The following is a 55,379-nucleotide window of genomic DNA, read 5'->3' as shown; positions in this document are numbered from 1 at the left end:
ATGCCCGCGCCGGCTTTACGCTGGGCCTGATCCTGGTGCCGCAGGCGGTCGCCTACGCGATGCTGGCGGGCATGCCGCCCATCACGGGCCTGTACGCAGCCCTCATCCCGCCGGTGGTCAGCGTGCTGTGGGGCTCGTGCCAATTGCTGGGAGCCGGCCCGGTCGCGCTGACCAGCATGCTCGTGGCCGGTTCTCTGTCGGGCATGGCCGCCGCCGAGTCGGCGCGCTGGGTGGAGTTGGCGATATGGCTGGCGTTGATGGCCGGCGCGATCCAGATCCTCATCGGGGCGGCGCGCCTGGGCATGGTGGTGAACTTCCTGCCCGGGTCGGTGGTGGGCGCGTTTACCCAGGCGGCGGCGCTGTTGATCATGCTGTCGCAGGTGCCCGCCATGCTGGGGCTGGATTGGAGCGTGGCGGGCGCGCAGCTGGCCGACGGCGATGTTGCCGCGCTGGTGGCGGGCGTGGACTGGACGGCTTTTGCGTTCGGCATCGGCACGCTGGCGTTCCTGTTCGCGCTGAAAAAACATAGCAAGCGTCTGCCTATCGTGCTGGTGGCCGCGTTGGCAGCCGGCGTCATCAGCTGGGCCATCGGATATGGCGCACGCGGCGGCGCGGTGGTGGGTACCCTGCCGGCCGGGCTGCCCATGCTCACCCTGCCCCGGCCATTGGCGTGGGAAGACTATCGCAGCTTGCTGCCGGCGGCGGCCGTGATCGCGCTGGTCAGTTTCGTCGAGGCGCTGTCCAGCGCCAAGGCCATTTCGCGCAGTACCCGCCAGCGCTGGAACGAAAACCAGGAATTCATCGGCCAGGGCTTGGCCAAGGTCACCAGCGGCCTGAGTGGCGCTTTCCCGGTCAGTGCCTCTTTCTCGCGCTCCGCGCTGAACCTGTTCGTCGGCGCCCGCACCGGCTGGTCGGCGCTGTTCGCCTTTCTCTGCGTGCTGATCAGCCTTTTGTTCCTGACGCCGGCCATTGCGCACCTGCCGCGCGCATTCCTGGCCGCGGTGATCATCGTGCCCGTCACCAACCTGATTTCCCCCGCATTCTTCATCAGGCTGTGGGAGACCTCGCGTCCCGAGGCCGCCATCGCGGCGGCTACCGCGGCAGCCACCTTGATCGCCGCGCCCCAACTGCAATGGGGCATCCTGGCAGGCTTCATCCTGTCGCTGGGTTACTTCCTGTACCAGCGTTCGCATCCGCGCATCGTCGAGGTCGGCGTGCACGAGGACGGCACCCTGCGCGACCGCCAGCGTTTCGGGTTGCCGCGTCTCGCCCCGGACATCCTGGCCGTACGCATGGATGCCGCGCTCAGCTTCGTCACATCCAATCCGCTCGAGCACTTCATTGCCGAACGTTGCCGCACGGACTCCACGATCAAGCGGGTGCTGCTCTACGCCGGCCCGATCAACAGCATCGATGTGACCGGCGTCGACACGCTCATGTACTTGATCGGGACCTTGCGTGACCAGGGCGTGGAGCTCTATCTGGCCGGCGTCAAAAAGCAGGTGGAGGACGTGCTGGATACGGCGGGCATCACCAGCCTGCTGCCGCCCGACCACGTGTTTCGCACCGAGCGCGAGGCCATCGACCGGCTCGCGCCCGCGTGATCTCCCAGTGAACTACCCGGACGCGAACCGGGTCCTCCGCAGCGGCGCGTCCGGGTCCGGCCCAAGATACCGGCTCTGAATCGACAAGAGGACGTGATGCGCAAGAAAACCCTGCGCGAGCGGCTGGTCCATGCCCTTTGCTTCGAGCTCATCGCGGTCGGGCTGATCGTGGTCGTCGTGCCGCTCGTGGCCTGGTGGCTGGATATTTCGCTATGGGAAGCGCTGGTGCTGGATATCGCCTTGTGCTGTTTTTCCTACCCTATACCTTTCTGTACAACCTGGTCTACGATCGACTGCGAGGATACTGGGCACGGGAACAATGCGCCGGTTCTCGAGCCTGAATCAAGAACGCAGGCGGCCATGATGGCCTAGCCGCGCCAGCCTCCCGGAGGAATCGCCATGACGCCGCAAGAACGTGCTTTGCTCGAAGATTTTCTGGACAAGCTTGCCAGCGTGCGGGGAGTAGACAAGGATGGCGAGGCCGATGCCCTGATCCGGCAGCGCGCCGGCAGCCAGCCCGATGCGCTGTACCTTACGATCCAGCGTGCCTTGCTGCTCGAGCAGGCGCTCGAGGGCTCCCAGCAGCGGATCGCGGCCCTGCAGCAGCAGGTTGCGGATTTGGAAGCAGCCGCCCGGGGCCCCGCCAAGTCCTCGGGCAGCTTCCTCGGCGGGCTGCTCGGCGGGGATCTCTGGGGCCGTCCTTCCGCCCCGGCGTCCCCTCCGGCGGCCACGCTAGGCAGCCGTATCGGCCAAGGTGCCGCGGGGCGCCGTCCCTTGGCGCCGCCGGCGTCTGCCTCCGCTCAACCCATGGGCAGCGGCATGGGCAATTTTCTGGGTAATGCCGCCGCCGCCGCGGCTGGCGTGGCGGGCGGCATGTTCCTGTTCAACGGGATCCAGCACTTGCTGGGTGACAACGGAGCCGCGGCCACTCCTTCCGCCGGCGACGCCGCGGCATCGGCGGCGGAAACCCCCGTCGCCCATGCCGGCGATCATGTCGGTGATCCGGCCCACCGGGAGTCCGATGCAGCCCAGGACCATGATGCCGCGGCCCAGGACGACGGTTGGTTCGACGAAGGCGGCTCGTTCAGTGACGACGACCTGATCTGAGGAACGGGCCCGCGCAGGCAGCGACCTGGCGCCTGCGCATCGTTCAGGCCTGGTCCAGCGCCCGTATGTCGGCGCGGCGCCACCAAAGCAGCGCCATACCGGGCAAGGCAATGACAGCGGTAGCCAGGAAGAAGGCGGGCCAGCCGTAGGTCTCCACCATGGGGGGGGCCAAGGGGCCCGCCAGATAGGTGCGTCCCACGGCCGACAGCGCCGACAAGAGGGCGAATTGCGTGGCGGAGAATCGGTGGTCGCACAGCCCCATGAGCAGTGCAACGAACGCCGCGGTACCCATGCCGCCGCAGAGGTTCTCGACGCCCACCGCGGCCGCCATCAGCAGGATGCTCTTGGGACTGACGGCGATCAGCCAGAATCCCAGGTTGGAGATGGCCTGCAGCAGGCCGAACAGCATCAACGACCGGAAGACGCCCAGCCGCGCAAGCAGCGACCCGCCGGCCAGTGCCCCGATGATGGTGGCGCCCAGGCCCAGCACCTTATTAATGGTGCCCACTTCGGTCGCGGAAAAGCCCGCGCCCCGGATCAGGAAGGCCGTCGACAGGCTGCCGGCAAACGCATCGCCCAGCTTGTAGAGCACGATCAGCACCAGCAGTACTACCGCGCCGGGCCGCCGGAAAAATTCGAGCAGCGGGCCCGTGACGGCTTCGCCCAGCGTCCGCGGCGCCGCCGCCGGGGCTTCGGGTTCGGGCGCCCACAGCGTCGCCAGGATGGCCAGTGCCATCAGGCCGCCCATCAGCACGTACATGTTGCCCCAGCCCAGCCAGCTGTCGGCGATGACCAGAGCAAGGCCGCCCGAGACCAGCATGGCCAGGCGGTAGCCCAACACCGATACCGCGGCGCCGGCGCCGCGTTCTTCCTTGCGCAGCACGTCGGTGCGGTAGGCGTCGAAGGCGACGTCCTGCGAGGCAGAACAGAAGGCCACGAACACCGCGATCAGCGCGAGCGGCAACAATGCCGAGCCGGGCGAAAGCAGGCCCATTGCCATGATGCCGAGCGCGAGCAGCAATTGCGTCACCACCATCCATCCGCGGCGCCGGCCCAGCAGGGGCGGTGTATAGCGGTCCATCAGCGGCGCCCACAGGAACTTCAGGGTGTACGCGGACCCCACCAGCGTCAGGAACCCGATGGCTTGCAGCGACACGCCGTCCACCGTCGCCCACGCCTGCAGCGTGCCGGTGGTGAGCGCGAGCGGGAGGCCGCTGGCAAAGCCCAGTGCGAGCAGCGGCGCAACGCGCCGGTTCGTGTAGAGCGACGAAGCAGCCGGCGGCGCGTCCGGGCGGGCGCTCAAAATATCTTTCCGCTGCGGCCGTAGTCGAGCACGATCCAGTTCATCGCGGCGACGAGATCGTCGGGCGTGCCGGACTTGAACGCCTCATCGAGGCGGGTCATATAGGAAAGTAGCTGGGCCTTGGCGGTTTCCGCGAAAGCAGGCTCTATGCCCTGGTCTTCATACAGCAGCACGTAAGAGCGGGCAAAGCCGTAGATCAGGAAATAGGCGGCGGCGTGCTCGGAGTCGCTGGAAATCAGCGCGAGGGAACCTTCCTTGACTTTGAGGAAACTGTCGGTGCCGGGGGCCTGGGCGGCGAAACGTTGGATCAGGTCGGTGAAGTTCATAACGCAAGGGTGATGATAAAAGTCAGGGAAGGCGGGCGATGCCGCCGTGGGCCTTGGACCATTCGGAAGTATGGCGCAGGAAATCCTCTACTTTTTCTATGTCGGCGGCGGACAGGAAGTTGCCCGTGCGCGCCTGCGCGATGATGTCCTGCCAGGTGGCCAGCGCGTGCATCGCGACACCGATTTCTTCCATGGTACGCCGGCTTTCGACAAACGTATCGTAATAGAAGATGCTCAATGCGTGTTCCAGCCTGAGCCCGGAGTCGCGCACCGCCTTGCAGAAGTTGCGCTTGCTTTGTCCGTCGGTCGTGAGGTCGTCCACCAGCAGCACGCGCGCATCGGCAGCGGCGACGCCTTCGATCTGGGCGTTGCGGCCGAAGCCGAGCGGCTTCTTGCGCACGATGAGCAGCGGCAGGGATAGCCGGTCGGCCAGCCAGGCGGCATAGGGTACGCCGGCGGTTTCGGCGCCCGCGATGGCGTCGATGTTATGCACCCCGATACGGTGGCGCACGACCGACAGTGCCGCCTCGACCAGCACGTGGCGGCCGGCCACCGACGATATCAGGCGCCGCACGTCCACGTAGACCGGGCTGGCCCAGCCCGACCGCAAAATGAATGGCTTGCCGGTCGTTACGTGCACGGCCCCCGATTCCAGCAACAGCCGCGCGACGGTCGATCCGATCGATGTTTCTTCCATTTTCAAGAATGGTTCCTATAAAGAGCCCTTCCGCCGCGAGCGCGCCGGCGGGTCACACGACTTTTAGCATGCTACTGAGAAGTTCCGCGGCTTGCTGGCCCTTGTAGGCCCGCTGCCAGAGATCTTCCACCATTTTCGTATAAAGCTGGACCGCCTCCGGCGCCGATGTCACGTGCGCAATACCGGTGGCGACGTTGGGCAGCTCGCCGAAACGAAACGGGCTGATCGCCACGAATGAGGCGCTCGGGCGTTCGAACACCTGGAATGTGGCGTTGGGCATGCTGTCGTCCACGATACCGATCTGCATATCCATCGGATGGGCCCGGAGCAGTTCGATAATGCGTTCGACCTCGCGCCGGGCCGCCAGCGAGCGCTCCATGCGGATCGCGGGTGGCAGGTCGATGCGGCCGACCAGGCCGAAATGCACGAAGCGTTCGATCTCGCGCAGGCCGATCAGGCTGATGATGGGAGGGCGGCGCCGCGCGAAGGCCCGCTTGCGCTCGCCGAGGATCTTCATCAGGGCTTCGGTACGTGCCGGATCGAGATCGGGATGCGCTTCACGCAGCATTTGTTCCAGGTAGCCGGCGTATTGATCGGACGTGAGCAGGAAGGATATGGGCTCGAAGTGCGCCATGATGCGGGTGGCGTCGGTTTCGAGCTGCCGCATGCGTTCGATATAGGCCACGGGCGAGGTGTAGTACTCGGCCCCCACGCCCAGCAGCGAGGCCAGCGTGGTGTCCAGGATGTGGGCAAGCCGTTCCAGGGTTTCGATCTTGATGATCTCGCCTTTTTCCATCCGGTACACCGCGGCCCGCGACACGCCCAGCTGGGCTGCCACCTCTTCGGCGCGCAGCGAGGCGCCCATCCTGTAGGCGCGCAGCCTTTCTCCTATGGCGTGGAAATCGACGGTGCGCGGTCTGGACGGGTTATTATTCATGAGCGGTCTAAAAAATTAGAATTCCTGATCTTGAAGGTTTGTCCGGCGGCGCCCTTTATTGGGGTGCGAACCTGCCATTTGCCCAGTACCAGTGCGGGCCTGGCACCATTTTTGTGCGTTGTGGACAACGCCGGGATCTACCCTATCAGCTTAGTGAAATTTCGCTTGTAAGGTAAGAAAAATTGTCTTAGTCTAAAAAAAAAGACTTTCGACGTAAATGGCCCCGCTCGTCTCTTTCCACCGAATCGACGTGCGGCGGCTTGAGAAGTCCAGCCCGGACAGCGGCGCCGCCACGGCGGACAAGCAAGGGGCGCGTTTTTATTGATCGATACCTCTTCCTTTCGGAGATAGGAAATGGCAGACAAGTATGCCGCAGGCCCCGCGGACGTCCCCGCCGGTGCGGTGAACGAGGGCGAGAGCTACGCCCGTAAAGCGGTCATCGCGTCGACCGTAGGCTACGCCTTGGACGGCTTTGACCTTTTGATCCTCGGCTTCATCCTGGCCGCGATATCGTCGGATCTCGGGCTTTCCAGCACGCAGGCCGGGTCGCTCGTGACCTGGACGTTGGTCGGTGCCGTAGTAGGCGGTGTGGTGTTCGGCTGGCTGAGCGACAAATTCGGCCGGGTCCGGGTATTGAACTGGACTATCCTGCTCTTCGCGATCTTTACCGGCTTGTGCGCGCTCGCCCAGGGCTACTGGGACCTGCTGGCCTACCGCACCATCGCCGGCCTGGGGCTGGGGGGTGAATTCGGCATCGGCATGGCGCTGGCCGCGGAAGCCTGCCGGCCCGAACAGCGTGCCCGTATGAGTTCGTATGTCGGCCTCGGCTGGCAGGCAGGCGTACTTGCCGCCGCCTTGGTGACGCCGGTCCTGCTGCCCATCGTCGGGTGGCGTGGGATGTTCGCCATCGGCGTGTTGCCGGCGGTGGTGGCGTTCGTCATCCGCCACTTTATCGGCGAACCCAAGATCTTCGTCGAAAGCCAGAAGTCCGCGGCGCCCAAGGAGAACTCGTTCAAGCTTCTCGTGGCGGACAGAAAAACCACCATGGCCAGCCTGGGCGTGGTCATCCTCACGTCGGTGCAGAACTTCGGCTACTACGGCGTGATGATCTGGATGCCGTCCTACCTGAGCAACCAGTTCGGTTATTCGCTGACCAAGTCGGCCGGCTGGACCGCCATCACCATCATAGGCATGGCCTTCGGTATCTGGTTGTTCGGCCAACTGGCCGACCGGGTCGGCCGTCGTCCGATCTTCCTGCTCTACCAGGTCGGCGCGGTGCTCTCGGTGCTTGCCTATTCGCAATTGACGTCGCAGTACGCGTTGCTCATCGGCGGCGCGATCATGGGCATGTTCGTCAACGGCATGCTGGGCGGTTACGGCGCCCTGATCTCCGAACTGTACCCGACCCGGGCCCGCGCCACGGCACAGAACGTGCTGTTCAACATCGGCCGCGCGGTCGGCGGTTTCGGACCGCTGGCGGTCGGCGCCGTTGCCGCACGGTATTCGTTCAGCTACGCCATCGCCCTGCTGGCCTCCATCTATGTGCTGGACATCATCGCCACCCTGTTTTTGATCCCGGAGCGCAAGGGCGCGGCGCTGGAGTAAGCGTCCATCCCCGGCGCGCCCGCCCGCGTCTCCGGGGGGCGCCGGCGGACCGGCAAGGCCGGTCGGCGGCGTCCTCGGTTGAATACGGGGACCACGGTTCGTGGTCCTCCTGATGCTTTAGGAATCGCCATGGAAGTCATCTCGTCCGAACCGCGCGTTGCCTGTTGCGCCGGTGCGCCCGCGCCGGATACGCAAGGCGTGGTGGTCAGCAACGAGTGGGTCAACCGGGACTACAAGCACCTCGTGCTCGATGCCGGCATGCCCGCGGCCGGCGCGAAGGCAGGGCAGTTCTTCCACTTGCTCTGTCCCGCCACGGAACAGGACTCGCCGTTCTTCCGGCGCCCCATGAGTACCTATCGGGCCGATCCGGCGACCGGGCGCGTCGAGTTCCTCTACAAGGTCACCGGCGCCGGCACGCGGGGTCTCGCCACGCTTGCAGCCGGCGACAAACTGCCCATGCTGGGGCCGCTGGGCGTGGGCTTCACCTTGCCGCCCGGCGCCCGCCACATCGTCGTGCTCGGGCGCGGCGTGGGCCTGGCCACGCTGGCTCCGTTGGCCGAACTGGCAGCCGGCGCGGGGGTCGGCGTGACCGCCATCCTCAGCGCCCGTAACGCCGCCAGCCTGATGTCGCAGGACCGGTTCGCCGCCATCGGCGCCACCATCATCGAGCTTACCGACGAGGACGGCACGAGTTCCGTCGAGAACGTGGAGCGCTTGCTGCGCGAGCTGCATGCGGCGGGCCGCGCCGATGCTTTCTATACCTGCGGCTCGTCCCGCCTGACGCTGTTGATGCAGCGGCTGGGCACCGAGTTGTCCGTACCGGGTGAAGTGGCGATGGAGCAGCAGATGGCCTGCGGCATCGGCATGTGCTATTGCTGCGTGCGCGCCTTCCGCGAGGGCGACAAGCTGGTCAGCAAGCGTGTCTGCTGGGAAGGCCCGGTATTTCCCCTTGCGGAGGTGGCATGATGATCGACTTGTCCGTAGACGTAGGCGGACTGCGCCTGCGCAATCCTGTGATGCCGGCCTCGGGCACGTTTGCCGATGGGCTGGCCAACACCATAGACCTGAACCGGCTGGGGGCATTCGTCACCAAGACCATCACGCACGAGAAGCGTACCGGGAATCCGGTGCCGCGCGTGGCCGAGGTGCAAGGCGGCATGCTCAATGCCATCGGCATTCCCAGCAAGGGCTCGGAATATTTCATGCGCGAGACCGTGCCGTTCTACCGGCAGTTCTCGCCACCCCTGGTGGTCAGCATCTCGGCGCCGTCCAACGACGGGTTCGCGCGGCTGGCCGCCGAGATGTCGCAGGTCGAGGGCGTAGCCGCGATCGAAGCCAACATCTCCTGCCCCAACATCGAGGAAGACGGCAAGGCGTTCGCCATGCATGCGCGTTCCACCGCCGCGGTGGTGAAGGCCCTGCGCGCCTCGACCCGGCTCCCCCTGTGGGTCAAGCTTACCCCCAATACCGGCGAGATCGCCAATGTGGCCCGCGCGGCCCAGGAGGAAGGTGCCGATGCCATTGTCGTGGCCAACACCATCCTCGGCATGGCGATCGATATCCAAACGCGGCGTCCCAAGCTGGGCAACGTCATGGGCGGCATGTCCGGGCCCGCCATCAAGCCCATCGTCGTGCGCATGGTCTACCAGTGCCACCGTGCCGTGTCGATCCCCATCATCGGCTGCGGCGGCATTTCGACCGCCGACGACGCGATCGAGTACATGCTGGCCGGCGCGACCGCCGTGCAGGTCGGCACGGCCACCTTCGTCCATCCGACTGCCATGATCGAGGTCATAGACGGATTGGTCCAGTATTGCCGCCGCAGCGACCTGCCCAACCTGGCGGGACTCGTCGGCGCGGTGGAAGACACCGGTTTTGTTCCTTTCGAGGCGATGGCTTGAGGGTGCTATGACAGCAGCAACCACGTCGGCTGGCGGCAGAGTCGTTCCCGGGCGGCAGGAAGCGCTCGACTTGTTCGACCAGATCCGCAAGCTCAGTTTCGACGGCGTCGGCGTTTCGCGCGAGAGTTACGGCTCGACCGAGACGGCCTGCCTGGAAGCCTTGGTGGAATGGGCCGGAAAGCGAGGTATTGCGGCATCGACCGATCCTGCCGCCAATGTCCTGTTCTCCTTGCCGGACGCCGGGGACCAGGCGCCCATCGTCTGCGGTTCGCACGTCGACTCGGTTCCGCAAGGCGGCAACTACGACGGCCTGGCGGGGGTGATCGCGGGCCTGCTCTGCCTGAAGCGGCTGAAGGACGAAGGCCGGCGCCTGCCGCATCCGCTATGGGTGGCGGCGATGCGCGGCGAGGAAAGCGCGTGGTTCGGCAAGGCCTATATGGGGTCCAGCGCCATCCTGGGCAAGCTCAAGCCGGAAGACCTGGCGCTGCACAGCAAGCGCAGCGGCCGTACGCTGGCGCAAGCCATGGCCAGCGCCGGCGCCGACGTGGACATGATTGCGGCGGGCAAGCCCATGCCGTGGGTAGCGGCGGTGCGCGCCTACCTGGAGCTCCACATCGAACAAGGTCCGCTGATGGTCGCCCGCAAGTGGCCCACGGCCATCGTCTCGGGCATACGCGGGAACATCCGGCACAATGCGGTGCGCTGCATAGGCGAGCCCGGGCATTCCGGCGCAGTACCCCGCTGGCTGCGCAACGATGCGGTCTTTGCCGTGTCAGACCTGCTGATGCGCCTGGACGAGCATTGGCGCGTACTGCTCGAGCGCGGCAACGACCTCGTCGTGACGGCGGGTGTGATGGGCACCGATCCCGCCGAACACGCGGTCTCGCGCATACCGGGGCGGGTGGATTTCAGCTTCGAAGTGCGCAGCGAAAGCACCGATACGCTGGAAGAGTTCTACCGCGTCATGCGTGCCGAATGCGATGCGGTGTCGCGCCAGCGCGGCGTGCGTTTCGAATTCGACCGCCGCATCGAATCGGCCCCGGCCACCATGGACGCGGGGCTGGTGCAGGTACTGCTCGATACCTCGAAGGAACTGGGCCTGCCCGCCGAGCGCGTCGCTAGCGGTGCCGGCCACGATGCAGCGCTGTTCGCCAATGCCGGCATTCCTTCCGCCATGATCTTTATTCGCAACGAGAACGGGTCCCACAATCCCGCCGAGTCGATGGATATCGACGATTTCATGGCGGGCGTGGAGGTGCTTTACGAGTCGCTGCCCAAGCTGGGCTAGCCTGTCTGCCCGCATTGATTACATCCACTGCCTGGCTGCCGGTTTGGCTTCCCTGACGAAGGTATCAAGCGCGGGCGGGAACAGGCTTACCTCGTCCCCGAGGGGCAGGAGCGCCTGGTTCGTCGCGTAGACCGACGATTCGATGTGGCAGCGCGGGATAGGCAAATGGTGCTGCATGAAAAGCACTTCGAGCCGCTGTCTAAGCACCATCCATGTCCCCTTTGCGCAAGGCGCCCGGCAGCAATTCGGCGCTGCCTTCTTCGAGCGCGACTACCGTGCGGGGCGCCGCTTCCCGCATTCGTTTGTGGCCAGCGCCTCGGCCGTGGCGCTGCGCAAAGCCCGTATTGCCGCTGTCGGGGTAGCGGCCGCCCTTGTCATCCAATGCACTTCCCAGCGGGCCTCGCCGTGTTCGATGGCGCGTACGTCGTAATGGCCGGGGTCGAGGTGGCGCGCCGCGAACGCGGGCAGCAGGGTCATGCCCAGGCCGTACCGGACCATTTCGAGCGCGGTCGAGTAGAGCTTGACTTCCTGGACCGCGTTCAATGCCACGCCGGCCTTCGATAGCTGAAGGAAAAAGTCGCGCCACTGCCCGCTGACCCGGTCCGTCAGTATCACTTCCGCCTTCTGCAAGACCTGCGGTTTCAAGCGCCGGCCGGCGGCAGGCGCCGGCGGTGCCTTGCCGCGGGCATATACCGCGTACAGCCGGTCGCGCAAAAGCAGCTCGGTATGAAGCGTCGTCGCCAGGGCCGGACTGGTCCCGGGGGAACCGATGGCGACGTCGGCTTCGTCGGCTGCCAATCGTTGCGACGCCTGCTCGACGGGGACATCCAGCACTTCGATTCCGACCAGCGGATGCCGCTCGCGGAACAGGGCCAGCGCGCGAGGAAAAAACGTGGCGGCGGTCAGCGGACCCACGGCCACGCGGATACGGCCGCCGCGCAGCTCGCCGCTGCTGCGTATGCCGTCCAGCGTGCGGTGGATGTCCGCCAGCACCCGGTTGGCCGTTTCGCAGAGCGTCTTGCCGGCCGCGGTCAGGCGCACGGTGCGGCCGCGCTCGACCAGCACGACGCCCACCTGTTGTTCCAGTTCCTTGATCATGACGCTCACGGCGGATTGGGTGAGTGCCAGCGTATTGGCGGTGGCGGTAAAGCTGCCGGTGTTGGCCAAGGTTGCCAGGGCATGCAGCTGTCTGAGCGTGACCATGATTTTTTTATATTCATGGATTAGAAAAATGAATTTTATTTATTTACTGCCGTGCCGGATACTGGATTTCCATCCCCATGTTCCGAGCTACGCATGTCGCGCCAGCCATTATTCCGTTTTGCCGTCATTGCAGACAGTCACGTCAATCCGTCGGAGCACGACAGGATTTCGCCGTTCGAATCGCACCGGCTGACCAACGCCAGGCTACGTCATACCGTCCGCACGCTGAACGGACTGCGTCCTGCTTTCGTGATGCACGTGGGCGACATGATCCATCCGGTTCCGGAGGCCGTCTCGTATCCGCAGGCGGCGGAGCAGTTCCGGCAAGCCGTGGCCCAGTTGGAATGCCCGATTCACCTCGTGCCGGGCAACCATGACGTGGGAGACAAACTGGCCGATTACGTCCCGGCGGGCGCCATCCGCCCGGACTACCTGGAGCTGTACAGCAGGCATTTCGGCCGGCACTTCTATAGCTTCGATGCCCACGGCTGCCATTTCGTGGTCATCAATACTTCGCTCATCAACTCGGGCCTGCCGCAAGAGCAGGAACAGGCACGGTGGCTGGAAGCGGACCTCGCTGCGAACCAGGGCGGCCGGTGCTTCCTTTTCATGCACTACCCGCCGTTCGTGGCTACCGAGGACGAGCATGGCCACTACGACAACATCGACCCGCCCGGGCGCGCGTGGCTGCTCGATGTGGTGGCGCGCCATGGCGTTGCCGTGGCGTTCACCGGCCATGTCCACAACTTTTTCGTGAACCGGCACGCCGGCACGTTTTTCTACCTGATGCCTTCCACCGCGTTCGTGCGTGCCGACTATGCGGAGGCACTGCATGCGGGGCAGCCGCCCGAGCACGAGCTTGGCCGCAACGATGCGGCCAAGCTCGGGGTCATGGTGGTCGACGTCTACGAGGATGCCGTCGTGCCGCAGTTCGTCAGGACCTTCGGCATGTCGCGCGCCGGCGACGAGGTCTTGCCCCAACGCGACTGGCCGCGCCTGCCGCCCGCCGCAGGCGAGTTGCCCACGTTGGGCCTCGAACTTCGCTATGGCTGGACGGCGTTGTACGACATCCCTTACAGCAGCATGCTGGATGAGTTCCGGCGCAAGCGCGCGCGCAACGACTACCCGATCCTGGCCCTGTGGGAAATGGGAGTGCGCAAGCTGCGCGTCCCGCTCGACGATCTGCTGGACGACTCCGCACGGAAACGGATGGAAATCCTGGCCGCGTCGGGCGGCCGCTTCACCGTCTTCCATTTCGGGATGCCCAACGACGCTGAGCTCGATCGGATACGGCAGTCCCGGGGTGCCGTCGAGGGCTTGGAATTGATCCTGAAGTGGCCGCCTGCCCCGGACTTGAAGGCGCGTTTGATCGCCATCCGGGACCGAGCCGGCGTGCCGCTGGTGCTATCGAGATTCTGGAACGCATCGGGCGAATCGCGGGACGGCAAGCAAATCAAACTGCTGGTCGACCACGGGTTTACCTGCAATGACGACAAGTTGCCTGCGCTGCTCGGCGCGGCCGGCGCGGAGTCGGTCCAGGGCATCGTGTTCCGTATCGATCGCGAGACGGCCGCCCGCACCGGCATCGAGCAGGCGGTCGCGGCCGCGGAGCGTGCCGGGCTCCGGGCGCAGGTACACATGCGCTTGGCCGATGACAGTCCGGCCCGGGCGCGCTGCGACGAATGGAGCAATACCAGCCGCGTGCTGGAGGCTGCGCTGTGCAGCCACTACTACCGTGGTCACACTATTTTTCTCGACACGCTGAGCGACGTCGACCGGGGCTATTTTCCGCGCGTCGGGCTCATCGACCGCCTCGGCAATCCGCGCCGCGCGGGACGCTCGCTGCGCAACCTGAATGGGGCGTTGTCGGAGCTGCCGCCGTTGCAGAGCCTGTGCTGGCACGAGATCCGCCAGGGGCTGGTGGGCGTGGCCCAGGCTGGAGACGCCTGGGTGGTGCTGGCGTTGAAGCCCGTACCCGATGCCGCCTGGTCCGTCGACTTGCCCACGGAGGTCGGAGGCGGCAGTGCGCGTCGCATCGACCTGGAAACCGGTGCAGAGTCCATGCTCGAGGTCCACGCCGGCGGCAGCTTGCAGTGCGAGGCGGGGGGCCTGCTCTGGGTCGTGCGTCCTCGATCCTGACCCGGCACGTCCGCTGCCGAATGTTCATCCCTTCAGGGAGAAAATGCCATGATGTTCCGACTTGCCTGTCTGGCCGCAACTGCGATGCTGGCCACTGTTCAACCCGCCGCCGCCCAGTCGAGTTATCCGGCAAGGCCGCTGCGGGCCATCGTGCCTTTTCCTGCAGGGGGCGCTATCGACGTCGCGGCGCGCCTGGTGCTCGACGGCATGGCGGCATCGCTGGGCCAGCCTATCGTGGTCGAAAACAAGCCCGGTGCGTCGGGCAATATCGGCACTCAACAGGCCGTCCGCGCACCGGCCGACGGCTATACCCTGCTGCTGGGGGCCGCGGTCAATACGGCGGTGAGTCCCTTCATGTACTCGAAGCTCGACTACGACGTCCGGAAGGACTTGTCGGCGGTCGCGCAGTTCGGCAATGCCGTCAATGTCGTGTATGTGCACCCGTCGTTTCCGGGCCGGACGCTGGCCGATGTGCTGGATGTCCTCAAGCGCAATCCCGACAAATTCGCCTACGCGTCTCCTGGCAGCGGCACCACCGTTCACCTGACCATGGAGTTGCTGCGCACGCGCGAGGGCTTGACGGTCCAGCACGTTCCATTCAAAGGCAGTCCGGCCGCCATTTCGGCGGTGGCCGGCGACCAGCTCAAGCTCGGTATCGATGCCGTGGGGCCGGTGATTCCGTTCATCCAGGGAAGAAAGGTCATTCCCGTTGCGGTGAGCGCATCCCGGCGGCTGGCGGTATTGCCGGACGTTCCCACCTTCGCCGAATCGGGGATGGGCATCGCCTTGCCGACGTCCTATCTCGGCTTCCATGTGCCCGCGGGCACGGGCACCGATATCGTGGCCAGGCTGGCGGCTGAAGTGGACAAGGCGCTGGCGCGTCCGGACATCGCCGCCAAGCTGAGACAGCTCGGCGTGGAGCCCGAGTACCTGGGGCCGGCGGAGTTCGCGAAGAAAGTAGACGGCGAGCGTCCCATGTGGGGCGAGGCAGTCAAGTCGTCGGGCGCCACTATTGATTGATGGCGCCCCTTCAGCCCAGCTTCCAGTCGTAGTCCACCGTCAGCGGCGCGTGGTCGGAAAACCGTTCTTCCTTGTAGATGCTCGCGGCGTGAGCCGTCGCCGCAATGCCCGGCGTGGCGATCTGGTAGTCGATGCGCCACCCCACGTTCTTGGCCCAGGCCTGGCCACGATTGCTCCACCAAGTATAGGACTCGCCCGTTGCTTCCGGATGAAGGCGGCGGTAGACGTCTACCCAGCCGATCTCGTCGAACACCTTGCTCAGCCAGGCCCGTTCCTCCGGAAGGAAACCGCTGTTCTTCTGGTTGCTCTTCCAGTTCTTGAGATCGATTTCCTTGTGGGCGATATTCCAGTCCCCGCAGATCACGAACTCGCGGCCGGTGTGGCGGTGTTCATCCATGAGGCCGGTGAGCCAGGGTGCGAAGCGGTCCAGGAAGCGGTACTTGGCCTGTTGCCGTTCGTCACCGCTGCTGCCTGAAGGCAGATAGGCGCTGACCACGGTCAGGCCCGGCCAGTCGATGCGCAGGATGCGGCCCTCGGCGTCGAATTCTTCCTTGTCGAATCCGCAGATGACGGATTCGCAAGCCCGCTTCACATAGGCCCCTACGCCGCTATAGCCCTTCTTCTGCGCGGGAAAGAAATGCCCTTCGTAGCCGGGCGGATGGCGCATCTCGTCGGTAATGTCGGCATCCTGCGCCTTGAGCTCCTGCAGGCAGACGACGTCAGCCTGGGTGGCGGCGAGCCATGGGAAGAAGCCCTTGCGGGCGGCGGAACGGATGCCGTTGAGGTTGATGGAAACGATGCGCAGCAAAATCGGCTCCCGCAAAAACGATGACTGGCCCGAATTCTACGCGGTACGGCGCCGGTTCCCGCAGCGGTGCGCGCTAGGCCTCCTGCTCCGGGTCTTCTTCGTCCCGGCAGGCGCGGCGCAGCTTGTGCAGGGTCCGGTACAAAACCCTGCGCTCTTCTTCGTCCAATACCCGGATCATCGCGGCCTGGGCACGCTGGGCGACCGGCATGGCACGGCGATAGAGCGTCCGTCCTGCGGGCGACAGGCGGCAGGTCAGCCCGCGGCGGGGCGAGCCGTCCACGGCCTCGAGTTCTACCAACCCGCGCGTCTCCAGCAGCCGCAGGGCGCGGCTGACCAGCGACTTGTCCGTTTCCGAGCGTTTGACCAGGTCGGAGAACGGAAGGGAGTCCGCTTCGGCCACGACCGAGAGCATGCGCCACTCGGCCATCGTCAGTCCGAACTGCTCCGAGTAGGGCAGCGTCACCACGCGCCGCAGGGAATTGGCCGTGCGGACGACCAGCGTGGTGATGAAGTCGTCCACCGACAGGTCCGTACCGTTCTCGTCGATACCCGTCCACGGGCATGGGTCGGTGGGGTGGGGTCCGGACAAGTCGTTCTTTCTTCTAGGCATGGGAATGTCGATCGATGGGGCGAAGGCCAGGCCGATTATTCCACAGCGGCCGAAGGTGTCGTATACAGAAAAATATTTCGATGGGTGGTTCAAATAAAAAATCGCGGGCTTGTCAATCCGGAGATTTTTCTTGTTGATGCATCAACAGTAAAGAGGCATTATCCCGTTTTCGCCACGAACTCGTGTTTCGTATGCGGAACCCGCTTCACCCGACATCGTCCACCCTCGCTCACGCCATGCCGGTCGAGCGGTCGTTTTTTCCGGAGCCAGTGATGAAGTTCAACCGTCGCCACATTCTTGCTGCTGCCACCGCTCTCGTATGCTGTGGCGGCCTGGGCAGCGCGCAGGCCGCAGCCGACTACCCCACCAAGCCGATCCGCGTGATCGTGTCCTATCCGCCGGGCGGCGATACCGATGCGATCGCCCGCCTGTTCGCCGACAAGCTGGGCGAGCGCCTCAAGAGCACGGTCATCGTCGAGAACAAGGGCAGCGCCGGCGGAACGGTCGGTAATGGCTACGTAGGCCGCGCGGCCCCGGATGGCTACACGCTGCTATTTACGCCCAACCCCTTCACGACCGCGCCCATGGTGCTGAATCTCTCGCCGTCCGCGAGCTACGACGTGCTGAACGGTTTCGATCCCATCATCCAGACCGCGGTGCAGCCTCTGGTGCTGGTTGCCAATCCTGGCACTGGCTTCAAGAGCGTGAAGGACATGATCGATGCTGCCAAGGCGGGCAAGCAGGTGAGCTATGCCAGCCCGGGTGCGGGCTCCCCGATGCACGTCGTGGCGGAATGGCTCAACCGCGAAGCGGGCACCAAGATCCAGCACGTTCCCTATCGCGGGGTCGGCCCGTCGGTCACCGATGTGGTCGCCGGCCATGTCGACACGGCGTGGGTCACGCTGGGTCCGGTCACGCAATATTTCGCGCAGGGGCGCCTGGTGCCGCTGGCCATTGGCGATGCGAAGCGCTCCCCGTTGGCGCCCAACATACCCACGCTGGTGGAAGCCGGATACAAGGACGTCGTGGTCGGCGCATGGAACGGCTTCTTCGCGCCCAAGGGTACGCCGGCGTCGGTCATCAAGCTGCTCAACGGCCATTTGAACGAGATCCTCAAGCAACCGGACGTGGTGCAGAAACTGGCCACCTACGGTGCGTTCCCGCATGGCGGCGAGCCGCAGGTGCTGGGCCGCACCAACGCCCGCGAATACGAGGTTGTCGGCGGCATCATCAAGACGCTCGGCATTACCGCGCAGTAAGGGCCGCGGCCCCGGCAGAGCAATAGGAGTTCAAGATGAACGCTTCTACGCTGGGCACGGCGGTGCCCCAGGTGACCGCCCGCTCCAAGGTGATGGGACGGGCCCTGTATGCGGGCGACGTCAAGGTCGCCGGCATGCTGCATGCCAAGGTGCTGCGCAGCCCGTATCCGCACGCGCGCATCGTGCGCATCGACACGTCGGCGGCGCTGGCGCTGCCTGGCGTCAAGGCTGTGTTGACCGGCGCGGATGCGCCTCGCGCCATGTGGGGGGTGCACCATAAAGAGCGGCGCATACTGGCCGAAGGCGTGGTGCGCTTTGCGGGCGAGGAAGTGGCGGCCGTCGCCGCCGTGACCGAGGAAGTCGCGCGCGACGCGCTGGACCTGATCGAGGTCGAGTACGAGGAGCTGCCGGCCATTCTGACGACGGAAGAGGCCCTGGACGAGGAGGCGCCCGGCGTGCATCCCGGGCGCAACAATGTTTCGCACGAAATCAAGTTCCACATCGGCGATGTGGACGCGGCCCTGGCGCAGGCCGACCTCGTCTACGAAGCGACCTACGATTGCCATGCCCAGTACCCGGGCTACCTGGAGCCGATGGCGACGGTGGCGACCATCGACGCGGATGGCCGGCTGCAGGTATGGACTTCCACACAGTCCGTGTTTCTGGCGCGCATGCGCTTGGCGGCGGCGCTGGAGATGCCGGCGTCGGGGATCCGCGTCATGCAGGCGACCACCGGTGGCGGCTTCGGCGGAAAAATCGTGGAAGACGCCAACAATCTCATCGCCGGCCTGCTTGCGGTCAAGACCGCCAAGCCGGTGCGCCTGGTCAACAACCGGCTGGAGGATTTCCAGGCATGTTGCTCCAGCGTCCCCGAGCGGGTCACGCTCAAGCTGGGGATGACCAAGGAAGGCATCATCATCGCCAAGGACGTGAGGATCATTGCCGAGTGCGGGGCGTACAGCGGGTTGTCGGCCGAAGTCATGCACGTGACCGCGATGCGCAGCGACAACATGCACCGGCTCCAGAACGTGCGCTCGCATGCCACGCTCGTCTACACCAACAATCCCCCGCACGGCGCCTTCCGCGGCTTCGGGGGCGCACAGATGCAGTTTGCCCTCAACAGCCACATCCATATGATGGCCGAGAAGCTCGGCCTCGATCCGGCCGAAGTCCACAAGCGCAACGCGCTGAACGTCGGCGAGACCTCCATCCATGGCTGGAAGATCGGCAGTACTGGACTGCGCGCGTGCATCGATCAGTGCACCGAAGCAATCCAGTGGCAGGCCAAGCGCGCCGCCAAGGCGCCAGGCCGCGGATCCAAGCGCCGCGGAGTGGGCATGGCAGCGGCCATGCACGTCAGCGGCAATCGCACCATCGGCAATTGGGACGGCTCTACTGTCGTGGTCAAGGTGAACGAGGATGGCCGAGTGTTGGTCCACAGCGGCGAATGCGACATGGGACAAGGCGCGATGACCATGCTCAGCCAGGTGGTCGCCCATGAACTGAATATTCCGCTGGATCACGTGCACGTGGTCGCGCCGGATACCGACGTATCTCCCTATGCCATCGGCTCGCTGGCGTCGCGGGTAACGATCACCGCCGGCAATGCCGCTATCCTGGCCGGCCGCAAGGCGCGCGAGGCCTTGCTGAAGCTCGCTGCCGAACAACTCCAGGAACCCGCCGAGCGCCTGGAGATAGCCGAAGGCTTCATTCGCGTCCAGGGCCAACCCGTCAAGCAGGTCACGCTGGCGGAAGTCGCGCGCCTGCACATCTGGCGCCATGACGGCGAAGGCCTGCAGGTCAGCGCGACCTGGGACCCGAAAACCGTCATGCATGGCGACGTCCACGGCAACGTCGCGCCCGCACACAGCTATGCCGCCCAGGCTGTGGAGGTGGAGGTCGACACCGAAACCGGCCAGGTGACGGTGGTCGACAGCTTCGTGTCCGACGATTGCGGCAAGGCCTTCAATCCGCTGGCTGTCCATGGCCAGAGCAACGGCGCCGCGGCGCAGGCCATGGGCTGGGCGTTGTACGAACAGTTGCAAATGGAGAACGGGCGCCTGGTGAATGGCAACTTCGCCGACTACACCATGCCGACTGCCGATTCGATCCCGCTGTTGCGCTCGGGCATCGTCGAATCCAACGATCCGAATGGCCCCTACGGTGCGAAGGGCGCGAGCGAGACCGCCATCCTGCCGGGGGCGCCGGCCATCGCCAATGCGGTCTACGACGCCATCGGCGTGCGCATTACCGATCTTCCCATCACGCCCGAGAAGGTGCTGGCCGGCTTGCGGGAACTGAAAAGCCGCCAGCAGGAAGGAGCCCGCCATGCGTGATTTCGATTTCCTGGAACCCGCCTCGGTGGCCGAGGCGAGCCGCATGCTCGCCGACCTTGGCGATGACTGCCGCGTCATGGCCGGCGGCACGGCGCTGATGCTGGCCATGCGCCAGCGCATGCTGATGCCCTCGCATATCGTGTCGGTAGCGCGCCTGGAGAGCCTGCGCGGCATCAGTTTCGATCCGCACACCGGACTGCGCGTCGGCGCGCTGGCGCGCCATGCCGACGTGGCCGTATCACCTGTCGTGCGCCAGCACTATCCCATGCTCGCGGAGATGGCCGCGCGCGTCGCCAATCCGCAAGTTCGCAACCAGGGAACCCTTGGCGGCAATCTCTGCTATGCGGATCCTTCTACTGATCCGCCGACCTGCCTGATGTCGCTGAACGCGCAAGTCGTGCTTGGCAGCGCGCGCGGAGAACGCGTCCTGTCTATCGAGGAGTTTCTGGTCGATTACTACGTGACCGCCATCGCGCCCGACGAGATCGTCGTTGAGATCCGCGTTCCCGCGCCGCCGGCGGACTTTGCCGGTCTGTATACCCGGTTTCTGCGGACCGCCGCCGAACACCGGCCACTGGTGAGTGTCTCCCTGGCGACGCGCCGCAGCGGCGGACAGTGCCGCGAGGCCGTTCTGGCCGTAGGCGCGTCCACCCCCATCCCGTGCCGGGTGCCGCGGGCAGAGGCTTTCCTGGCGGGTAAGACCATCACGCTGGACGTCGCTGCGGAAGCCGCCGAGATCGTCGCCGCCGACATCGAACCGGTATCCGATGGGCGCGGGTCCGCGGAGTTCCGCCGCGACATGGTGCGCGTCGTGGCCAAGCGCACCATTGCCGGGCTCTACGGCCTGGCGACGAATTGAGGGAAGCATCATGAGCAAGCACCTGATCGAGGTCACCGTCAACGGCGAAAAGCACAGCGTCGAAGTGCCGGCACGCCGCCTGTTGTCGGACTTCCTGCGCGACGACCTGACCCTGACCGGCACCAAGCGCGGCTGCGAAACCGGCATTTGCGGCGCCTGTTCGGTCCTCGTGGATGGGGAAGTGGTCAAGTCCTGCCTCTCGCTGGCGGTGCAGGCCAATGGGCGCAGCATTACCACCGTCGAGGGCCTGTGCCAGGGCGGCCAATTGCATCCGCTGCAGCAGAGCTTCATGGAATGCGGCGGCCTGCAGTGCGGCTATTGCACGCCCGGCATGTTGATGGCCGCCTGCCATTTGCTGGCTTGCAATCCGCATCCCACCGCGGACGAGGTCCGCGAAGGACTGAACGGCAACCTGTGCCGTTGCACCGGCTATGCCCAGATCGTCGAGTCCATTCTCGACGCTTCGGAGAAAATGCGTGGAAATTGAAAAAGTCTTAACCGTGGCGGCCCCGGTCGCCAAAGTCTGGGAGATGTTGCTGGACCCCACGGTCATGGCCAGCTGCGTGCCGGGCATGAAATCCATCGAAGTGATCAGCGACGATGAATATAACGCCGTCATTCACGTCAAGATCAGCTTCATCAGCGCGAAGTTCAAGCTCAAGACCCGCATCGTCGAGCGCCGTGCGCCTAATTACCTGCGCGCCGAAGGCACCGGCGAGGACGCCTCGGTGGCCAGCTCGCTCAAGCAGCAGAGCGAAATCTTCCTGACCGAGCTGCCCGACGGACAGACCGAGCTGCGCACCAAGGTTAAGGTCGATGTCCTCGGCCGACTGGGTACATTCGGCTTGAGCGTGATGAAAACCAAGGCGGACCGGATGTGGGAAGAGTTCAGCCAGAACCTCGCCGACCGGTTGGGCGGAAAGGTGCCGGCTGGCGTCCCCCAGGCCATCGTCGTGCGAGGGGCGTCGGCAACCGCATCCGCGTCCGCGGCTCCGCCGACGCCTGCACCTGCTCCGGCGTCCACGTCGGCCCCTGCGGCAGCATCGTCGTTCGCACCGGCTGCCGAGCCGCTGCAGGGCAGCGTCAACGGCACCCCGGTCTCGCGCGGGGTTCCCCAGGCAGGATGGCTATCGCGCCTGCTCGGCCGGACGCCCGCCGGCGCCGCCGGCGTGATTCGCGTCGAGCTGCGGCGGGGAGAGACATCGTTGAAAGTCGATTGGCCGGTAGAGGGCGCCAAGGAATGCGCCGATTGGCTGCGAGATGTGCTGAAGTAACGCCCTCGGGGACGCTGAGCCGCGACAAGCAACTAATACGAGAAAAGTCTTAGTTGCTTGTCGATTTAGTATTGGACGCGACCTGTCCGGCTCCCGCAGAATTCCTCCATCCAGCGTCCTCGTATCTCTCGTCGTTTTCGCTTCGAACAAGGCGGCACAACGCGTCTGAGGCTTTCACGACCTATCGGGATCGGTGCTGCGCCCTGTGATCAGGCTGGCGCAGTTCGTACGCTGTCCGACGGTAGCAATGCGAAACCTCTAGAAGACGATCTCTCTGATGACTTCAGTACAACCAATCACGGCGTTGCTTGACGAGCTTGCGCGCGCTTGCCGCATTCTGGAGATGGAAGGACATGGCGATCTTTCTCTGGGGCACCTGTCTCTTCGGGACCCGGAGGGCCGCGGTTTTTGGATGAAACGGAACAGGATAGGTCTCGGGGAAGTATGCGGCCCGGAGGATTTCGTTCTGGTGACGTTCGACGGGGAAAAAATCGCAGGTGAAGGCGGCCGGCATTCCGAATGGCCCATACATTCGGAAATCTTCAAGATGCGGCCCGATGTAAACGTGGTTGCGCATACGCATCCCTTCTACGGTTGCGTGCTTTCCGCATCGACGGAGCCTTTGAGGCCGTTTACGCTGGATGCCGACTATTTTCTCGAAGTTCCTCGCCACAGCGACGACGTTGCACTGATCACTCAAGTCGATGAGGGCCTTGCGCTGGCCAAGGCGCTCGGGCCGCACTTCGCGGTGCTGATGAGCAACCATGGCGTTACTTTCTGCGGCACGTCCATCGAGCACGCCACCTGCATAGGCGTGTTCCTCGAGAAGGCTGCGCGCGCGCACATCGTGGGCGCGAGCGCAGGCTTTCAGGCTTCGATGCCAACACCTGCTATTCGGGCTCGCCGCAATGCGCAGATCATGAGTCCCGTACATATCGAGCATTCCTGGAATTACTTTTGCCGCAAGTTGGCCGCCAGGAGCCCTTCAGCCGATAAACCCCAGCCCGTGTTTCATAGCTGACGGAACCAGTGCGAGAAGATCATGACCATTAATGTTTCCTTGTCAGTCAATGGCAAAACGGTCAGCCGCGAGGTGGACGATCACACCCTGCTAGTGCATTACATCCGGGAGCATCTTGGTCTGACCGGGACGCATGTCGGATGCGACACGGCGCAATGTGGCGCCTGTACAGTTTTGCGCGACGGCCGCGCCGTGAAAAGCTGCAACCAGCTCGCCGCAATGGCTGCGGGATGCGAAATCACCACTATCGAAGGCATCGCCTCCGCGCCCGACAGACTACATCCCGTGCAAGAGGCTTTTCGGCAGCACCACGGCCTCCAATGCGGCTATTGCACGCCGGGTATGGTCATGAGCGCGCTGGATCTGCTGAAAAGCAATCCCCATCCCACCGAGGAACAGATCGCCGAAAGCCTGGACGGGAACCTGTGCCGCTGCACGGGGTACTACAACATCGTCAAGGCCATTCACGCAGCATCCCGGCTTATGGCCGCTTGAGGGGGGCAGACGATGTTCATGTATCCCACGCAGTACAAGCGCCCCAGTTCACTGGAGGAAGCCGTCGCGCTGCTTGCCGATATGCCGGAGGCTCGGCCGGTGGCGGGAGGTCAGAGTTTGATCGCCGCGATGAAGCTTCGTTTTGCCGTACCTTCCGCAGTGATAGATCTGGGCCATTTGCCAGGACTTTCGTCCATCGAGGTCGGAACTGACGAGGTCGTCATCGGGGCCATGGTCCGCCATGCCGCGGTCGCTTCCTCGCCCGAGCTCGCGGCTACGGTCCCCGCCCTCTGCGCCTTGGCGGCAGGTATTGGCGATAGGCAGGTTCGCAACATGGGCACGATGGGCGGCTCGGTTGCCAACAACGACCCTGCAGCGGACTATCCCGCTGCAGTGCTGGCTATGAATGGCGTGGTCAACACGAATCTCCGTAGCATTGCCGCCGATGACTTTTTTCTGGGTATCTATGAAACCGCGCTGGAGCCCGGAGAACTGATTACGTCGATTGTTTACAAGGTGCCCCGTCGAGCGGCATACATAAAGTTCAAGAACCCGGCCTCGCGCTTTGCGCTTGTCGGCCTCTTCCTTGCGGACTATGGGTCAAGTGTCAGGATGGCCGTTACCGGAGCCGGCGCAGGTGTTTTCCGGCTTGTGGATATGGAAAGCGCGCTTGGGGCGAACTTTGTGCCGGAAGCGCTCGATGGCATTCCCGTCCCGCCTGACCGGCTGAGCTCGGACATTCATGCCTCTGCGGAATATCGCGCGCACCTCATCACCGTAATGGCCAAGCGGGCCGTGCAGGTGGCAATAGTCGGGCAGACCGGGCCTGCCGGGGAGTGGGCCCCCATCAGCTCAGGGAATGAACAACCATGAAAGCAGTCTATCGCGAGGGGGGCGAAGCGGAGCAGGCAATGTCGCTGGAGCGTGTCTCTGGCGTCGAGCCGTCCAGTGTGCGGGGCACCCAATACATCGGAAAGCCGCTGCTGCGTCCCGAAGACCGGAAACTGCTCAGTGGCCGTGCCCAGTATGTAGATGATGTGCAGCTGCGCGATATGGCATTTTGCTGTTTCCTGAGAAGTCCGCATGCGCATGCACGCATCGTTTCTATCGATACAGATGCGGCCGAGGCATTGCCCGGAGTTCTTAAGGTGATAACCGCCAAGGACTGGACTGAATCCGGATTGGGTGAGCTGACGGTGGTGCATCCCATGCCGTTCAGCGATGGCAGGCCCATGAATACGGCGACGAGACCCGCTTTCGCCAAGGACAAAGTCCGGCATGTCGGCGACATCGTGGCGGCCGTCATTGCGGAGTCGCGTGACATCGCCTTGCAGGGTGTCGAGTCGATAATCGTGGAGTTTGAAGCGCTGCCGGCGGTGTCTGACGTGTCGCGCGCGCTCGATCCCGACGCTCCGCTGGTGCACGAGCAGTTCGGTACCAATGCCGTGTTCGAGGTCAGGAAAGGCGACGAAGCGGAAACCTTGGCCGCATTGGCCGCCGCGCATCACGTTACCGAGCTGGTCTTGCCAAGCAATCGGCTGGCGCCCAGCCCCATCGAGCCGCGTTCGTATGTTTGTAGCTACGACGCGGCGGACGACCGGTACACGCTCTGGGCCCCGACCCAGCAGCCGCACTATCTTCGCCGGTGGCTGGCCGTTTACGCGTTATTCATCCCGGAACACAAACTGCAAGTCATTTCGCCGGCGGTCGGCGGCAGCTTCGGCATCAAGGGAAACTTTCCTGTCGAGGTGTCGACCGTAGTGTGGGCTTCTCGGCTTATCGGCCGTCCGGTCAAATGGACCGCTACCCGATCCGAAGCGCTGATGTCCGATACCCAGGCCCGGGACCACTATACGACGGCGCGCATGGGTTTCAGCGCGGACGGACAGATCGTTGCGCTATACGTCGACACCGTGGCTGCGCTGGGTGGCTACTTGAGCAACTTCGCACCCAGCATTCCGGGGAACTCCTACCCGCAGACGATCACGGGCCTGTATCGAACGCCTAAGCTGTTTCTTCGCGTTCGCGGCGCCTATACCAACACTGTTCCTGTCGATGCTTACCGCGGCTCGGGCCGACCCGAGGCTTGCTGGGTCAACGAACGGCTGCTCGAGAATGGCGCGCGTGAGCTGGGCATCGATGTCGTCGAAATCCGCAAGCGCAACATGATCAACGCGGAAGACTTTCCCTATCGCACCTTAGCCGGCCGCACCTACGATAGTGGCAATCCGACGCAGTTGTTCAGGAAGCTGCTCGATATCGCCGACTACGACGGTCTACGGCGCCGCCAAGCGGAGCTGCGCCGCCAGGGGCAGCTGATGGGTATTGGCCTGGCATGCTTTCTGGACAAGGCAGGTACGGGCCCGAGCGCAAATCTGGCGTCTAGAGGCGGGTTGCACGGAGGCTATGAAAGTGCGGTGGTTCGGGTACATAGCGATGGCCGGGCGACCGTGATGGCCGGTACGCATTGCCATGGACAGGGTCATCGGATCACCTACGCGGCCATCGCGGCGCAGCAGCTGGGCATTCCCGTGGAGCACGTGGACGTTCTTGAAGGTGACACCGACAAGGTGCCATTCGGCAACGGTACGTGGGGCGGGCGGTCGACCTCCGTCGCGGGCAGCGCGATTCTGAAGGCGGCGACGGAGGTGATTCACAAGGCGACGCGCCTAGCCGCTCATCTGCTGGGTTGCGCTGTTGATGAGCTTGTCTACGAAGCGTCGGTGTTCCGCGTGCCTGGCACCGATAAATCGATCACCTTCGCCCGGGTCGCTGATGTCATTTATCACGCAGCGAACCTGCCCCAGGACGGCTCAATTACTCCAGGGCTGGAAGCGACCGCCTTCTATGATCCTCCCGATTCGAACGATCCGCAGGCGATGCATCTTGCCGTAGTCATGGTGGACCCTGAAACCGGTGTAGTACGGTGTACCGATTACTTCACTGCGGATGATTGCGGCACGATCATCAATCCCATGATCGTCGAGGGGCAAGTGCATGGAGGGCTGGCGCAAGGCCTGGGCCAGGCGCTGCTCGAGCAGGTAGTCTACGACCATGACACCGGACAACTGATATCCGGTAGCTTCACGGACTACGCTATGCCCCGCGCCGATAACATGCCGCGGCTTACCACCACCTTTCTCGAGACGCCGGCGCCGAGCAATCCGCTCGGAGTCAAGGGGGGGAGCGAGAGTGGTGCGATAGGTCCGCCCGCCGCCATAGGCAACGCCGTGGTTGACGCGTTATGGGACCATGGGGTCAAGCACATACCTACGCCCCTGACCTCCGAAAAGGTGTGGCAGGCGATCCGGCAAGCCAGGATGGAGAAGTAGAGGCAAGATGGAACTAAAAGGCGACCAAGTCATTCTCCAGACCCAGGAGCGCGTTTGGCAGGCGCTCAATGATCCCGCGGTGCTCAAGCAATGTATTACTGGCTGCGAGTCCATGGAAGCGGTATCCCCTACCGAGTACAAGGCGGTCATCATGGCCGTCGTCGGACCGGTAAAGGCGCGCTTCAGTGGCAAGCTCACCATTGCTGAAGCTGTGCCGCCGCAATCGTATTCGCTGAGCTTTCAAGGTAGCGGGGGAGTCGCCGGCTTCGGCAAAGGCGATGCTGCGGTTTCGCTTTCGCCAGAAGGCAAGGGTACCCGTCTCTCGTATAGGGCCAATGTGCACGTGGGCGGTAAGCTGGCGCAGATCGGCTCTCGTCTTATCGAAGGTGTCGGCAGGAAGCTTGCGGAGGATTTTTTCGCGACCTTCAACCAGCTGGTGGGAGACCCCGCTCTCGCCGGAGCCCCGGCCGTCGCGGAGGAGGCCGTTCCCGTAGCACGCGAGCGATCCCCGTCAAAACCCGTGCGGGGCGGAGCGATACAGGGCCTGCTGTCCAAGCCGTGGGCATGGGCGATTGGAGCCGTGGCCGTTGTGGTCGTTGGAGTGGTCGTGACGATCATCTAGGGGGCAGCGCGGCTGTCTCGGTCTTCAAGCTGGCAGCACCTTGAAACCCATGCAGGCCGGAGATCTATATAGAATCCAACTAAGACGCAGTGCGACTTATTTGAGAAAACTATGGATTTCCGACGATTACAGTATTTCATCGTGCTGGCGGAGGAGCTGAGTTTCACCAAGGCCGCACGGCGGCTGAATATGAGTCAGCCGCCGTTGAGCCAGCAGATCAAGATGCTGGAAGCCGAGCTCGGCGCGCTGCTTTTCCAGCGGACAAAACGCTCAGTGAACTTGACGCCTGCGGGACGTGAGCTCTACGAGCAAGTGAAACCCTGGCTCGCGGACCTCACCGCTATTGCCAATAGAGTACGCCGCATCAGCCAGGGCGAAGAGGGCCAACTGCACGTCACTTGCAGTTTCTCTACGGCGCAAGCGTTGTTGCCCAGGCTGGTGAAGAATTATCGGGAGTGCCACCCCAACATTGCGGTTGAAGTGTTGGAGATGCCGATGGGCATGCAGGTGGATGCCATCATCAAAGGTATTGTCGACGTCGGCGTGATGAGGCTGCCCGTCGATCAGACCTACCTGACCACGATGCCTTTGTATGACGAGGCTCTCATGGTCGCATTGCCCGTGTCCCATCCGCTGGCGTCAAGAAAGGCAGTCTCGCTTCTGGACTTGAAGAACGAAGTATTCCTTAAGGCGTCGAGGCACTCAGCCGCGTTGTTCGAGTCGATTGAAGCAATATGCCGCCGGGCAGGCTTTCAGGCCAAGGTGGCTCAAGTGTCCTCCAACCTCAATACGGCGTTAGGGTTTGTGGGCGTGGAGATGGGGATTGCGCTCATTCCGGAATCCATGCATTGGGCCAGGCCTGATGGTGTCGCCTATGTCGCGTTGAAGAACTCGCCGCGCTCGACCGTCGGGGCCGTGTGGCGGCGCGACAATGAGTCTCCCGCAGTGCAGTTGTTCGTCGACGCGGCGCGAGAGCTGGCGCTGGAAAACAGCCTGTCGGCCTGACGGACGGAAGGACCGGCGGCCGCGTTGCTGTTTTGTGCATCGCGGTGCGATCTAAGACGATAAGCGTATAAGTTGCGCATCGAAGATGTATTGGACGTGACGATTCAGCGACAGCCATAATGGCCTGAGTCGACCAAGTGAGCCTTCGCGGATCGAGACGTATCCTCAAGCCGGGCGCCGCGTGGGAGATGCTATCGAGTATTGCTTCGCCGTTCATCTGCTTCGGGTCCGCTATGTCTCGCTATGTCGTCTCTTTCGTTGCCTGGCTCCTGGCTGCATCAGCGCTCTGGGTTGCGCCGTCCGGGGCCGCAGACCAATTCCCTTCACGGGCGGTCAAGCTGGTTGTGCCGTTTCCCCCGGCAGGCAGCGGCGATGTGATCGCCCGGCTATTGTCAGAGCGCCTGACTCCCATGTGGGGGGTACCCGTCGTCGTCGAGAACAAGCCAGGCGCGGCGGCGATGATAGGCGCCGATGTCGTCGCGAAGGCGCAGCCTGATGGGCATACGCTGCTCGTGATCCCGAACAATATTCAGACGATCAACCCCGCACTCTACCGCTCGATGCCGTTCGACGCCCGCCGGGCGTTCCGGTCGATCACGCTCATCGGTAACACCCCTTTCGTTCTAGTGGCCGGTCCGAGCGTCAAGGCGGCGACGGTCAGTGAACTCATCGTCGAGGCAAAGGGCCGATCGAACGGGATGACCTACGCCTCATCGGGCGTCGGCAGTGTGCAGCACTTGGCCGGTGAACTGTTTCGCTCCCTGACCGGGCTTGCGCTGGTGCACGTGCCCTACAAGGGCGGGGCACCTGCCGTGGTGGACCTCGTGAGCGGCCAAGTGGACATCCAGTTCGGCGCCGCGACTGCCGTGGTCCCCCACGTGCGCAGCGGCAAGCTCAAGGCACTTGCAGTGACCGGGCAGCAGCGAACCTCCCTGCTGCCAGACGTCCCGACCATGATCGAGGCCGGCATAGCGGGTTATGTCAGCGAGCCATGGATCGGATTGGCGGCTCCCGCGAATACTCCCGACGATGTCGTGGAAAAGGTGAACCGGGATGTAAGAGCCGCCATGGTGGATCCGAACGTCGCCCGGACGCTGGCAGAACAGGGGGTGGACGTTGCCACTACCTCAGGCGAGGAGCTCGACGCCCGCATCGAGCGGGAGGCAAGGCAGTGGGCCAAGATCATCGCGGAGGCAGGTATCCGGGGGGATTGATTGCCTCGGGACTGCCGGAACAAACAAAGGGGCACCGAATGGAAAACACGCAAACTTCCTCAGACATTCCTGGTGGAAAGCACCTGCTCAGCACAAATGACGACTACATAGCGGCCTTCACGGCGCTTTATCGCGGCGATAAGCCAACGTTCTTTACGGTGGCCGGCCCGTTGCCCAAAATCGGGCGCACCGACACTGCGTTGGCCGCTACGCCGAACCTGACGGTGATCCTGAAGTGCTACGCCGCCTCGGGGGAGAATACGCTGCATGCCCATACCACCGAGGACCATGTATTTATCGTCTTGCAGGGCGAGGTCAACTTCTACGGACCCAACGACGAGGTCCGGACTTTCGGGCCTATGCATGGCGTGATGCTTCCTGCTGGCTCCTTCTATCGTTTTCGTGCCTCAGAAGGGGAGCCATTGGTCATGCTGCGCATCGGCTGTGCCGCGCAAGAGGGGGGCAATATGTTCGCCAGGATAGGCATAGACGGCAAGCAAATGGATGGCAACTCGGCCGAGAACAAGCATGTGGAGCCGGTCTTGTCCGGTCTGTCATTCGGACCGTCCCGTGAAAATGCCTGAAAGAGGGTTGCCGCTCGAGGTGAGTCCCGGAAGACCACGCTCCGTTTTTCTTGTTCGCGACCACACGATGGACGGCTTGCTGGACACCATTGCTTCCGAGCTTGCTGCGCGAGGTGTCGAGGTCATCCGCGGTCCTGCCAACACACCGGGGGTGGTGGTCCCGCTGCCGCCCGAGACGGTACAGAACGATCTGCGTCGGGCAGACGTTGCAATGTTCAGTTCCCGATGGCGTTGCGACCGCCAGACGTTATCGGCTTTGCCGCGATTGAAAGGAATCGTCAACGCGACAATCGGCCTGGAGACGGTCGACCTCGAGGCGGCCGACGAGATGGGGATCATCGTCGGGCACGGCGGTGCTCCCGAACATGTCCTGAGCATGGCCGAAGCAGCCATCATGCTAATGATGAACCTCATGTACGGTCTACGGCAGTCCGAACGGTTGATGTCAACTTGGCGGCCGGCGGACCCCGAAGAGGGGCCGCACGCAAACATGTTGTTTGGCGCCACCATCGGCATCGTGGGTCTTGGACGGATCGGACGGGCCGTCGTGGACCGCCTGCTGCCCTTCGGGGTGAAGTTGCTTGCCTATAGCCCTCGCGCAGAACGTAGTCAAATCCCCGACGCCGTAACACTCGTGGACTTGGCGACGTTGATGCGCGAGTCCGATCTCGTCGGGGTATTCATTGCGGTGCGGCCCGACAACAAAAGGCTGATCAACGCCGACGCCATCGCCTTGATGAAGCGCAGCGCCTATCTTGTGAATGTCGCACGAGGCGATGCTATCGACGAGCCTGCTCTTATTGCGGCATTGCGCGATCGGCGCATTGCGGGCGCTGCCCTCGATACCTTTGCAACCGAACCGCTTCCCCAGGATAGCGAGCTGCGGAGCTTGCCCAATGTGATCCTTACCCCTCACATCGTGGGGCACACTCGGCAGAGCATCGACGCCGTTATTCGCGTGGCAGTGGAAAACATTCTCAATGTGCTAGAAGGGCGCCTGCCCAGCATCTGCAAGAACCCGCACGTTGAACCGGTCTGGAGGCGTCGGTCCGAGGCTGCTCTCTAGCGCGAGTGCCCATTGGTGAACGCCCCAATCAAGACAAAATTCAAGAACGGCCAAAGAGCTTTGTATTGGAACCCTTGTCTGGCAGCTCTGGCATCTGCCGCTATTCGCGGACCTTACTTTCTTGCGGGATCTGATATGTCAATTCTGAAAACCAAATTCAGTGCTTCTAAACCCGCCTTGCTGGGCGTTATCGCAGTTGCTTCGCTCGGTTTCTGTCCCTCAGTGTCGGTTGGGCAGGAGTTTCCAACCAAGCCTGTGAGGCTTATCGTCCCCTTTCCGCCAGGCGGGACGCCCGACGTCATCGCGCGTCTGCTCAGCGACAAGCTTTCGCCTATGTGGAAGCAGCCCGTCATCGTCGAACATAAGCCGGGCGCATCGAGCAATATCGGCTCGGATTTTGTTGCCAAGGCACCGCCCGATGGTCACACGCTCTTGATGGTCCCTAATAACATCCCGGCAATCAACCCGCTGGTGTTTTCGCGCATGCCTTTCAATCCTGAAAAGGATCTCGCGTCGGTGACGCTGGTCGGCATTACGCCTTTTTTGCTGGTCACCGGCCCCAGTCTCCCGGCTGACTCGGTACAGGCTGTCGTCGAAACCGCGCGCGGCCGGCCTAACGGGATCACCTACGCGTCTTCCGGTGTGGGAAGCAACCAGCATTTATTTGCTGAAATGTTGCGGTCGCTGACCGGCGCGCCCATGACCCACGTGCCGTACAAGGGAGGGCCCGCCTCCATCGTCGACGTGGTGGGAGGCGTAGTGGATATGCAGTTCGGCGCTGTTCCGTCGGTGCTTCCCCACATCCGGTCAGGTCGGCTAAAAGCGCTTGCGGTAACGGGGAGCAAGCGCGTAAAGGCTTTGCCGCAGGTGCCGACGCTGGTGGAAGCCGGAATTGCCGGTTTCGAGAATGAGGGCTGGATCGGCTTGAGCGCGCCCGCGGGTGTGCCGGCCGGAGTGCTGGAGCGAATCAATCGCGATGTGCGGGAGGTCTTGAAACGGCAGGATGTTATCGACGCATTGCTGGAACACGGCATTGAGGCGTCGACGGGTACCCCCGCGGAGATGGCGGCGCGCATCGCGGCCGAAAAAGCCAGTTGGTCGAAGGTGGTGGCCGAAGCCGGTATCCGGGCGGAATAGACAATCGTTCACCGTCAGGACAAGGGCCGCGCACCGGATGGTTACGAGCCGGCCTCTGTCCTGACTTTACCTGCGCTCAGCACTCAGCCAACAGCTTCCCAAACCCCGCTTTCCGGTCCTTCAGGCCCAGCGTGCGCAGCGCCAGCCAGTACGTGGCGACGTTCACGCCGATCAGCGGCTTGCCCAGTTCGTCCTCAAGCTCCTGCGTGATTCCCGTGACCGGCAGGTTGGTTCCAACGTGCACCAGCGCCTCCACGTCGGGATGGTCCACCGACGCGAAGCCGGCCTTGATGGCGGCCAGCGGCGTGCGCGCTACGTTGGTCGGCCCCTGGCACTTCAGCCCGTCGACCCGGACGACTTCGTAGCCGCTGGCGCGGAAGAAGCCGGCGACAAGGTCGTCGGCCGGCGGCCAGTAAGGCGTAAGGACGCCGAGCCGCCGTGGATTGCCAATTGCCTCGAGTCCCTTGAGCACCGCTACCGATGGCGTGACGAAGGGCACGCCGGCCACCTTCGCCAGTCGTTCCTGCGATGCCATTGCGCGCTGGGCGTCGCCGCGGAACGAGTGGATGGAATGACCGTGCGCGATGATGTCGGGTTCGCAGCAGGTCACCAGCCGGATCGCCTGTTCCAGGTCGCCTTCTTCGGTATCGAGCGCTTCCCGGTAGCGCGCCATATCATCGTAAGGCCGTACGGGAAGCGTCATGCGCGAGACGTGGTTGGTCACGCCGTCGACACGCATGCTTTCGTACTCAGGCTGCACGACGGTGTTGGTGGCGGGCACGATGACGCCGATTTTTGCCCGATGGCCGAGGACGTCCGGGCCTAGCGATGGGGATTGCATGATTACTCCTTGAGGTCAGCAGCTTTGACGGCATCCGTCCACAGGGCGATATCGGATTGAACGGTGGCGGCTAATTCATCGGGCCCGTCCGCTACGACGTCGACCCCCAGCGCCGCGAGGCGATCGACGAAGGCGCTGTCGCGGCCAAGCCTGCGAACCTCGTCGGCGATGCGGTTCACCACCGCGCGGGGCGTGCCCGCTGGCGCCATCAAGCCATTCCAGGTCAGTGTTTCGAAGCCTGGGTAGGTGTCGGCGATGGCAGGGACGTCGGGAAACAGGGGGGTGGGCCGGGAGCTGGAGACGGCGAGCATCCGGACGTTGCCGGCCTTGGCCTGGGGCGCGATGGCCGAGAGGTTGCCGAAGTACATGGACACTTCGCCGCCCAGCACCGCCGCCATGGCGGGGGCGTCGCCCTTGTACATGACGTGCATCATCTCCAGGCCGGTCCGCTTGAGGAACAGCGCGCCGGACAGGTGCGAGACGCTGCCCGAGCCGCCTGACGCGTAGTTGTACCGGCCGGGACTCTTCCGGACCAGTTCGACGAATTCCTTCAGGTTGGTGGCTGGCACGTTCTTGCCGATGCCCAGCGCGAAGGGGTTGCTGCCGATGTTGCTGATCGGCACGAAGTCTTTCACGGGATCGTAAGGAACCTTCTGTACCTTGGGCAGGATGGCGATGATGGGCATGGCGGCCATGAGCAGCGTGTAGCCATCGGGATCCGCGCGTTGGACGGCCTGCGCGGCGATCGAGCCGTTGGCGCCCGGCCGGTTTTCGACCACGACCGACTGGCCCAGGGACTGGGTCAGACGCTCGGCGGTCAACCGGGCGATGCCGTCGGTATTGCCGCCGGCAGCAAAGGGAACGATGACGCGAATGGAGCGTTCAGGCCAGTTGCTGGCCTGTGCGAGAAGCGGTGCGATGGCGGCGCACCAGGCAGCGGATAGTGCCAGGACGGACTTGAGTTTCATGCTGGATTCCCATGGTTGGTTATCAGGTGCTCTCGTTTGTCTCCGCCGCCTTCTGGTTGTCGGGCGTCAGGTCATTGGATCTCTTCCGCCTTGCGCAAGCTCATGATCATCGAACTCTGCAATAGGAAAGGGATGGCTGAATTCCGGTCGCTGGCCTGCCGGCGCAGTTCGTCGAAACGCTCGCGCCGCACGCCCGGGTCGCGCTCTTCGAGCAGCCGCTTGTTCCGGATGGACGTGGCCTGCACGAAGTCGATATTGGTGTTGCGGCGCTGCCGGACGTAGCGGTCGAGCAGGGTATCGTCCGCGCGGCCATGCCAGACCGCGCCAAGCTTGCCGGCGAGGTTGATGGCATCGTGCAGGCCGCCGTTCAGGCCAAAGGCGCCGAGGGGGTTGTTTACGTGGGCGGCGTCGCCGGCCAGCAGCACGCGTCCGACGCGCCAGTCCTTGGCGACGCGCTGGTGCACCCGGTAAATGCTCGCGTAAGGAACGTCGTAGTGGTCGCGCCACGGCATGAAGCCTTTCAACCGGCGTTGCACGCCGTCGCTGGAGAGCACTTCCTCGTCGGGTTCGTCCGGATCGGTGATGGGGAATACCGCGCGCCACAGTCCAGGCGGGCCGTCGTGCGGCACGCAGAAGACGGCTACCCATTCCTGGGGATCCGCAATATAGGCATTCCTGGCATAGCCATGGGCGGACAGATCGTAGTCTGTGCTCAGCACCGCGAAGCGCTCGGGCCAGGTGAATCCCTCGAACTCGGAGCCGATGGCCTTCCGGGTAAAGCTTCGGCCGCCGTCGCAGCCGATCAGCCACTTGCCTCGTATACGCAGGGTTTCACCGTCGCGGCTCGCGAACGCGGTCACGCCGCCGGCGTCTTGCTCGATACCGCTCAATGGCGTGGAGAACAGGATCTCGGTGTCGGGATACGCCAGCAGCTTGTCCAGCAGAATGCGGGCCAGCTTGTGCTGTTCGAGGTGAAGCCGGAAGGGATAAGGCGTAACATCCGCCAGCATGCCGAGGTCCCATTCCGCAACTACGCCCATTTCACGGTCGCGCACCTGCCAGTGGGGGACCTTCAGTCCTTGCTCCAGCATGGCGTCCGTGACACCGTAGGCGGCCAGCATCTCCATGGTCGGCGGATGGAAAGTGCCGGCGCGCAGGTCGTGCGTGAGCGCCGGTTCGGCTTCCAGCACCGTTACGGGAATGCCTTGGTTTGCCAGTGCGACGGCGGCGGTCAGGCCTACCGGACCGGCACCGGCGATGATGACGCGGCGCGTGGAGTCAGGACTGGGCATGGAATGCGTTGCTCCGTTCAGTTCAGCAAGGATCTGGGTAGCCGGACGATCAGGTCGGCCAGGCTCTGGGTCCCGGTGCCCGGGCTCATGTGGCGCACCATCGCCTCGAACGCGGCCTGCGAATCGTTGGCCATGACAGCGGCCAGGATCTGGCCGTGCTGTTCGTAGGACGATCGCAGGTGGCCCACCGCGGCGTAGGCATGGCGCCGGTAGACCGCCGTCTTGGCGCGCATGCGCAGGATGTCGTGACGCAGGTACGGGTTGCGCGATCCGGTATAGAGCACTTCATGGAACGCCGAGTTGTGCCCGTACCAGGCTTCCAGGTCGTCGTTGTCGACGGATACGGCGGCGGCTTCGTGGATGGAAGCCAGCTCCTGGCGTTCCTCCTCGATCATGCGTTCGCAGGCCAGCCTGGCGGCAAAGCCTTCCAGTTCCGCCAGCAGTTCCCACATCGCCACCAGCTGCTGAAGGTCCAGCTTGGCCACCACCATGCCGCCACGGGGTTGGCTGATAACGAGGCCCTGGGCTTGCAGCTGCAGAATCGCTTCCCGTACCGGGGTGCGGGAAACATCGAAGCGGCGGCTCCACTCCGCTTCGTCGATAGGGTCGCCGGGCAGCAGCGTACCGGTCCGGATGCACTCCTCCACGGCCTGGCGGATTTGTTCGCTGATTTTGTTGCTGCTCATAAATATTTCGACATCGGTTGCAAAAAATATTTTCGGCCACTATAAATATATTTAAATCGGCAGGTCAATATTTTTTGGAGCACGCATGCAAGCCGACCTCGATCCGGCGATACCCCTGAACAGAACAGGGATCCCCACCGCAGCGGGTTGCCGGGAATGGGCGGCACTTTCCGGTGTGGCGCTCGACGGCCGCGAGGCCGCGCGCATCGCGCGTGCGGTGGCGGCTCTTGCGCCAGGACCGGCCCGGCGTATCGAGGACCCGCAGTGTTTCGAGCTCCTGCTGGAAAGGCTGGCGCGGCATGACTGAGTTGCCTGCGCGCGCCGTCGATTTGTGCCTCGCAGTCGCCAGCGGCGAGGCCGATCCTGCGCAGGTTCTGCGCTCGCAGCGGCAGCGGGCGGCGGTGCTGGATGCGGCTTTCCACTGCGTGGCTCGCTGGCACGACGCGGACGGCACCCCGCCGGCGGGGCCGCTTGCCGGGCTCGGGCTTGCCCATAAGGACGTCTTCGCGACCGGCGATGGCGCCATGTGCGCCGGCCGGCCCCAGCCACTCGACCGCCCGCAGGCCCCGTCCCCGGCGTTGCAGCGTCTGCGCGCCGCCGGCGGAGTCAATCTGGCGGCGCTGGTCATGGCCGAACTCGGGTGTGGGGCCACGGGCGACAATCCTTGGGCGCCACGCCCGGTCAATCCCTGCGATGCCCGAGCGGTGGTGGGCGGGTCGTCCAGTGGATCGGCGGTGGCGGTCGCCAGCAGTCTCGCCTATGCGTCGCTAGGCACCGATACCGCGGGCTCCATACGTATTCCGGCCGCGACCTGCGGATTGGTCGGGCTCAAGCCCACTTACGGCGCGATTACCCGCGAAGGTCTGCAAGCGCTGGCGCCTTCGCTCGATACCGTAGGCGTATTGGCCCGTTGCGCCGCCGATGCGGCACTGGTACTGGCCAATGCCGCCGATGTTCCCGGCCGTGCCGGACTGCCGGCGCAAGACGCGGCGAGCCTGCTTGCGGCCTTGTCCGCGCCGCGTCGCTGGCACGTGCGCCATCACTTCCCTGTGCCCGTCATGCAAGGGCCGTGCGGACCGGCGCTGGCGGCTTTGCTGGATGCCGATCTATACAGCGACTGCGAAGCGGTCCCCCTGCCTGACTTCGCCGAGTGGACACGCCTTGCGCGCGTCATGCTGCATGTCGAGGCCACGGATACTCATATGGCGCTGCTGCGCCAGGCACCCGACAGCATCGGACCCGCGGCGCGGGCGGTGCTTCTGCCTGGGCTGGGCGTGCCTGCCATCTGGTATCGCGAAGCCGTTGCGGCGCGGCCGGCCATGCTCGCTGGCTTCCTTTCGCAAGCGTTGGGCGATGCCGACCTGCTGCTGCTTCCCGCCATGGCCCTGGGCGTGCCGGATTGGGAGGCGGTTACCCCCGGTATCAGCCGCTTCGATCGCGCGGCGCTGGACAGCCTGCATGCATGGATGCCATACGCCAACTACCTGGGGCTGCCAGCCGTCGTCTTCCCGGTGGGGCGCGACGCCGCCGGGCGGCCGCTGTGTGCCCAGGCCGTGGCCCGGCCCGGCGGCGAGGCCACGCTGCTTGCCTTCGTCCACCATTGGGAACATCTGCACGGTGTGCCGCCCTTCTCCTTGCCGACTCCCTCACTCGCATAGCCATCCATGCCCAAGATCACCGCGTCCACTGCCTTGTCCCGCTTTCGGGTGCTCGACCTGTCGCGCGTGCGCGCCGGTCCGACCTGCGTGCGCATGCTTGCCGACTTCGGCGCGGACGTCATTCGCATCGAGCCGCCCCCAGGCGTCGATCCAAACGAAGCGATGTTCGCTGCGGACCGCCTGGGAGGTGATTTCCAGAACCTGAATCGCAACAAGCGTTCGCTTACGCTCAATCTCAAGAAGCCGAGGGGATTGGAGGTCATCCGCCGCCTGGTGGCTGAGGCGGACGTCGTTGTCGAGAACTGGCGTCCGGATGTCAAGGGCCGGCTCGGACTCGACTACGAATCCCTCAAGGCCATCAATCCGCGCATCATTCTGGCCAGCATTTCCGGATTCGGGCAGGACGGGCCCTATGCGAAGCGGCCCGGGTTTGACCAGATCGTGCAGGGCATGGGCGGACTGATGTCGGTGACGGGGCATCCAGGTCAGGGTCCCGTGCGGGCAGGGCTGGCGGTGGCCGACTCCAGCTCCGGGCTGTATGCCGCCCTCGGCATTCTGACGGCGCTGCTCGAGCGCGAAGTGTCCGGCCAAGGGCAATGGCTGCATGTAAACCTGCTTCATGCGCAGATCGCGATGATGGATTTCCAGGTGGCCCGGTATGTGAACGACGGCGACTTGCCGGTGCAGGTTGGCAACGACCATCCGACCAGCAGCCCCATGGGGCTGTTCCAGGCCAGCGACGGTTACTTCAACCTGGGAGCATCGGGCGAGGGCAGTTGGGAGCGCTTTTGCCACGCGATCGAACGTCCGCAGTGGTTGTCGGACCCCGACTACGCGACCGAGAAACTTCGAGTCAGGCACCGTGCACGGCTCAACGCCGAGATCCAGGAGATCTTCATCGCGCGTCCGGTGGCGTACTGGGTGGACCTGCTCAACCGCCACAGCGTGCCCGCGGGGCCCGTCTATACCGTGCCTCAGGTCCTGGAGGACGAGCAAGTGCGCCATCTGGGCGTCATCGCCAGCGCGCCCACGCCCCAGGGGCCGGAGCGCCATTTCATTACCCAGCCCGTGGTGCTGGCGCGCACGCCGGCACAAGTGGCGCGCGCGGCGCCGGACTGGGGCGAGCACAGCGAAGAGATCCTGCGCGAATTAGGGTACGGCCCCTGCGAGATCGCGGCCTTGCGCGCCGACGGCGTTATTTGAGGAGCAGGGATGAGTACCGTAGACATCCAGGTCAACGCGGGCATCGCGCGCATCACGCTTTCCAATCCGCGGCGCTATAACGCCATGAGTTTTGGCATGTGGCAAGCCTTGGCCGATGCGGCGCGCGACCTGGCCATGCGCCATGACGTGCGCGTGGTCGTGCTGCGTGGGGACGGCGAGCGGGCCTTCGTATCCGGTGCCGACATTTCGGAATTCGAAGACCGCCGCAGCGATGCCGGCGCGGCGGGCGACTACAACGACGCCGTGGCCCGGGCGCAAGACGGGCTCTGCGCCCTGCCCAAGCCCGTCATCGCCAACATCCACGGTGTCTGCATGGGCGGGGGCATCGGCCTGGCCCTAGCGTGCGACCTGCGGTATTGCGCACGCGACGCTCGCTGGCGCATGCCGGCGGCACGGCTCGGCCTGGGTTACGGCTACCAGGGCATGCGCCGGGTGGTGGAGGTCATCGGCAGCGCCCGGGCAGCCGAACTGTTCTTCACCGCGCGCACCTTCGACGGTGACGAGGCCGCCCGCATCGGCCTGGTGCACCAGGTCTATGAGGCTGCGGAACTGGACGCCGCTGTCGATGCCATTGCGGCGCAGATCGCTGCCAACGCGCCGTTGACGATCGAGGCGGCCAAGATGGCGATCGGCCTGTGCGCCGGCCATCCGGGGGAGTCCGACCTGGCACGCATCGACGCCGCCGTCCAGCGCTGTTTCGATAGCGAGGACTACGTCGAAGGGCGGCGCGCTTTCATGGAAAAGCGCCCCCCTCGTTTTCGCGGCCGCTGACCCGCGGCCCTGCCCAAATCACTGTGGCTGCAAGCCCGACAAGGACCGCCATGGCCAATCCCCGTGTCCCCTACCGCTTCTCCGACGATCGTCCTCCGCTGGTGCCGCACGGGCGGGGGCGAATCATGGTGCATCTCGTCGTCAATGTGGAGAACTGGGTCTTCGATCACCCCATGCCGCGCACCATCATCACGCCGCCGCACGGCAAGCACACCGTGCCGGACGTGCCGAACTTCGGATGGGTGGACTACGGCATGCGTGCCGGTTTGCCGCGATTGATGCGTGCCATCGCCGATCGTGGCTTGCCAGCCTCGACGAGCTTCAATGCCAGCGTCATCGATGCCTACCCTCGGGCCGCACAAGCCATGCTCGAGGCGGGATGGGAGTTCATTGGCCATGGGTTGCACCAGAAGGCCATCGACCAGGAGCCGTCCGAAGGGCAGCTGATTGACGCGACCCTCGACAAGATCGCCGCATTCACAGGCCGGCGTCCGCGCGGCTGGCTGGGGCCGGGTCTGCGCGAAACGGCGGACACGCCCGAGCTGTTGCGAGCGGCCCGCGTGGACTATGTGTGCGACTGGTGCATGGATGACCTGCCCGACTGGCTCTCCACCCGCAATGGACCGCTGATGGCCATGCCCTATAACCTCGAGCTGAACGATTCCATCATCTATGCCATCGAGAAGCACTCGTCGCCGGAGTTTCTGCTGCGCCTGGAGGCCACCCTGGAACTGTTCGAGCAGGAGTCCAGGCACAGGCCGCGGGTGCTGGCGCTTGGACTGCATCCACATTTGATGGGCGTGCCGCATCGCTTTGGGTATTTCGAGCAGATGCTGGACCGGCTGATGGACACCGATGGAGTAGGTTTTTTCACCGGCAGCGAAATCGCAGACTGGTACGCCGCGCAATCGCCCGCCAGCCAGGGAGCAATCGTATGAATCTCGGGCTGAGCGGCAAGCGAGTCCTTGTTTCCGGCGCTTCGCAAGGTATCGGCCTGGCCTGCGCGTTGTCGTTCGCGCGGGAAGGAGCTCGGCCCGTACTTCTAGCGCGAGACGCCGCCAAGCTGGAGCGGGCCGCCGTCGACATCCATGCGCAGACCGGCGTGGCCCCGAGCTGGCATGCCATCGACCTGGCCAGCGACGATGCCGCGGCGCGGGTCGTGGAACTGGTCGGCGACATCGATATCCTGGTCAACAATGCGGGCGCCATCCCGGGCGGCAGCCTTGAGACGGTCGACGATGCACGGTGGCACGCGTCGTGGGAACTGAAGGTGTACGGCTACATTGCGCTGGTGCGGGCGTACCTGCCCCGCATGCGCGCCGCCCGTTCGGGGGTGATCGCCAACATCATCGGCATGGCCGGCGTCGCCCCTCGGGAGGCTTATTTGTGCGGCAGCACGGCCAACGCGGCGCTGGTCGCGTTCACGCGCGCGCTCGGGGGGGCGTCGCCAAGGCAGGGCGTGCGGGTATTCGGCGTCAATCCCAGCCAGACGGGTACGCCGCGCATCGAACAGGTGATGCGCGCGCAGGCGGCCGAGCGGCTGGGTCACGCCGACCGCTGGGAAGAACTGCTGCAGGACTTGCCTTTCGGGCGACTTCAGGAGCCCGAAGAAGTGGCTGACATGGTCGTGTTCGGCTGCAGCCCGCGCGCGGGATACCTGAGCGGCACGGTCATCGATCTGGACGGCGGGCAGTCCACCGCCGGCTGATACAAGTTCGGCCGGGCCCAGGGAATCCTCGTTGGCCCTTCGGCCCCCACCCGTTTTACAATCACACCGGCCCACCGAGCCGCCGGGGGAAGGCCTTCCTCCGTGCCGTTGTGATTTCGTACCGTGACCGCCGTGCCCCAGACCGCTATCGCCTCCACTCCCTCCGTTCCCGATCCCATTGCCGACCAGGGGCGCTTCCGCACCGATTTCGTGCGCTTTGCCACTGAGCTTGGCGTGCTGCGGTTCGGCGCGTTCACGACCAAGGCCGGCCGATTGAGCCCTTACTTTTTCAACGCCGGCCTGTTCAACAGCGGGGCGGCAGTGGGCAGGCTGGCCGAGTTCTACGCCCAGGCGCTTCTGGCCTCGGGGGTCGAGTTCGACATGCTGTACGGCCCCGCCTACAAGGGCATTCCGCTGGTGACCGCCACGGCGGTCGCGCTCGCGGCGCGCGGCCGGGACGTGCCGTTCGCCTTCAACCGCAAGGAAGCCAAGGACCACGGAGAAGGCGGCGCGCTGGTGGGCGCGCCGCTGCAGGGCCGTGTCGTCATCATCGACGATGTCATCTCGGCCGGCACGTCGGTGCGTGAATCGGTGCGGATGATCCAGGCGGCCAAGGCCAAACCGGCCGCGGTGCTGATCGCCCTCGACCGCATGGAGCGCGTCGGCCCGGATGACGCCTTGTCCGAGCATTCGGCGGTGCAGGACGTGGAGCGCACCAACGGCTGCCCCGTTGTGAGCATCGCCTCGCTGGACGACATCCTCGACATGATCCAGCAAAGCGGCGGCGGCGAGTTCGAACAGCACCGCGAAGCCGTGCTGGCCTACCGCAAACGCTACGGCGTCCTGTAGCCGGCCGCAGCACGTCGAAAAAAAGCCGCTGCCCGAAGCGCAGCGGCCAAGAACAAACGCCAGGAATGACCGATCAGTCGGCGGCCGGCTGAAGGTCGTAATCGAAGGTCCACGTCTGCGGGCTGGTCGGTACCGCCGGGTTTTCGTAGGCGATGTCCGCCAGGCGCAGGCGGGTGTAGCTGCTGCCCTCGCCGTTGCGAATGAGCGTGCCGGCCTCCGGGTTGGCCGTCAGGGTGTGGTTCGACAGGTTGTACGTGTACCAGCCGAAATCGAATCCGCGCGCGGCCGGGTTCAGTGCCGAAGCGAGATTGTCGCGGATCCAGCCCGCGGTACTCGTGGGTACCGCCATGTCGCTGGCTGTCAGGTCGGGCAGGGTGTCCGACACGTTGGTCGTGACGGTGAATTGGCTCTTGATGGGGTTGCCCTGGATATCGTAGAAGCCCGCTGGCGTCTTGCCGACGAAGCCGGCCACGTTGCCGGAGCCGGAGGTCCCGCCGTTCAACTTGAAGGTGTAGCGGTTGAATGCGATGTGCCAGCTGTCGGATTCGGCAACTTCCCTGCCGTTGATCAGATCGTAGTAGACCCAGCCAGCGGTCGCATCGACGGTGGCGGTGCGCGGGACCGCTTCGCTGGTGCGGGCAATCCAGCGGAAAGACGGGTGACCCGAGGTCGTGCCGGCCGCGCCGCCGTAGTAGCCCGTGACCTGCAGGGCGAAGACGTTGGGCCCATCGGTGACGGGAGCCGATCCGCCGCTGACGGTGGCGGTGCTGTCCGTCGTGATGAGGAAGACGCGGAAGTTCGGATAGAGGCGGTGGTCGCCGGCGATGTCGTACTCGAACGCGGCCGATTGGATATCGTTGGTGCCCGTAAACACACTGGCCGCGCTATCGGCGGTGTACACCGCCGCGGGCAGCGGGGAGCCGCTGGCCGGGTCGACCGTCGCGTCCTGGTAGGTCTGCAATTCGGTCCAGGTATGATCGAACGGGCCGCCGAACGCGCCGCCCTGGCCCGTGCCGCTGGTCCCGCTGTTGGTCCACAACGTCGCGCTGCGGCTGCCGCTGCTCACCTTCAAGTCCCATGCGGCCCCGGTGCACGCAGCGACCTCCACGCCGGTGTCGAAGTCGTAGCAGACCGAGCCTCCCGCGGCTGGCAGCGTAAACGTCCAGCTGCCGCTCTGGGTGAATTTGCTGGTGGGCGTCGAGCCGCCCCCGTCCCCCCCTCCGCCCGTACCGCCGCCGGCGCTACCGCCATCGCCACCTTCTCCGCCGCCGCAGCCCGCAAGGGCGAGCGCGCTGCATAACGCGGCCAATGCCAAAGTCGATCTGGAATACATAGTGGGTTGCCCTCCCTGGGTCATGGATTGGCGCCGAAGGCGTAGCGCGCCCCGACGTAGATGAATCGTCCCCGCAAGGGACCAAAATCCGTGGAGTTGGAGAAATCGCGCTGGCGGTCGAACAGGTTGTTGACTCCCGCGAACAGCGTAAGCTGGCGCCCCACTTTCTGGTTCACGACCAGGTCCATCGTGGTCCAACCCGGGGAACGGCCCCCGCTTGATGCCCCGCCGCCCGACTGCGCCACGTCGTCGGACGACACCAGCTCGCTGCTTTGCATGCGCGTGCGCACCGATATCGTCGTGTCCGGCAAGGCACGCCAATCCATTCCCAGCCGCCCGATGTGCCTGGGCCGACGGGTCAGCTCGCTGCCCGTATCCAGGTTCTTCGCGTCGGTGAAGGTGTAGCCGGCGGTCAGCGACAATGCCGGCGTGGCTTGCCAGCGCACGCCCGTTTCGATCCCCCGGGTCCGGGCGCGCGCGATGTTGCGATAGGTGTAGGCCGTCACCCCGTCGATGATGCTGACGTTGTTCATGTCCGTCTGGATCAGGTCTTTCACCCGGTTCAGGAATGCGTTCACCTCAAGGGTGACGTCTTCCCGGAAGGTCAGCGTGCCGCCCAGCTGGAGACTGTTGGACGACTCCGGCTTGAGGTCGGGATTGCCGAGCACCATGTAGCCCAGCGCGCTGTGGTCGAACAGGTAGTACCGTTCTTTCAGGTTGGGAACGCGATACCCCTGCCCCGCGCTGGCGCGCAGCACCCCGGTCCAGTCGCGTGTCCGCAGCAGGGTGCCCCGCAGGCTGGCCTTGGGCGCGAAATGGCCGCCGAAATCCGAGTCGTCCTGGTAGCGGGCGCCGAGCAGCAGTTCCCACGTGTCGTTGAAAATGATGTCGTTTTGAACGAAGACTTCCTTGCTGGAGCGGTCCACAGCGCCGCTGCGCACGAATTCAGACACGCCGTTGTTGTCCTGGCTCAGCTTTTCGTAGTGGTAGTCAGCGCCGAACTGCCAAAGCTGGCCGCGCCAGGCCGGAAGGTCCACCTGCGCGGTCAGGTGGCCCATGTCCTGCTTGGCGTTTCGGCGTGTGGTGGGGAATTCGTTGGAATAGGCCTGGGATGTGCTGTCGTAGCGTTCCCCCACGCCCTTGAGCTGCAGCCGCGTGCCGTTTGCGAGGCTCCATTGGCCGCCCCCGGTGATGCGGTCGCGTTCGATGATTTCGGTCTTGCGTTGCGGCAGCAGGTTGGGAGGCACGAAGGTGGTATAGCGCTGCGTATCGTCTTCGCGATAAATGCTGCCGTCCACAAAGTAGCGCTGGCGAGCGCTGGGCAGCCAGTCGACCCGTGCGGAATACTGCTGGCGCCGGATCTCGTCGCCTTGGCGGCTCCAGGCGTCCGGGTTGATGCCGAAGCCGTCGTCGTCGAGCACGTCGGCCGCGATCCGGCCTCGCAGCTGTTCGTTGCCGCCTTGGAGGAAGAACTGGCCGTGCCGATTGGCGGGCCGCCAGGAGCCGCCCTTGCTGTTCTGGTCGCCGTAGCTGCCCGCATCCAGCGTCGCGCGGCCTGATAGCCCCGGCTGTGCCGGCCGAGTAATGACGTTAATGACGCCGCCCATGGCCGCGCTGCCGTGCTGCGCCGACGTGGCGCCCTTGACGACTTCGATATGGTCGACGTCGGTAAGCAGGTATTGGCTCAGGTCCACCGTGGAGCCCGTGCTGGCCGAAATGGGCAGGCCGTCGATCAGCACCAGGACCTGGTCGCTGCTCAATCCCTGCAGGGAAAGCTCATAGCCTGATTTGCCGTGGATTTCGCGCAACTGCAGGCCCGGAATGTTCTCCAGCGCCTGGGTCAAGGTACGGGCATGCGTGCGATCGATCTCTTCCCGGGTGACGATTTCCGTGCGGATAGGAGTGTCGTCCAGCGATTTTTCGGTCCGGGTACCGGTGACGACGATGGGCGCCAGGGAGTGCGCTTCTTCGGCCGAGGCCGCGCCGGCCGCCAGCACGGGGGCACTCAGGGCGGCGCAGACGGCCCAGCGCACGCGCGGTGCCGAGGGGAACAGGACGAAGGGAGGATACATGGAACCAACCGGGCTGGCGCGGAAACGATCGAAGCCGTGATTCTTGAGCAAATCCGGATTTTAATCAAGATTAATTCTCAATATCATTCGTGTTATCGATAATGTTTTCGGCTTTGCAAAGTCGCTGCCCGGTGGACATGACAGCCAGGCAGCGGCGGCAATCGCCTTGCAGAGACGTCCCGAGTTGTCCAGGTCGCATGCCCGGCTTGCCAGGAAATCCGGCGTGACGCCCGAGGAGATGATCGATGCGATGACGACGGCGATATTGTCGGGCGGGGTGCCGGGTTGGATCGAAGGGAGCAAGGCGTTCATTGCCGGCGCAGCCGCGGTTTCCCGTTCGCCCGCAGGCGAGACGGCTCGGGCGTGAGCCGGGCGCGGCCCGCCGGCCGTGGCCGACATGTCGGCCGGGGTCGCCGTGGACGACGGTCTCCGCGCGATCAGGCCCCCAGGTGCGGCCGCATCAGCGTCTCGAACCACTCCACGAACACGGCAAGGCGGCGCGACCGCTGCCGTCGGTGCGGATAGAGCAGGGAAACCGGCATCGGCGGAGGACGGAACCCCGGCATGACCTCGGCCAGGTCGCCGGCTTCGAGCAGGTGTTGCACGTCGAAGCGGGGAATCTGGATCAGTCCCAGGCCGGCGAGGCAGCAGGCGATGTAGCTTTCGGCGTTGTTCACGACCATCTGGCTGGGGACATCCACGGTGGCGGTCCGGCCGTCGGGTCCGGCGTACTCCCAGGCGACTTCGCGGCCCGTGGTGGCCGATGCGTAGCCGACGGTCCAGTGGCCTTCGGCCAGTTCACCCGGGTGCCGCGGTTCTCCGTGCTGGCGCAGATAGGCCGGGCTCGCGCAGTTGATGAGGGCGATATTGCCGAGCGGCCGCACCACCAGGCTGCTGTCCTGCAGGCTGCCGATGCGGACCGCGCAGTCGACGCCCTCGCGGATCAGGTCGATGGCGCGGTCAGTCGATCCCAGCATCAGCCGCAGTCGAGGATGACGCTGCAACAGGCCCGGCAAGGCCGGGGCGATCAACCGGCGCGCGATGCGGCTGGGGACATCGACGTTCAGCTGGCCCGCGACTTGTCTGGCTCGGATCTGGAAGAACTGGTCGATTTCCTCGATCTCGGCCAGCAAGGGCCGCAGTCGTTCCAGCAATTGCTGACCATCGGCCGTCAGATTGACGCGTCTGGTGGTCCGATGCAGCAGTCTCGCGCCAACCTGGGTTTCCAGCTGCTGCACCGCCGCGGAGACCGAAGCGCGCGGCAATGCCAACGCGTGCGCCGCCTTAATGAAGCTTCCCATCTCCGCCACCTGGACGAAGACCCGATACTGATCGAACCGATCCATGCTCCTTTGCCGCCCGTTGCCTGGAATATCGCGCCGCCCCACCTCCTGGCGGCGGTACCCGGCAAGCATAGACGAAGATGCATGCGGCCAGGGCGGCTCCCCGACGCCGCCAGGGCGGCGGTCGTCCCGAAGCGGACCGGCGCCTGACAGCCTATTTGGTGGTATAGCCGCCGTTGATCAGAATCGTCTGCCCGGTGATCCACCAGCCGTCGCTGACCAGGTGGCGGATGAAGGGGACCACGTCCTCGATGTCGGTCAGCCCGGTCTTGGAGAAAGGCGAAAGCGCAGCCGCCGTCTTGTGGTAGGCCACGGCATCGGGGCCTTCCGCAGGATAGAAGAAGGGAGTGTCCATCGGGCCGGGACCCACCGCGGTGACCGAGATGCCGCGCGCGCCGAATTCCTTGGCCGCGGCGCGCGTGAAATGCTCCACCGGCGCCTTGGTGCCTTCATAGGCGGCATAGAAGGGCGTGAACGCGCCCAGCAGCGAGGTCACCAGCGTCACGATCTTGCCGTTGTCGTTCACGTGCCTGCCGGCCTCCTTGAGGAAGAAGAAAGCCGACTTGGCGTTCACCGCGGACATCTCGTCGTACTCCGCTTCGCTGATCTCGACGATGGGCTTCTTCAATACCTTGCCGACCGTGTTGATGGCGATGTCGGGGCGTCCGGCGAAGGCGACCGCGTCGGCGAACAGCGTCTCCATCGCGCCGGCGCTGGTCAGGTCGGCTTGCAAGGCCAAGGCTTCGGCACCCCCGGCACGTATGGCCGCCACGGTGGCGTCCGCGTCTTTCTTGGACGACGGGCTGTTGTAGTGAATGACGACGGCCTTGGCGCCTTGCGCGGCGAGATCGCGGGCGATCAGCCCGCCCAGGTTCTTCGCGCCGCCGGCGATGAGCGCAACCTTGCCACGGATGGAATGGTCTGCCATGAGGGACTCCTGAGCATAAGGAACGGAGGCGTTCAGCTTAGGAGCCCGCGCGAATCCGATCAGCCCGTCCGCGCTGGATGGACTATCCAGGAAATCCGCCCAATCCGGTCATGGCGTGCGCTGGAGCGGGCGTCCTACCCCAGCTTCTGCTTGAGCAGCTCGTTGACCTGCTGCGGATTCGCCTTGCCTTTGGCGGCCTTCATGACCTGGCCCACCAGCGAGTTGAAGGCCTTCTCCTTGCCCGCCCGGTATTCGGCCACGATCGCCGGGTTGGCCGCCAGCACGTCGTCGATCATCTTGCCGATGGCGCCGGCATCGCTGATCTGCTTGAGCCCGCGGGCCTCGATGATGGCATCCGCGTCGCCGCCATTCTCGCCTTGCCAGATGGCCGCGAAGACATCGCGCGCGATCTTGTTGGAAACGGTGCCGTCGGCGATGCGATGGAGCAGCTTGGCCAGCTGGGCGCTGGACACCGGGCTCTGGGCGATTTCCTTTTCCTCGCGGTTGAGCGCCGCCGCCAGTTCACCCATGACCCAGTTGGCGGCCAGCTTGGCTTGGCCGGCGGGCAGCGCCTTGGCGGTGGCCTCGAAGTAGTCCGCCGTGTCGCGGGAGACCGTGAGTTGCGCGGCGTCATATGCCGGCAAGCCGTAGTCCGATTCGAACCGGGCACGCTTGGCGGCCGGCAGTTCCGGCATCTCGGTCCGCACGCGCTCGATCCAGTCGCCGGCGATGACCAACGGCGGCAGGTCGGGATCCGGGAAGTAGCGGTAGTCGTGCGCATCTTCCTTGGACCGCATGCTGCGGGTTTCGTCCCGGTCCGGGTCGTAGAGGCGGGTCTCCTGCACGACCTTGCCGCCGTCCTCGATGAGCTCGATCTGGCGGCGCACCTCGTACTGGATGGCGCGCTCCAGGAACCGGAACGAATTGACGTTCTTGGTTTCGGTGCGGGTGCCGAATTCCTTCTGGCCCGCCAGCCGCACCGACACGTTGGCGTCGATCCGGAACGAGCCTTCCTGCATGTTGCCATCGCAGATGCCGAGCCAGACCACCAGTGCGTGCAAGGCCTTGGCGTAGGCTACGGCTTCTTCGGCCGACCGCAGTTCCGGCTCGGAGACGATCTCGAGCAGCGGCGTGCCGGCCCGGTTCAGGTCGATGCCGGAGGACTTTTCGCCGTGCGGGCCGGTGAAGTCGTCATGCAGCGACTTGCCGGCGTCTTCCTCGAGGTGGGCGCGGGTCAGGTTGATGGTTTTTTCCTGGTCGCCCACGAAAAAGGTGAGCGAGCCGCCCTGCACCACCGGGATCTCGTATTGGCTGATCTGGTAGTTCTTGGGCAGGTCGGGATAGAAGTAGTTCTTGCGCGCGAAGATGGAACGCGGGGCGATGTGCGAACCCAGTGCCAGCCCGAGCTTGATTGCGCGCTCCACTGCGCCTCGGTTCATCACCGGCAGCGTGCCCGGCAGCGCGAGATCGACCGCATTGGCCTGCATGTTGGCCGGCGCGCCGAACCGGGTGCTGCTGCCTGAGAAGATCTTGGACGCCGTGGACAGCTGCACGTGCGTTTCCAGACCAATGACGACTTCCCAAGTTGTGCCAGACATTTTCAAAGTTCTCTCTAATCTTTCCGGTAGCCAGCGAAGCAACTCACGCAACTCACCAAGATAACTTCACCAGGCCCAGGATGCGGCGGATCCGGCTCCGCCGGTCCACCCGCATCGCCCCGGGGGGGGCGCGTCAGCGCGCTGGGGGGGACTTCATGTGCCAGTCCGTGGCCTGCTGAAAGACGTCGGCGATGCCCAGCAGCCGGCCTTCGTCGAAATAGTTGCCGATGATCTGCAGCCCGACCGGCCGCCGGCCATGCACCGGGCCCAGGCCGAAGCCGCACGGTATCGCCACGCCCGGCAAGCCGGCCAGGTTCAGGCTCAGCGTATAGATGTCGGCCAGGTACATGGCGACCGGGTCGTCGGCCTTTTCGCCCAGGTTCCAGGCCACGGTGGGCGAGACCGGTCCCACGATCACGTCGCACTGTTCCCGCAGCGCCTTCTGGAAGTCGTCGGCCACCAGGCGGCGCACCTTCTGCGCCTGCAGGTAATAGGCGTCATAGTAGCCATGCGAAAGTACGTAGGTCCCGGTCAGGATGCGGCGCTGCACTTCGATGCCGAAACCTTCCGCGCGCGAGCGGCTGGTCATGTCGGCCAGATCCGTGTATTGGCTCGCGCGGTGTCCATAGCGCACGCCGTCATAGCGCGACAGGTTGCTCGAGGCTTCGGCCGGCGCGATGACGTAATAGGCGGGAATGGACAGCTCGGTGCGCGGCAGCGAGACGTCGACCCGCACCGCCCCCAGCGTTTCGAGCTGCTGCAGCGCGGTTTCGATGGCCATGCGCACGTCGTCTGCCAGCCCGGGGCCGAAGAACTCCTGTGGAATGCCCAGGCGGAGACCGGCCAGCGGCTTGTCGCCCCGGGCGCCGGCCACGAAGGCGTCGAAGGCGGCGCGCACGCGGCCAGGCGCGTTGGCTTGGCTGCCGCAGCGTTCCAGGCTCGTGGAGTCGCGCTCGTCGAAGCCGGTCATGGGATCGAGAAGTTCGAGCAGGTCGCGGGCATGGCGGGCAATGGGGCCGCCCTGGTCCAGGCTCGAGCCGTAGGCGATCATGCCGTAGCGCGACACGGTGCCGTAGGTCGGCTTGATGCCGCTGACGCCGCACAGGGCCGCCGGCTGGCGGATCGAGCCCCCGGTATCGGTAGCGGTGGCGCCCACTACGAGTCCCGCCGCCACGGCCGCGGCCGAGCCGCCCGATGAACCGCCGGGCACGGCCGAGGTATCCCAAGGATTGAGCACGGGCCCGTAGGCCGAGTTCTCGTTGGACGAACCCATGGCGAACTCGTCGCAATTGAGCTTGCCCAGGGTGACGGCGCCAGCTGCGGCCAGGCGCTCGACCACGGTGGCGTCGAACGGGCTGACGTAGTTCTTGAGCATGTTGCTGCCGGCCGTGGTGCGCCAGCCGCGGGTGACGAATACGTCCTTGTGCGCGATCGGTATCCCGGTCAGGGACGCGGCCTGGCCCTGCGCGCGAGCGGCATCGGCTGCGCGGGCCTGGGCCAGCGTCAATGCCGGGTCCACGTGCAGGAAAGCGTTCAGTTCGTGGCGCGCCGCGATGGCATCCAGCGCGCTTTGCGCCAGCTCCACGGCGGACACGCGGCCTTCGGCCAGCGCCTGGCGCAGTTCGGCGATGCCGGCGAATTCGGTATGCAGGGGCAATGACATGGAATTACTCGATGACCTTGGGCACGAGGAACAGGCCGTCCTGGACGGCCGGGGCATTGGCCAGCAGCGCCTCGCGCGAGGCGGGCGTGGCCGGCTCGGTGACCGCGTCGTCGCGCAGGCGCAGGGCCACGTCCTCGATGGCGGAGATGGGATGGGTGAGCGGTTCCACCCCCTGGGTGTCGACCGCCTGCAATCGTTCGATCAGGCCGAAGATGCCGTTGAGGTCTTTCAGCACGCGCGCATGGGCATCGCCCGCAAGTTCCAGCCGGGCCAGCCGCGCAAGGCGCGTGACGTCGTTTTCGGTAAGGGCCATGGCAAGTGTGATGGAAAGGCTGCGAAACGACGGCAGACGGGGCATTCCGCGCTTCGGGGCCGGGTAAGTCGTAGCACTACTTCGAAGGCCGCAAAAATCGAGAGATATGCAGGACTTTGATGCAGTTTCGGGGTATTAACGCAGGATTATAAGTTATCATTTTGCGTTTACCGGAACCGCCACCCCCGCATCCGTCCTTCATAAAAGATTCCCGATGTTCAGTTTCCTGCGCAGTTATTTTTCCAACGATCTGGCGATCGATCTTGGCACCGCCAATACGCTGATCTACGTTCGCAGCAAGGGCATCGTGCTGAACGAACCTTCGGTGGTGGCCATCCGCCAGGAAGGCGGCCCCAGCGGAAAGAAGACGATCCAGGCCGTCGGCAAGGAAGCCAAGCAGATGCTGGGTCGCGTGCCCGGCAACATCGAAGCCATCCGGCCCATGAAGGACGGCGTCATCGCCGACTTCACCGTGACCGAGCAGATGCTCAAGCAGTTCATCCGCATGGTCCACCCCAAGGGCCTCTTCGCCCCCAGCCCCCGCATCATCATCTGCGTTCCCTGCGGCTCCACGCAGGTGGAGCGGCGGGCGATCCGGGAATCGGCGCTGGGTGCGGGCGCCAGCCAGGTCTATCTGATCGAGGAACCCATGGCGGCCGCCATCGGCGCGGGGCTGTCGGTCTCGGACGCCAGCGGCTCCATGGTGGTGGACATCGGCGGCGGCACCACCGAAGTGGCGGTCATTTCGCTGGGCGGCATGGTGTACAAGGGATCGGTACGCGTCGGGGGCGACAAGTTCGACGAAGCCATCGTCAACTACATCCGCCGCAACTACGGCATGCTGATCGGCGAACCCACCGCCGAACTCATCAAGAAGGCCATCGGGTCGGCCTTCCCCGGTTCCGAAGTCAAGGAAATGGAAGTCAAGGGGCGCAACCTTTCCGAGGGCATCCCGCGCAGCTTCACCGTATCGTCCAACGAAATCCTGGAAGCGCTGACCGACCCGCTCAACCAGATCGTTTCGGCGGTCAAGATCGCGCTGGAGCAGACCCCGCCCGAACTGGGCGCCGACATTACCGAAAAAGGCATCATGCTGACCGGCGGCGGCGCGCTGCTGCGCGACCTCGACCGGCTGCTGCAGGAAGAAACCGGATTGCCCGTGATCGTGGCCGAAGACCCCCTGACCTGCGTCGTGCGCGGTTGTGGCGAGGCGCTCGAGCGCATGGACAAGCTGGGCGCCATTTTCACGAACGAGTAACCTCTATAGCAGGTTGCATCGCGACGGGGCGAAGCGGCTGAAAGGCGATTCGCCCCGGTGTTTTTTCCCGGGATGAAGTCCCGACATCGCTGGACGCTGGACATCCGATCCCATGCAATACAGTCCACCGTCGTTTTTCAAGCAAGGTCCGCCGGCCTGGATCCGGCTGATGTTCTTCGTGTTCCTGGCGCTGGTCATGCTGGTGGCCGATACCCGCATGCGGGCGCTCGATGCCGTGCGCGAGGCCGTCAGCGTGGTGCTGTACCCGTTCCAGCGCGTGATGCTGCTGCCGCGCGACGGGGTCCAGTACGTCGCCGAATTCTTCGAGGTCAACAGCAGCGTCCAGCAGGAAATCGAACTGATGCGGCGCCAGCGTATCGAGATGGCGCAGGTCACCACGCAGGCCGCCCAGCTCGCCGCCGAGAACGCGCAGCTGCGGCGCCTGCTGGGCGCGAGCGAGCGCGTGCCGGCGCCGGCCGCGCTGGTGCAGGTGCTGTATGAATCCCGGGACCCCTTTTCGCGCCGCCTGATCATCGACAAGGGCAGCCATCACGGCATCCTGGCCGGCATGCCCGTCATCGACGACGGCGGGGTGGTGGGGCAGGTCGTGCGCACCACGCCCATGACTTCCGAGGTCGCGCTGCTGACTGACCGCGTGCAGTCCATTCCCATCCAGGTGCTGCGCAACGGGCTGCGTGGCATCACCCACGGCGGAGAGATCGCGGGCAGGCTGGGCCTCAGGTTCATGGCGGCGGATGCCGATATCCAGGTAGGTGACACGCTCGTCACAAGCGGGCTGGATGGTATCTATCCCGAAGGCCTGCCCGTGGCCACGGTCGAGTCGGTCGAGCGCGACGCCGGTTCCGGCTTTGCGCGCATTCTTTGCAAACCGGTGGCCGGCCTGGACCGCTATCGCCATTTCCTGGTGCTGCAGACCGTCGAGGCGCAGGATGTCGAAGCGCAAGCCGCCGGTCCGTCCAGGAACGAATCTTCCTTGCCGTCCCCGTAGTCGCCATGAAAGCGCCCTCCACTCTGCCGCGCTCCCGCGTACCGGCCGAACATCTGCTCTTGCCGGTCGAGCCCCGCTTCATATGGCTCACCTTGTTCCTTGCCTGGCTGCTCAACCTGCTGCCTTGGGGGCAGGTCGGGGGCATTCCGGACGTCCTGGCGATCTGCCTGGTCTTCTGGAGCGCGCACGAGCCCCGGCGCGTGGGCATGCTGACCGCCTTCATATTCGGTATCCTGATGGACGTGCACGGATCATCCCGGCTGGGCGAACATGCGCTGTCCTACACCTTGATGGTCTATCTGGCGCTGGTGATGCACCGCCGGCTGTCGTGGTTCTCACCCTGGCTGCAGGCTTTGCACGTGCTGCCGATTTTTTTCGTTTCCGAACTCACGGTATTCTCTATCCGCGGTTGGCTCGATGGGACTTGGCCCGGCTGGTGGTGGGCCATGAACAGCGTCATTTCAGCGCTGCTCTGGCCCTTGGCCGGCTGGATCCTGCAGGCGCCCCAGCGCCGGCCGGTCGATCCCGACGATACCCGGCCCATTTGACCGGCGGGTTTGTCCAGTAATACCCGGTCCGCATGCGGGCCGCGCCTTCGCAGCACATGACCGAACTCAAGAATACCGAGCGCGAACTCCAGCACTTCCGCCTGCGCCTGCTGGTGGCGGTGGGGTTCGTCGTCGTTTGCTTCGGCTTGCTGGCGTCGCGCTTCTGGTACCTGCAGGTGGCCAACCACGACGCCTATGCGGCGCGCGCCGAGCAGAACCGCATATCGGTGGTTCCCATTACGCCGCACCGGGGCGTTGTCGTGGACCGCAACGGCACGCTGCTGGCGCGCAATTATTCCGCCTACACGCTGGAGATCACCCCTTCCAAGATACGCGGCAAACTGGAAGAAACGATCGACCGGCTTGGCGAGGTGGTGCAAATCGACGCGCGCGACCGCCGCCGGTTCCGGCAACTGCTGGGCGAGTCCCGGCGCTTCGAAAGCCTGCCCATACGCAGTCGCCTGACCGACGAGGAGGTGGCCCGTTTTGCCGCCCACGCTTACCGGTTTCCGGGCGTGGAGATCCGGGCGCGGCTGCTGCGCAGCTATCCGCAGGCCGAGACCGC

The 55,379-nt window shown here is 64.7% G+C and carries 55 protein-coding genes (2 of these 55 only partly in view); 36 read left to right on the top strand and 19 right to left on the bottom strand.

Annotation, left to right across the window (positions count from 1 at the left end):
- The 3 genes from QHC78_RS09920 to QHC78_RS09910 all read left to right on the top strand — a co-directional run.
- A protein-coding gene (locus QHC78_RS09920) for a SulP family inorganic anion transporter (RefSeq protein WP_319743962.1) crosses the window boundary here: on the top strand, window positions 1-1,604 show its 3' portion. Its footprint begins 73 nt before the window's first position; only the last 1,604 of its 1,677 coding nucleotides appear in the window; its start codon lies beyond the left edge, outside the window; its stop codon occupies window positions 1,602-1,604.
- Window positions 1,605-1,700: 96 nt separating this feature from the next.
- Complete coding sequence (locus QHC78_RS09915) at window positions 1,701-1,976, top strand: chlorhexidine efflux transporter (RefSeq protein WP_413816444.1); 276 nt, start codon at window positions 1,701-1,703, stop codon at window positions 1,974-1,976.
- A 27-nt stretch (window positions 1,977-2,003) separates the two neighbouring features.
- The gene (locus QHC78_RS09910; protein ID WP_319743961.1) at window positions 2,004-2,711 is read left to right on the top strand and encodes a DUF2076 family protein; all 708 of its coding nucleotides are present in this window, start codon (window positions 2,004-2,006) and stop codon (window positions 2,709-2,711) included.
- Window positions 2,712-2,754: 43 nt separating this feature from the next.
- Here the strand turns inward: QHC78_RS09910 and QHC78_RS09905 are convergent, their stop codons facing one another.
- The 4 genes from QHC78_RS09905 to QHC78_RS09890 are packed head-to-tail and all read right to left on the bottom strand — an operon-like array spanning window position 2,755 to window position 5,974.
- Window positions 2,755-4,014 carry a muropeptide transporter gene (locus tag QHC78_RS09905; protein ID WP_319743959.1) on the bottom strand — a complete coding sequence of 420 codons (1,260 nt, stop codon included), beginning with the start codon at window positions 4,012-4,014 and terminating at the stop codon, window positions 2,755-2,757.
- A complete protein-coding gene (locus tag QHC78_RS09900) occupies window positions 4,011-4,340 on the bottom strand; it encodes a hypothetical protein (RefSeq protein WP_319743957.1) in 330 nt (109 codons plus the stop codon). Before QHC78_RS09900 ends, QHC78_RS09905 begins: the two co-directional genes overlap by 4 nt.
- A 22-nt stretch (window positions 4,341-4,362) precedes the next feature.
- Entirely contained in the window at window positions 4,363-5,037 is a 675-nt protein-coding gene (locus QHC78_RS09895) for an orotate phosphoribosyltransferase (RefSeq protein ID WP_319744890.1), read from the bottom strand.
- 52 nt (window positions 5,038-5,089) lie between these two features.
- The gene (locus QHC78_RS09890; protein WP_319743956.1) at window positions 5,090-5,974 is read right to left on the bottom strand and encodes a helix-turn-helix domain-containing protein; all 885 of its coding nucleotides are present in this window, start codon (window positions 5,972-5,974) and stop codon (window positions 5,090-5,092) included.
- A 354-nt stretch (window positions 5,975-6,328) separates the two neighbouring features.
- Here QHC78_RS09890 and QHC78_RS09885 point away from each other — a divergent pair, with 354 nt between their 5' ends.
- From QHC78_RS09885 to QHC78_RS09870, 4 genes are all read left to right on the top strand, one after another.
- Window positions 6,329-7,579, top strand: coding sequence for an MFS transporter (locus tag QHC78_RS09885; RefSeq protein WP_319743954.1), 1,251 nt, complete (start codon window positions 6,329-6,331; stop codon window positions 7,577-7,579).
- A gap of 129 nt (window positions 7,580-7,708) precedes the next feature.
- The gene (locus tag QHC78_RS09880; protein ID WP_319743952.1) at window positions 7,709-8,545 is read left to right on the top strand and encodes a dihydroorotate dehydrogenase electron transfer subunit; all 837 of its coding nucleotides are present in this window, start codon (window positions 7,709-7,711) and stop codon (window positions 8,543-8,545) included.
- On the top strand, window positions 8,545-9,480 hold the full coding sequence (locus QHC78_RS09875) for a dihydroorotate dehydrogenase (protein WP_319744889.1): 936 nt from the start codon (window positions 8,545-8,547) through the stop codon (window positions 9,478-9,480). The genes QHC78_RS09880 and QHC78_RS09875 overlap by 1 nt, the downstream gene beginning before the upstream one ends.
- 7 nt (window positions 9,481-9,487) lie before the next feature.
- Entirely contained in the window at window positions 9,488-10,768 is a 1,281-nt protein-coding gene (locus QHC78_RS09870; RefSeq protein WP_319743950.1) for a hydantoinase/carbamoylase family amidase, read from the top strand.
- Between the two features lie 18 nt (window positions 10,769-10,786).
- Here the strand turns inward: QHC78_RS09870 and QHC78_RS09865 are convergent, their stop codons facing one another.
- Together QHC78_RS09865 and QHC78_RS09860 are read right to left on the bottom strand one after the other, a co-directional pair.
- Window positions 10,787-10,978 (bottom strand): hypothetical protein, encoded by a 192-nt coding sequence (locus QHC78_RS09865; RefSeq protein WP_319743948.1) that lies wholly within the window; start codon window positions 10,976-10,978, stop codon window positions 10,787-10,789.
- A gap of 60 nt (window positions 10,979-11,038) precedes the next feature.
- On the bottom strand, window positions 11,039-11,971 hold the full coding sequence (locus QHC78_RS09860) for a LysR family transcriptional regulator (protein ID WP_319743946.1): 933 nt from the start codon (window positions 11,969-11,971) through the stop codon (window positions 11,039-11,041).
- Window positions 11,972-12,064: 93 nt separating this feature from the next.
- On the opposite strand from QHC78_RS09860, the gene QHC78_RS09855 reads away from it, so the two are divergent.
- Both QHC78_RS09855 and QHC78_RS09850 read left to right on the top strand, forming a co-directional pair.
- Window positions 12,065-14,110 (top strand): metallophosphoesterase family protein, encoded by a 2,046-nt coding sequence (locus QHC78_RS09855; protein ID WP_319743944.1) that lies wholly within the window; start codon window positions 12,065-12,067, stop codon window positions 14,108-14,110.
- A gap of 48 nt (window positions 14,111-14,158) precedes the next feature.
- The gene (locus QHC78_RS09850; protein WP_319743942.1) at window positions 14,159-15,130 is read left to right on the top strand and encodes a Bug family tripartite tricarboxylate transporter substrate binding protein; all 972 of its coding nucleotides are present in this window, start codon (window positions 14,159-14,161) and stop codon (window positions 15,128-15,130) included.
- Window positions 15,131-15,140: 10 nt separating this feature from the next.
- Here QHC78_RS09850 and QHC78_RS09845 read toward each other — a convergent pair whose 3' ends face one another.
- Both QHC78_RS09845 and QHC78_RS09840 read right to left on the bottom strand, forming a co-directional pair.
- Window positions 15,141-15,938, bottom strand: coding sequence for an exodeoxyribonuclease III (locus QHC78_RS09845; RefSeq protein WP_319743940.1), 798 nt, complete (start codon window positions 15,936-15,938; stop codon window positions 15,141-15,143).
- Between the two features lie 73 nt (window positions 15,939-16,011).
- On the bottom strand, window positions 16,012-16,548 hold the full coding sequence (locus QHC78_RS09840) for a MarR family winged helix-turn-helix transcriptional regulator (RefSeq protein ID WP_319743938.1): 537 nt from the start codon (window positions 16,546-16,548) through the stop codon (window positions 16,012-16,014).
- A 272-nt stretch (window positions 16,549-16,820) separates the two neighbouring features.
- On the opposite strand from QHC78_RS09840, the gene QHC78_RS09835 reads away from it, so the two are divergent.
- From QHC78_RS09835 to QHC78_RS09765, 15 genes are all read left to right on the top strand, one after another.
- Window positions 16,821-17,807 (top strand): Bug family tripartite tricarboxylate transporter substrate binding protein, encoded by a 987-nt coding sequence (locus tag QHC78_RS09835; RefSeq protein ID WP_319743936.1) that lies wholly within the window; start codon window positions 16,821-16,823, stop codon window positions 17,805-17,807.
- Window positions 17,808-17,842: 35 nt separating this feature from the next.
- Window positions 17,843-20,143, top strand: coding sequence for a xanthine dehydrogenase family protein molybdopterin-binding subunit (locus QHC78_RS09830; protein ID WP_319743935.1), 2,301 nt, complete (start codon window positions 17,843-17,845; stop codon window positions 20,141-20,143).
- The gene (locus QHC78_RS09825; RefSeq protein WP_319743933.1) at window positions 20,136-21,002 is read left to right on the top strand and encodes an FAD binding domain-containing protein; all 867 of its coding nucleotides are present in this window, start codon (window positions 20,136-20,138) and stop codon (window positions 21,000-21,002) included. The genes QHC78_RS09830 and QHC78_RS09825 overlap by 8 nt, the downstream gene beginning before the upstream one ends.
- A 10-nt stretch (window positions 21,003-21,012) precedes the next feature.
- Window positions 21,013-21,489, top strand: a complete 477-nt coding sequence (locus QHC78_RS09820; RefSeq protein ID WP_319743931.1) for a (2Fe-2S)-binding protein — start codon at window positions 21,013-21,015, stop codon at window positions 21,487-21,489.
- On the top strand, window positions 21,479-22,276 hold the full coding sequence (locus QHC78_RS09815) for an SRPBCC family protein (protein WP_319743929.1): 798 nt from the start codon (window positions 21,479-21,481) through the stop codon (window positions 22,274-22,276). The genes QHC78_RS09820 and QHC78_RS09815 overlap by 11 nt, the downstream gene beginning before the upstream one ends.
- 277 nt (window positions 22,277-22,553) lie before the next feature.
- Window positions 22,554-23,297, top strand: coding sequence for a class II aldolase/adducin family protein (locus QHC78_RS09810; protein ID WP_319743927.1), 744 nt, complete (start codon window positions 22,554-22,556; stop codon window positions 23,295-23,297).
- A gap of 21 nt (window positions 23,298-23,318) precedes the next feature.
- The gene (locus QHC78_RS09805) at window positions 23,319-23,792 is read left to right on the top strand and encodes a (2Fe-2S)-binding protein (protein ID WP_319743925.1); all 474 of its coding nucleotides are present in this window, start codon (window positions 23,319-23,321) and stop codon (window positions 23,790-23,792) included.
- 18 nt (window positions 23,793-23,810) lie between these two features.
- Window positions 23,811-24,665 carry an FAD binding domain-containing protein gene (locus QHC78_RS09800; RefSeq protein WP_319744887.1) on the top strand — a complete coding sequence of 285 codons (855 nt, stop codon included), beginning with the start codon at window positions 23,811-23,813 and terminating at the stop codon, window positions 24,663-24,665.
- Entirely contained in the window at window positions 24,662-27,124 is a 2,463-nt protein-coding gene (locus QHC78_RS09795; RefSeq protein ID WP_319743923.1) for a xanthine dehydrogenase family protein molybdopterin-binding subunit, read from the top strand. Before QHC78_RS09800 ends, QHC78_RS09795 begins: the two co-directional genes overlap by 4 nt.
- Before the next feature lie 7 nt (window positions 27,125-27,131).
- Complete coding sequence (locus QHC78_RS09790) at window positions 27,132-27,746, top strand: SRPBCC family protein (protein WP_319743922.1); 615 nt, start codon at window positions 27,132-27,134, stop codon at window positions 27,744-27,746.
- Window positions 27,747-27,857: 111 nt separating this feature from the next.
- The gene (locus QHC78_RS09785; RefSeq protein ID WP_319743920.1) at window positions 27,858-28,751 is read left to right on the top strand and encodes a LysR family transcriptional regulator; all 894 of its coding nucleotides are present in this window, start codon (window positions 27,858-27,860) and stop codon (window positions 28,749-28,751) included.
- A gap of 233 nt (window positions 28,752-28,984) precedes the next feature.
- The gene (locus QHC78_RS09780; RefSeq protein WP_319743918.1) at window positions 28,985-29,965 is read left to right on the top strand and encodes a Bug family tripartite tricarboxylate transporter substrate binding protein; all 981 of its coding nucleotides are present in this window, start codon (window positions 28,985-28,987) and stop codon (window positions 29,963-29,965) included.
- 38 nt (window positions 29,966-30,003) lie between these two features.
- Window positions 30,004-30,549, top strand: coding sequence for a cupin domain-containing protein (locus QHC78_RS09775; protein WP_319743916.1), 546 nt, complete (start codon window positions 30,004-30,006; stop codon window positions 30,547-30,549).
- Window positions 30,542-31,615, top strand: coding sequence for an NAD(P)-dependent oxidoreductase (locus QHC78_RS09770; protein WP_319744885.1), 1,074 nt, complete (start codon window positions 30,542-30,544; stop codon window positions 31,613-31,615). The genes QHC78_RS09775 and QHC78_RS09770 overlap by 8 nt, the downstream gene beginning before the upstream one ends.
- 135 nt (window positions 31,616-31,750) lie before the next feature.
- The gene (locus tag QHC78_RS09765; RefSeq protein ID WP_319743914.1) at window positions 31,751-32,752 is read left to right on the top strand and encodes a Bug family tripartite tricarboxylate transporter substrate binding protein; all 1,002 of its coding nucleotides are present in this window, start codon (window positions 31,751-31,753) and stop codon (window positions 32,750-32,752) included.
- A gap of 76 nt (window positions 32,753-32,828) precedes the next feature.
- Here the strand turns inward: QHC78_RS09765 and QHC78_RS09760 are convergent, their stop codons facing one another.
- The 4 genes from QHC78_RS09760 to QHC78_RS09745 all read right to left on the bottom strand — a co-directional run bounded on the left by QHC78_RS09760 (window position 32,829) and on the right by QHC78_RS09745 (window position 36,539).
- On the bottom strand, window positions 32,829-33,593 hold the full coding sequence (locus tag QHC78_RS09760) for a maleate cis-trans isomerase family protein (protein ID WP_319743912.1): 765 nt from the start codon (window positions 33,591-33,593) through the stop codon (window positions 32,829-32,831).
- A gap of 2 nt (window positions 33,594-33,595) precedes the next feature.
- On the bottom strand, window positions 33,596-34,561 hold the full coding sequence (locus tag QHC78_RS09755) for a Bug family tripartite tricarboxylate transporter substrate binding protein (RefSeq protein WP_319743910.1): 966 nt from the start codon (window positions 34,559-34,561) through the stop codon (window positions 33,596-33,598).
- Window positions 34,562-34,632: 71 nt separating this feature from the next.
- Window positions 34,633-35,853, bottom strand: a complete 1,221-nt coding sequence (locus QHC78_RS09750) for an FAD-dependent oxidoreductase (RefSeq protein ID WP_319743908.1) — start codon at window positions 35,851-35,853, stop codon at window positions 34,633-34,635.
- A 17-nt stretch (window positions 35,854-35,870) separates the two neighbouring features.
- Window positions 35,871-36,539 (bottom strand): GntR family transcriptional regulator, encoded by a 669-nt coding sequence (locus QHC78_RS09745; protein ID WP_319743906.1) that lies wholly within the window; start codon window positions 36,537-36,539, stop codon window positions 35,871-35,873.
- Window positions 36,540-36,624: 85 nt separating this feature from the next.
- Between QHC78_RS09745 and QHC78_RS09740 the strand changes: the two genes are divergently transcribed.
- The 7 genes from QHC78_RS09740 (at window position 36,625) to pyrE (ending at window position 42,749) form a co-directional block, all read left to right on the top strand.
- A complete protein-coding gene (locus tag QHC78_RS09740) occupies window positions 36,625-36,846 on the top strand; it encodes a hypothetical protein (RefSeq protein ID WP_319743904.1) in 222 nt (73 codons plus the stop codon).
- Window positions 36,839-38,197, top strand: coding sequence for an amidase (locus tag QHC78_RS09735; RefSeq protein ID WP_319743902.1), 1,359 nt, complete (start codon window positions 36,839-36,841; stop codon window positions 38,195-38,197). Before QHC78_RS09740 ends, QHC78_RS09735 begins: the two co-directional genes overlap by 8 nt.
- Window positions 38,198-38,203: 6 nt before the next feature.
- Window positions 38,204-39,400, top strand: coding sequence for a CaiB/BaiF CoA transferase family protein (locus tag QHC78_RS09730; protein WP_319743900.1), 1,197 nt, complete (start codon window positions 38,204-38,206; stop codon window positions 39,398-39,400).
- Window positions 39,401-39,409: 9 nt separating this feature from the next.
- The gene (locus QHC78_RS09725; RefSeq protein WP_319743898.1) at window positions 39,410-40,192 is read left to right on the top strand and encodes an enoyl-CoA hydratase; all 783 of its coding nucleotides are present in this window, start codon (window positions 39,410-39,412) and stop codon (window positions 40,190-40,192) included.
- 50 nt (window positions 40,193-40,242) lie between these two features.
- Window positions 40,243-41,130, top strand: coding sequence for a polysaccharide deacetylase family protein (locus tag QHC78_RS09720; RefSeq protein WP_319743896.1), 888 nt, complete (start codon window positions 40,243-40,245; stop codon window positions 41,128-41,130).
- Window positions 41,127-41,900, top strand: coding sequence for a short-chain dehydrogenase/reductase (locus QHC78_RS09715; RefSeq protein WP_319743894.1), 774 nt, complete (start codon window positions 41,127-41,129; stop codon window positions 41,898-41,900). The genes QHC78_RS09720 and QHC78_RS09715 overlap by 4 nt, the downstream gene beginning before the upstream one ends.
- A 177-nt stretch (window positions 41,901-42,077) precedes the next feature.
- Window positions 42,078-42,749, top strand: a complete 672-nt coding sequence (gene pyrE / locus QHC78_RS09710) for an orotate phosphoribosyltransferase (protein ID WP_319744883.1) — start codon at window positions 42,078-42,080, stop codon at window positions 42,747-42,749.
- A 73-nt stretch (window positions 42,750-42,822) separates the two neighbouring features.
- Here the strand turns inward: pyrE and QHC78_RS09705 are convergent, their stop codons facing one another.
- Both QHC78_RS09705 and QHC78_RS09700 read right to left on the bottom strand, forming a co-directional pair.
- Window positions 42,823-44,082: an HmuY family protein gene (locus QHC78_RS09705; RefSeq protein ID WP_319743892.1), complete on the bottom strand. Its 1,260-nt coding sequence runs from the start codon at window positions 44,080-44,082 to the stop codon at window positions 42,823-42,825.
- Between the two features lie 20 nt (window positions 44,083-44,102).
- Window positions 44,103-46,154 carry a TonB-dependent receptor plug domain-containing protein gene (locus QHC78_RS09700; protein WP_319743890.1) on the bottom strand — a complete coding sequence of 684 codons (2,052 nt, stop codon included), beginning with the start codon at window positions 46,152-46,154 and terminating at the stop codon, window positions 44,103-44,105.
- A gap of 166 nt (window positions 46,155-46,320) precedes the next feature.
- On the opposite strand from QHC78_RS09700, the gene QHC78_RS21140 reads away from it, so the two are divergent.
- The gene (locus QHC78_RS21140) at window positions 46,321-46,521 is read left to right on the top strand and encodes a carboxymuconolactone decarboxylase family protein (RefSeq protein ID WP_413816442.1); all 201 of its coding nucleotides are present in this window, start codon (window positions 46,321-46,323) and stop codon (window positions 46,519-46,521) included.
- Between the two features lie 70 nt (window positions 46,522-46,591).
- Here QHC78_RS21140 and QHC78_RS09690 read toward each other — a convergent pair whose 3' ends face one another.
- From QHC78_RS09690 to gatC, 5 genes are all read right to left on the bottom strand, one after another.
- A complete protein-coding gene (locus tag QHC78_RS09690; protein WP_319743886.1) occupies window positions 46,592-47,500 on the bottom strand; it encodes a LysR family transcriptional regulator in 909 nt (302 codons plus the stop codon).
- A 151-nt stretch (window positions 47,501-47,651) separates the two neighbouring features.
- Window positions 47,652-48,425 (bottom strand): SDR family oxidoreductase, encoded by a 774-nt coding sequence (locus tag QHC78_RS09685; RefSeq protein WP_319743884.1) that lies wholly within the window; start codon window positions 48,423-48,425, stop codon window positions 47,652-47,654.
- A gap of 134 nt (window positions 48,426-48,559) precedes the next feature.
- Window positions 48,560-50,023, bottom strand: a complete 1,464-nt coding sequence (gene gatB / locus QHC78_RS09680) for an Asp-tRNA(Asn)/Glu-tRNA(Gln) amidotransferase subunit GatB (RefSeq protein ID WP_413816441.1) — start codon at window positions 50,021-50,023, stop codon at window positions 48,560-48,562.
- 133 nt (window positions 50,024-50,156) lie between these two features.
- The gene (gene gatA / locus QHC78_RS09675; RefSeq protein ID WP_319743882.1) at window positions 50,157-51,686 is read right to left on the bottom strand and encodes an Asp-tRNA(Asn)/Glu-tRNA(Gln) amidotransferase subunit GatA; all 1,530 of its coding nucleotides are present in this window, start codon (window positions 51,684-51,686) and stop codon (window positions 50,157-50,159) included.
- 4 nt (window positions 51,687-51,690) lie between these two features.
- On the bottom strand, window positions 51,691-51,999 hold the full coding sequence (gene gatC, locus QHC78_RS09670) for an Asp-tRNA(Asn)/Glu-tRNA(Gln) amidotransferase subunit GatC (RefSeq protein WP_319743881.1): 309 nt from the start codon (window positions 51,997-51,999) through the stop codon (window positions 51,691-51,693).
- 214 nt (window positions 52,000-52,213) lie between these two features.
- Here gatC and QHC78_RS09665 point away from each other — a divergent pair, with 214 nt between their 5' ends.
- The 4 genes from QHC78_RS09665 to mrdA form a co-directional block, all read left to right on the top strand.
- Window positions 52,214-53,257 carry a rod shape-determining protein gene (locus tag QHC78_RS09665; RefSeq protein ID WP_319743879.1) on the top strand — a complete coding sequence of 348 codons (1,044 nt, stop codon included), beginning with the start codon at window positions 52,214-52,216 and terminating at the stop codon, window positions 53,255-53,257.
- Between the two features lie 112 nt (window positions 53,258-53,369).
- Window positions 53,370-54,266, top strand: a complete 897-nt coding sequence (gene mreC, locus QHC78_RS09660; RefSeq protein WP_319743877.1) for a rod shape-determining protein MreC — start codon at window positions 53,370-53,372, stop codon at window positions 54,264-54,266.
- 5 nt (window positions 54,267-54,271) lie between these two features.
- Entirely contained in the window at window positions 54,272-54,814 is a 543-nt protein-coding gene (gene mreD, locus QHC78_RS09655) for a rod shape-determining protein MreD (RefSeq protein WP_319743875.1), read from the top strand.
- Window positions 54,815-54,870: 56 nt separating this feature from the next.
- On the top strand, window positions 54,871-55,379 hold the beginning of the coding sequence (gene mrdA, locus QHC78_RS09650; RefSeq protein ID WP_319743873.1) for a penicillin-binding protein 2. It continues 1,393 nt past the right edge of the window; only the first 509 of its 1,902 coding nucleotides appear in the window; the start codon lies at window positions 54,871-54,873; its stop codon lies beyond the right edge, outside the window.

It is taken from the genome of Pigmentiphaga sp., assembly GCF_033795525.1.
Classification (GTDB): domain Bacteria; phylum Pseudomonadota; class Gammaproteobacteria; order Burkholderiales; family Burkholderiaceae_B; genus Pigmentiphaga.
The sequence above is the reverse complement of the archived record's forward strand: the minus strand, read 5'-3'. Positions and strand labels throughout refer to the sequence as shown.

Excerpts from the sequence above, each read along its gene's own strand:
- QHC78_RS09700 (WP_319743890.1), bottom strand. The coding sequence starts at position 46,154 with ATGTATCCTCCCTTCGTCCTGTTCCCCTCGGCACCGCGCGTGCGCTGG.
- QHC78_RS09910 (WP_319743961.1), top strand. The coding sequence starts at position 2,004 with ATGACGCCGCAAGAACGTGCTTTGCTCGAAGATTTTCTGGACAAGCTT.
- QHC78_RS09685 (WP_319743884.1), bottom strand. The coding sequence starts at position 48,425 with ATGGCAGACCATTCCATCCGTGGCAAGGTTGCGCTCATCGCCGGCGGC.
- QHC78_RS09875 (WP_319744889.1), top strand. The coding sequence starts at position 8,545 with ATGATCGACTTGTCCGTAGACGTAGGCGGACTGCGCCTGCGCAATCCT.
- QHC78_RS09745 (WP_319743906.1), bottom strand. The coding sequence starts at position 36,539 with ATGAGCAGCAACAAAATCAGCGAACAAATCCGCCAGGCCGTGGAGGAG.
- QHC78_RS09835 (WP_319743936.1), top strand. The coding sequence starts at position 16,821 with ATGAAGTTCAACCGTCGCCACATTCTTGCTGCTGCCACCGCTCTCGTA.
- QHC78_RS09870 (WP_319743950.1), top strand. The coding sequence starts at position 9,488 with ATGACAGCAGCAACCACGTCGGCTGGCGGCAGAGTCGTTCCCGGGCGG.
- QHC78_RS09755 (WP_319743910.1), bottom strand. The coding sequence starts at position 34,561 with ATGAAACTCAAGTCCGTCCTGGCACTATCCGCTGCCTGGTGCGCCGCC.
- QHC78_RS09795 (WP_319743923.1), top strand. The coding sequence starts at position 24,662 with ATGAAAGCAGTCTATCGCGAGGGGGGCGAAGCGGAGCAGGCAATGTCG.
- QHC78_RS09770 (WP_319744885.1), top strand. The coding sequence starts at position 30,542 with ATGCCTGAAAGAGGGTTGCCGCTCGAGGTGAGTCCCGGAAGACCACGC.
- QHC78_RS09880 (WP_319743952.1), top strand. The coding sequence starts at position 7,709 with ATGGAAGTCATCTCGTCCGAACCGCGCGTTGCCTGTTGCGCCGGTGCG.
- QHC78_RS09850 (WP_319743942.1), top strand. The coding sequence starts at position 14,159 with ATGATGTTCCGACTTGCCTGTCTGGCCGCAACTGCGATGCTGGCCACT.
- QHC78_RS09895 (WP_319744890.1), bottom strand. The coding sequence starts at position 5,037 with ATGGAAGAAACATCGATCGGATCGACCGTCGCGCGGCTGTTGCTGGAA.
- QHC78_RS09805 (WP_319743925.1), top strand. The coding sequence starts at position 23,319 with ATGACCATTAATGTTTCCTTGTCAGTCAATGGCAAAACGGTCAGCCGC.
- mreC (WP_319743877.1), top strand. The coding sequence starts at position 53,370 with ATGCAATACAGTCCACCGTCGTTTTTCAAGCAAGGTCCGCCGGCCTGG.
- QHC78_RS09690 (WP_319743886.1), bottom strand. The coding sequence starts at position 47,500 with ATGGATCGGTTCGATCAGTATCGGGTCTTCGTCCAGGTGGCGGAGATG.
- QHC78_RS09725 (WP_319743898.1), top strand. The coding sequence starts at position 39,410 with ATGAGTACCGTAGACATCCAGGTCAACGCGGGCATCGCGCGCATCACG.
- QHC78_RS09865 (WP_319743948.1), bottom strand. The coding sequence starts at position 10,978 with ATGGTGCTTAGACAGCGGCTCGAAGTGCTTTTCATGCAGCACCATTTG.
- QHC78_RS09740 (WP_319743904.1), top strand. The coding sequence starts at position 36,625 with ATGCAAGCCGACCTCGATCCGGCGATACCCCTGAACAGAACAGGGATC.
- QHC78_RS09810 (WP_319743927.1), top strand. The coding sequence starts at position 22,554 with ATGACTTCAGTACAACCAATCACGGCGTTGCTTGACGAGCTTGCGCGC.
- QHC78_RS09715 (WP_319743894.1), top strand. The coding sequence starts at position 41,127 with ATGAATCTCGGGCTGAGCGGCAAGCGAGTCCTTGTTTCCGGCGCTTCG.
- QHC78_RS09885 (WP_319743954.1), top strand. The coding sequence starts at position 6,329 with ATGGCAGACAAGTATGCCGCAGGCCCCGCGGACGTCCCCGCCGGTGCG.
- gatB (WP_413816441.1), bottom strand. The coding sequence starts at position 50,023 with ATGTCTGGCACAACTTGGGAAGTCGTCATTGGTCTGGAAACGCACGTG.
- QHC78_RS09830 (WP_319743935.1), top strand. The coding sequence starts at position 17,843 with ATGAACGCTTCTACGCTGGGCACGGCGGTGCCCCAGGTGACCGCCCGC.
- QHC78_RS09780 (WP_319743918.1), top strand. The coding sequence starts at position 28,985 with ATGTCTCGCTATGTCGTCTCTTTCGTTGCCTGGCTCCTGGCTGCATCA.
- QHC78_RS09915 (WP_413816444.1), top strand. The coding sequence starts at position 1,701 with ATGCGCAAGAAAACCCTGCGCGAGCGGCTGGTCCATGCCCTTTGCTTC.
- QHC78_RS09750 (WP_319743908.1), bottom strand. The coding sequence starts at position 35,853 with ATGCCCAGTCCTGACTCCACGCGCCGCGTCATCATCGCCGGTGCCGGT.
- QHC78_RS09790 (WP_319743922.1), top strand. The coding sequence starts at position 27,132 with ATGGAACTAAAAGGCGACCAAGTCATTCTCCAGACCCAGGAGCGCGTT.
- QHC78_RS09730 (WP_319743900.1), top strand. The coding sequence starts at position 38,204 with ATGCCCAAGATCACCGCGTCCACTGCCTTGTCCCGCTTTCGGGTGCTC.
- QHC78_RS09705 (WP_319743892.1), bottom strand. The coding sequence starts at position 44,082 with ATGTATTCCAGATCGACTTTGGCATTGGCCGCGTTATGCAGCGCGCTC.
- QHC78_RS09890 (WP_319743956.1), bottom strand. The coding sequence starts at position 5,974 with ATGAATAATAACCCGTCCAGACCGCGCACCGTCGATTTCCACGCCATA.
- QHC78_RS09785 (WP_319743920.1), top strand. The coding sequence starts at position 27,858 with ATGGATTTCCGACGATTACAGTATTTCATCGTGCTGGCGGAGGAGCTG.
- QHC78_RS09800 (WP_319744887.1), top strand. The coding sequence starts at position 23,811 with ATGTATCCCACGCAGTACAAGCGCCCCAGTTCACTGGAGGAAGCCGTC.
- QHC78_RS09665 (WP_319743879.1), top strand. The coding sequence starts at position 52,214 with ATGTTCAGTTTCCTGCGCAGTTATTTTTCCAACGATCTGGCGATCGAT.
- QHC78_RS09775 (WP_319743916.1), top strand. The coding sequence starts at position 30,004 with ATGGAAAACACGCAAACTTCCTCAGACATTCCTGGTGGAAAGCACCTG.
- QHC78_RS09840 (WP_319743938.1), bottom strand. The coding sequence starts at position 16,548 with ATGCCTAGAAGAAAGAACGACTTGTCCGGACCCCACCCCACCGACCCA.
- mreD (WP_319743875.1), top strand. The coding sequence starts at position 54,272 with ATGAAAGCGCCCTCCACTCTGCCGCGCTCCCGCGTACCGGCCGAACAT.
- QHC78_RS09765 (WP_319743914.1), top strand. The coding sequence starts at position 31,751 with ATGTCAATTCTGAAAACCAAATTCAGTGCTTCTAAACCCGCCTTGCTG.
- gatA (WP_319743882.1), bottom strand. The coding sequence starts at position 51,686 with ATGTCATTGCCCCTGCATACCGAATTCGCCGGCATCGCCGAACTGCGC.
- QHC78_RS09735 (WP_319743902.1), top strand. The coding sequence starts at position 36,839 with ATGACTGAGTTGCCTGCGCGCGCCGTCGATTTGTGCCTCGCAGTCGCC.
- QHC78_RS09760 (WP_319743912.1), bottom strand. The coding sequence starts at position 33,593 with ATGCAATCCCCATCGCTAGGCCCGGACGTCCTCGGCCATCGGGCAAAA.
- QHC78_RS09855 (WP_319743944.1), top strand. The coding sequence starts at position 12,065 with ATGTCGCGCCAGCCATTATTCCGTTTTGCCGTCATTGCAGACAGTCAC.
- gatC (WP_319743881.1), bottom strand. The coding sequence starts at position 51,999 with ATGGCCCTTACCGAAAACGACGTCACGCGCCTTGCGCGGCTGGCCCGG.
- QHC78_RS09720 (WP_319743896.1), top strand. The coding sequence starts at position 40,243 with ATGGCCAATCCCCGTGTCCCCTACCGCTTCTCCGACGATCGTCCTCCG.
- QHC78_RS09825 (WP_319743933.1), top strand. The coding sequence starts at position 20,136 with ATGCGTGATTTCGATTTCCTGGAACCCGCCTCGGTGGCCGAGGCGAGC.
- QHC78_RS09900 (WP_319743957.1), bottom strand. The coding sequence starts at position 4,340 with ATGAACTTCACCGACCTGATCCAACGTTTCGCCGCCCAGGCCCCCGGC.
- QHC78_RS09860 (WP_319743946.1), bottom strand. The coding sequence starts at position 11,971 with ATGGTCACGCTCAGACAGCTGCATGCCCTGGCAACCTTGGCCAACACC.
- QHC78_RS09820 (WP_319743931.1), top strand. The coding sequence starts at position 21,013 with ATGAGCAAGCACCTGATCGAGGTCACCGTCAACGGCGAAAAGCACAGC.